Genomic DNA, 44863 nt, shown 5'->3' on the forward strand with positions numbered 1-44863 from the left:
CGACGAGACAACCGCCTTCCAGCAACCATCCCAATCCGCCGCCACAGTTCCATCTGAAACTCTAGAGCGAAGGACATCGTCGCCAGCAGCGCCGCCGCCCTCGTCAGTGATCGGGCTTATAGACCCTACCCCTTTTCTAAGTCAACAGCCGAATTTCGAAAATCTCGTAAAATCGACAAGGCGCTGAATTTGCATACGAATTTCTCAGGGTGACTAAAATATGACAAATTCGGCCCGCAAATTCCCGCGCGGTTGCACGTTTTGGCCGCTGGATCGCACGCCCATGCGTCCTTGGCCGGGACGAATAGGTGGAATGCTCACGTGCACGCATATAGCGCGCACGTGAGCATAGGGAAGTGGGCTCGTCGGAGGTTCGGGCGCAACGCCGCCCACAGCGACGCAGGATTCACACAGGCAAGCGGAAATAGGGTTACAACTGGCAAGGTTTGACTCGCGCGTGATAAATATGCACTTGTTTCGCCGCGAAACAGCGGCTGGCAGGAAAAGGAACCGGACCCGATTGGCATGATGACGGACAAGATGATGCTCCGGTCGCTCGGCAACGAGCCGCCAATCCTGGCCGATGGCAGACGCGCACCCGACCGGCGCGAAGTTTCGCTGCGCTGGCTTTCGGGCACGTTCCTCACGGGCATCACCTCCAGCGTTCTGATGGGGGTCGCTCTCTTCGCGGCCCTTGACGGCCGCCAGCAGCTCGCCATTCCCGCCGAGGCCTATGCCGCCGCCGACGCGCACACCGACGATAACGGCCTGCAGGTAACGCGCGGCGGACGGCTGGTGGCGCCGGCGATTGCCGCCAAGCCCGCCGACCGCAGCATTCTTGAAGTCTCCACGGTTTCACATGATGGAGAAAAGGAGGTCGTGCGCCGGCAGCCCTTTGCACATGTGAAGATGGCGCTCGCGTCAAGCCACGTCACCACGGACGATTACCCCTCGTTCGATCCGTTGGCGATCTTTGCCGCCGACGACAATATTCCCGCCGTTGCCAACCGCACCGGCGCGATCTACGGCTCCGACGTCGAGTCGGAGGTCAGTCTGAAGACCCTCCCCTTCCCTTCCAAGGACGCGCAGTTTGCCCTGGCCGGCTCGATGACGCTCGACGAGGTCGAGGAAAACGTCCGCTCGAACGGCTCGGTCCTTACCGACGGCAATACGCAGCTGTCGGCGCTCTACTACATAGACCCGCGCCGCTTCGCAGCGGACGATGCCGATGTCGATTTGACGGCAGGGCTTGCCGCCCGCGTGGTCGAGGAAAACATGACGGTTTCGGCGCCCGACCAGGTGGTACCGCAAGCGCCTGAGTATGCCGACGATATCATTCCGATCCGGCAGGACACGAAAATCGCGACCGCACTGGTGAACGCCGGATATCCGAAGGCGGACGCCCAGGGCATCGCCGACCAAATCGAACCGCTGTTCGGGACGGCGGAAGTGGACGCGGGCGATGTTCTACGCATCGGCATCCTGCAGAAGGGCGAGCAGGCGAAGATCATCCGCGCCAGCATCTACCGCAAGGACCGCCACATGCTGACGGTTGCCCAGACCGACAGCGGCGCCTTCATTGCCGGCAGCGAACCACCGACACTCGACGCCGTCGCATCGGCATTCGACAACGACGCCCCTCCCGTAGCGGCAGGCCGCGACCTGCCACGCGTCTACGACGGCATCTACCGGGCGGGGCTTGCCTACGGCATGACGCAGCAGATGGTCGGCCAGATCATCAAGCTGCTCGCCAGCAACGTCGATTTCCAGGCGCAGCTGCGGCCGGCGGATTCGCTCGAGGCCTTCTTCTCGGTTGCCGACCAGAGCGGCCGGGCGACAGCAGATTCCGAACTCCTCTACGTCAACGCAAGGTTCGGCGACACGGTCACCCGTTTCTATCGGTTCGAAGATCCCGAGGATCATTCGATCGACTACTTCGACGAGAACGGTAAGAGCATCCGCCAGTTCCTGCTGCGCAACCCGGTGCCGAATGGCCTCTTCAAGTCAGGCTTCGGCATGCGCAGGCATCCGATCCTCGGATTTGCGCGCATGCATACCGGCGTCGACTGGGCAGCCCCCCGTGGTACGCCGATCATTGCCGCCGGCAACGGCGTCGTCGAGAAGGCCGGGTGGGATGCAGGCGGTTTCGGCAATCAGACGCTGATCCGTCACGCCAACGGTTATGTTTCGTCCTATAATCACCAGAGCGCGATCGCCAAGAGCGTGGTACCCGGTGCAAAGGTGGTGCAGGGCCAGGTGATCGGCTTCATCGGCTCGACCGGTCTCGCGACCGGCCCGCACCTGCACTACGAGCTGATCGTCAACGGCACCAAGGTCGATCCGCTGCGCATCCGCCTGCCGGGCGGCAAGGGCCTCAACGGCGATGCGCTCGTCAAGTTCGAGGAAGAACGGCACCGCATCGATTCGCTGCTCAGCGACGAGAAGGCGAAGCAGGTGGCGAGCCGCGAGTAAATCGCCGGCGCGAACGTCAAAACGTAAATGGCGGCCCTGCGGCCGCCATTCTTGTCTCTGCGCGACGAGCCTACGCCGCTTCGCTGACCGCCGCACGCGGGCGGAAGAGCAGACGGTCGGTGCCGCTCGTCACCTTCACGAGCGATCCATCCGGAATCTGGCCAGACAGGATCTGCTCGGCGAGCGGATCCTGCACGTATTTCTGGATCGCCCGTTTCAGCGGGCGGGCGCCATAGACCGGATCGTAGCCCTTTTCTGCCAGCCAGTGCCGGGCGTCGTCGTCGAGTTCGAGCGTGATCTTGCGCTCGGCCAAAAGATTGACCAGGCGCTTCAACTGGATATCGACGATCGCGCCCATCTCCTCGCGCTTGAGGCGATGGAAGAGGATGATCTCGTCGACGCGGTTCAAGAATTCCGGACGGAAATGGCTGCGCACTTCGCCCATCACCAGTTCGCGCACGGCGTCACTATCCTGACCCTCGCCGAGCTTGGTCAGATATTCGGCACCAAGGTTCGAGGTCATGATGATCATGGTGTTGCGGAAATCGACCGTGCGGCCCTGGCCGTCCGTCAAACGTCCGTCGTCCAGAACCTGGAGCAGGACGTTGAAGACATCGGGGTGTGCTTTTTCGATCTCGTCGAAGAGCACGACCTGGTAGGGCCGGCGCCGGACGGCTTCCGTCAAGGCACCGCCTTCCTCATAGCCGACATAGCCGGGAGGCGCACCGATCAGCCGGGCCACGGAATGCTTCTCCATGTATTCCGACATGTCCATGCGGACCATCGCCGTCTCGTCGTCGAAGAGGAAGCGGGCGAGCGCCTTGGTCAGTTCCGTCTTGCCGACGCCGGTGGGGCCAAGGAAGATGAACGAGCCGATAGGCCGGTTCGGATCCTGAAGGCCGGCGCGTGCACGGCGCACGGCACGCGACACGGCCTGCACGGCATCGCCCTGGCCGACGACCGAGACCCCCAACTCGTCTTCCATGCGCAGCAGCTTTTCCTTCTGGCCTTCGAGCATCTTTTCAACCGGGATGCCGGTCCAGCGCGAGACGACATGGGCGATATTATCGGCGGTGACCACCTCCTGGACCATGGAATCGCGATGTCCGTCCTTTTCCTCCGCGGTCGCAAGCTCCTTTTCGAGCTTCGGAATGACGCCGTAGGCAAGTTCTCCGGCGCGCTGGAATTCGCCCTTGCGCTGGACGATCGCCAGTTCGTTGCGCGCCTCGTCGAGCCGCTTCTTGAGGTCGGCGGCAAGGCCGAGCTTCTGTTTCTCCGCCTGCCAGCGGGCAGTCAACGCGTCCGCTTCCTCCTCGATCGAGGCGAGATCGCTCTCGAGACGGATCAGCCGGTCGGCGGAGGCCTGGTCGGTTTCCTTCTTCAGCGCTTCGCGTTCGATCTTCAGCTGGATGATGCGGCGGTCGAGTTCGTCGAGCTCTTCGGGCTTGGAATCCACCTGCATGCGCAGCCGCGCCGCCGCCTCGTCCATCAGGTCGATGGCCTTGTCCGGCAGGAAGCGGTCGGTGATATAGCGGTTGGATAGGGTCGCCGCCGCCACCAGCGCCGCATCGGCGATGCGGACCTTGTGGTGCTGCTCGTACTTTTCCTTCAGGCCACGCAGAATGGAGATCGTGTCTTCGACCGTCGGTTCCTCGACCATGACCGGCTGAAAGCGCCGGGCGAGCGCAGCGTCTTTTTCGACGTGCTTGCGATACTCATCGAGAGTGGTGGCGCCGACGCAATGCAGCTCCCCGCGGGCAAGCGCGGGCTTCAAGAGGTTCGACGCGTCCATCGCGCCGTCCGCCTTGCCGGCACCGACCAGAGTGTGCATCTCATCGATGAAGAGAATGATCTCTCCGTTTTCCGCCTGTACCTCATTGAGGACGGCCTTCAGCCGCTCTTCGAATTCGCCGCGATATTTCGCGCCGGCAATCAAGGCACCCATGTCGAGCGCCATCAGCCGCTTGTCCTTGAGCGATTCCGGCACGTCGCCGTTGACGATCCGGAGCGCCAGGCCTTCGACGATCGCCGTCTTGCCGACGCCGGGCTCGCCGATCAGTACCGGGTTGTTCTTCGTCCGGCGCGACAGAACCTGGATGGTGCGGCGGATCTCGTCGTCGCGGCCGATGACCGGATCGAGCTTGCCCTCGCGCGCTTCGCTCGTCAGGTCGCGCGCATATTTCTTCAGCGAGTCAAAGCCCTGCTCGGCATTGGCACTATCGGCGGTACGGCCCTTGCGGATGTCGTTGATGACCTGGTTGAGTGCCGTCGGCGTCAAACCAGCGTTCTTCAGCGTTGTCGACGTCGACGCAGTCGGCTCGATCCCCAGTGCCAGCAGCAGGCGCTCGACGGTGACAAAACTGTCGCCCGCCTTCTTGGCAGCCTCTTCGGCAGCGGTGAAGACTTTGGCAAGCGGCTGGGAGAGATAGACCTGGCCGCCGCCGCCCGACACCTTCGGCATCTTGGCAAGAGCGGCGTCATTGGCCAGGCGGGCGGCCTTGGCATCGCCGCCGGCGCGCTCGATCAAGGATGCGGCCATGCCCTGGTCGTCGTCGAGAAGAACCTTCAGCACATGCTCTGGCGTGAATTGCTGGTGCCCCTCGGACAGGGCATTCGTCTGGGCGGATTGCAGGAAACCGCGGACGCGTTCGGAATATTTTTCGATATTCATATGTTACCTCCATGGATCGCCATGCCCTGATGCGGCGCAAGACGATGATTGAGATGGAGCCCCCTCAAATAGGCTGGCTCCGCCCGCCGCGATTGGGATTTGCGGCGAGGCTGCTTCGTTGCGAATATGGGACGGGAATTGAAGAGTTTAAAGGGGCGGCAAAACGAAAACCCCAGCCTTGGCCGGGGTTCCCAAAATGCTGACCAAGCCGCGTCCGCGGCATGTCACTGGCTTATTCGGAAGCTTCCGCGAGCACTGGGGCTTCTGGGGCCTCCTGGTCCTCGCCGCCTTCGCTGCTGCGCCGCGGCTGGCGACGCGGGCGATTGCCGGCACTGCGGCGGCGGGGCTGGCGAGGCTGTCCGCTTTCGGCGGGCTGCTCTTCCTCGATAGCGACCTCGGCGGGTGTACCTTCGATTACCGGCTGAGGGCCGGTACCGTCGATAATCTCGGGAGCGGGTGCCGGCGCGGGAGCGTGGCTGCGCATCGGTGCACGCGCCATTTGCGGCTGTTCGTCCATATCCGAATCCGACGAATCCACATCGTCCATGTCCCGGTCGGAGCCGTCACGGTCGTTGAAGTCCTGGCGATCTTCTCGCTGAAAGCGTTCCTGCATCTGCGCCTGGGCGGCGAGAATGATGCGATTATAGTGCTCGGCGTGCTGGAGGTAGTTTTCCGCCATGACGCGGTCGCCTGCGCTGTGACTATCGCGGGCCAACGTCCCGTACTTCTCGGCGATGTGTTGCGCTGTTCCTCGAATTTTGACATCCGGGCCGGAGCTATCGTAGGTCCGGGTCAGCGGGTTGGCCCCCTTGCGGTTGAAATTGTTGTTATTGTTACCACCGCCGCCGCCACCATTGTTGCTGCCACGCCCGCGACCGCGCTTATTCTGCTGTCCTGGCCTCATCGATTCTTCACCTGACTGCTCATCTTGTTTGCTGATCTTCATACGCGGCGCCCGCTGCCCAAAGCTGAAACATTGCCAGGGCTCTCGCGCCGCAGGCAGAGTGCGCCACTGCGCCCGTCTGCCGCTCGACTACGTTAAAAAAACTGAATACGCATTGGGCTCTCTTCAACCTTTGGTCCTCTTTTCAGAGGGCCGGTCCCTAAGGCTGGTCCGGATCTGAACGATACTTCGTTCATTCCCTTTCGCCCGACGCGTAAGGGCAACCTATCTTGCTTCCTCGACAAAACCAAGCCTTTTCTTCTCAAGGAAAGCAGCGACCGCCAGCCTGCTACGTTTTGTCACTTCACCCATTTTGCTTCAATAGAAGGACCCGGTCATTTCGACCGTAATCCTTCACAGATTCAATAAGGAAGAAACCTGCTTCCTCGAATATCGCCGTCACAGCCACACGCTGATCGTATCCGATTTCGAGGCCCAGAATACCCTCTCTATGCAGAAATCTGCCGGCATCCGCAGCGATCGCCCTATAGGCGTCCAATCCGTCCGCGCCGCCGTCGAGGGCTGCCGGAGGATCGAAGAACTTCACTTCTGGAGCGAGAGTGGTGACAACGCTAGAAGCAATATAGGGCGGATTTGAGACGATGACGTGAAATCTGCCTTCAATGGCTTCGAACCAGCTTCCCTCTATCGCCTGGAAACGCTCCTCGAGCCCGTTGCGCGCCGCATTCTGCGACGCGGTTTTCAACGCCTCGGCGGATATGTCGCTGCCGACACCGTCCGCTTGCGGGCATTCGTGCAATAGAGCCAGGCAGATCGCGCCCGTTCCGGTGCCGAGGTCCAAAATGTGGATGCGGCCGACCCTTTTTGCAAGCTCGGCGACATGGGGAAGAACCGCATCGACGAGAATTTCCGTGTCGGGGCGCGGTTCGAGCGTCGCCGGCGAGAGCCTGAGCGACAGGCCATAGAACTCCCGTTCGCCGAGGATGCGGTGAACCGGCTCATGCGCCAACCGGCGCTCGATGGCAGCCCTTATGCTCGCCGCGGGCTCCGCCGCCACGGGCATATCCGAGCGCGAAACCAGTTCGGTGAAGGTCAGTCCCAAAAGCCCGGCAACAAGGATCCGTGCCTCGGTGGCGGGATCATCGAGCCCCCCCTCGGCGAAGCGAGACCGAACCTCGCCGAAAAGCTCCCCAAGCGTGAGGCTCTCGCTGCTCACGACTGCTCGCCGAGCTGCGCGAGCTGGCTTGCATGATAGTCCGCAAGCAACGCATTCACCACCTCGTCGATCTCGCCCTCCATCATGCGGTCGAGCTTGTAGAGGGTCAGATTGATGCGATGGTCGGTCACGCGACCCTGCGGGAAATTGTAGGTGCGGATGCGCTCGGAGCGGTCGCCGGAGCCGACCTGGCTCTTACGGTCGGCGGAGCGCTCGCTGTCGGCGCGCTGGCGCTCCATGTCGTAGAGCCGCGAACGCAACACCTGCATCGCCTTCGCCCGGTTTTGATGCTGCGACTTTTCCGAGCTCGTCACGACGATACCGCTCGGAAGGTGGGTAATGCGCACGGCGGAATCGGTGGTGTTGACGTGCTGACCGCCCGCGCCGGACGAACGCATGGTGTCGATGCGGATGTCTTCGGGGCGGATTTCCACGTCGATATCCTCGGCCTCGGGCAGCACGGCCACCGTCGCCGCCGACGTGTGGATACGCCCGCTCGCCTCGGTTTCCGGCACGCGCTGGACGCGGTGGACGCCGGATTCGAACTTGAGCTTGGCGAAAACGCCCTTGCCGGTGATGGTCGCGATGATTTCCTTGTAGCCGCCGGCTTCGCCATCGCTTGCCGAGAGGATTTCCACTTTCCAGCCGTTGGTTGCGGCAAACCGCTCGTACATGCGGAAGAGGTCGCCGGCAAAGAGCGCGGCTTCCGAACCGCCGGTGCCGGCGCGGATTTCGAGGATGGCGCTCTTTTCGTCGGCGGCATCCTTCGGCAGAAGCAGGATCTGGATATCCTGCTCCAGCGCCTCGATGCGTTCCTTGACCTCGGGCAATTCGACCTCGGCCAAGTCGCGCATTTCGCGGTCCACGGACTTGTCGGCGAGCAGCGTCTCGAGATCGACGAGCTCGCGCGTGGCCTTCTGATAGTCGCGGATCTTCAATACCACCGGCTGCAGCTCGGAATACTCCGACGCGAGCTTGACGTAAACCTCCGCCGAAGGCCCGGCCGACATGCGCGCTTCGATTTCACCGAAACGGCGCTCCAGCTCGTGCATCTTTTCAAGGGGAAGCTTCGCCACCCTGGCTCCGATCCTGATAAATTTCGTTCAAAGGGGAATATTGTGGCTTTCGGCAAAGCCGGCAAGGATGTCGCGCATCGAGGTCGTCGGGTGCGTATCGTTCAACGCCTCCTCCATGATCGCCGCCAGCGCCTTGACATCAAGCCCCAGAAGCATGGCCTTGACCGGACCGATCGAGGCCGGCGACATCGAAATCGAGCGGAAGCCGATGCCCAGCAACGCCATTGCCGAAAGCGTCTTGCCGGCGATCTCGCCGCAGAGCGTCACCGGCGTCTGATTGCGTTCCGCTGCCCGCACGATATCACGCAAGATGCGCAGGAAGGGCCGTCCGAGCACGTCGAAGCGATCGGCAACGCGGGCGTTGCCGCGATCCACCGCCATCGAAAACTGGAAGAGATCGTTCGAGCCGACGGAGATGAAATCCACCGCATCCATCAATTCGTCGAGCTGCCATAGCAGTGCCGGCACTTCCAGCATGGCGCCGAACTGCAGCTTGCGCGGCAGCGCGTAACCGAAGCGCGACAGGTGCTGCACTTCCTTCTGCAGCAACTCGCGCACTTCCGTGAGCTCGGACACTTCGGTGACCATCGGCACCATCATCTTCAACTCGCCATCGGCCGCGGCCCTAAGCATGGCGCGAAGTTGCGTGCGCAACAGGCCCGGCCGGTCGAGCGATAGCCGGATCGCGCGCCAACCGAGCGCCGGGTTTTCTTCCTCGTGCCCGCGAAAATAGGAGACGACCTTATCGCCGCCGATATCGAGGGTGCGGAAAGTGACCGGCTGCGTACCCGCCTGCTTGATGACGTTGCGGTAGAAGCTTTCCTGCTCTTCCGCCTTTGGCATCGTCGAGGCGATCATGAACTGCAGTTCGGTCCGGAAGAGGCCGATGCCTTCGGCGCCGGATTCGGCAAGCTGCGGCAGGTCGACGAGAAGGCCGGCATTCATCAGGAGCGATATGCGCTCGCCGTCCTTGGTGACCGGTTCGACGGCGCGCAGCGCCCGGAACTGAGCCTGCCGGCGAGCCCGAAACCGAACCTTCTCCTCGTAGGAGCGCTGGTGCTCGGGCATCGGACGCAGATGCACATGGCCGCCATCGCCATCGATGATCACGGGGTCGCCGTTTTCGGCGAGTGCCACCACCCCGGCCGCCTGGCCGACGACCGGAATACCCATGGCGCGCGCGACGATGACGACATGGCTGGTGACGGCACCTTCCTCGAGGACAAGGCCGCGGATGTTGGTGCGCGGATAGTCCAGCAACTCGGCAGCGCCCATGGCGCGTGCGATGATGACGGCGTCGTTCGGGAATCCGTCACCGGCAGTGCGACCCGTATAGCCGGTCAACTGCCGCAGGAGGCGGTTGGCGAGATCCTCGAAATCGTGCATCCGCTCCCTGAGGTACGGATCGGTCAGGCGCATCATGCGCGCCTTGGTGTCGCTCTGGACCTTTTCGACCGCCGCTTCCGCCGTCAGGCCGTTGCGGATCGCCTCTTCCAGCTTGCGCACCCAGCCTTGGTCGTGCGCGAACATGCGGTAGGTCTCCAGCACCTCGCGGTGCTCGCCCTCCATGGAAACGTCGCGGCGTGACAGCATGTCGTCGATCGAGATGCGCAGGCTGCCGAGCGAATCCGCGAGCCGGCCGATTTCCTTCTCGGTATCGTCGTTGAGCAGATTGGTGACGACGATGCGGGGCTCGTGCAGCACGACATAGCCGAGCCCGATGCCCTCGTTATAGGTATCCCCGTCGATAGTCACGGAACGGGTGAGATCGAGTTCGAGACCCGGTTTGGTGATCTTCTTGAGTTCGCCCGTGGCGATCATTTCGGCGAGAACCATCGCCGTGGTTTCGAGCGCTTCCAGCTCCTCGTCGCGATAGGTGCGACTCGCCTTGTTCTGAACGACAAGCACGCCGAGCGAGCGGCCGGTGCGCAGGATAGGTACGCCCAGGAAGGAGTGATAGATCTCTTCCCCGGTTTCCGGCAGGTAGCGGAAGGCCGGATGCGACTGGGCGTCGGAAAGGTTCAGCGGCTGGGCGGAAGCGGCGATCGTGCCGACGAGGCCCTGCCCCATCTTCAGCTGGGCAAGGTGGACGGCGTCCTTGTTCAAACCTTCGGTGGCGAAAAGTTCCAGCACGCCGTCGGCGCGCAGCACATAGACCGAGCACACCTCGGCCACCATGTTGCCTGCGATCTGGCGAACGATCCGGTCAAGGCGCTCCTGCGGCTCAAGCGGCTCCGCCATCAACTCGCGCAGCCGCTTGAGCAGAACGCGCGGACCGCCGGAAAGGTCTCTCATTGCGCTACTCGCTCCCGAAAATCGACAGAACCGCAGACTGATCCGCCCACCACCTCCCGGCGTTGTGGACGGCCACTTGCAGCTTCAGATCAACTCTTATCGAGACCGTAGCAGGAATGCAAAGTCCTGACCGCAAGTTCTGCGTAAGGGCCGTCGATAAGGATGGAAATCTTGATTTCCGAGGTGGTGATCGCCTTGATGTTGATGCCTTTTTCGGCAAGTGCCTTGAAAGCGGACGCAGCAACGCCCGCGTGGGAGCGCATGCCGATGCCGATGACCGAAACCTTGACGAGGCCCGATTCGCTCTGAATGACGTCGAAGCCGACCTTGTCCTTGTGGCCGGCAAGGACGCGCATCGCCTTTTCCGCATCGCCCGACGGCACGGTGAAGGTCATGTCGGTCTTCGAGCCATCCTCGGAGATGTTCTGGACGATCATGTCGACGTTGATGTGCGCCTCGGCCAGCGGCCCGAAGATCGCCGCCGAAACGCCCGGCCGGTCGGCCACGCGGCGCAGCGAGATCTGGGCTTCATCCTTGGCATAGGCAATGCCGGTGACTACTTCCTGTTCCACGATTTCTTCCTCGTCACAAATCAGCGTTCCGGGCGGGTTCAACAGATCGCCCATGCCCGGCGCATCGGGATCTTCGAAAGAGGAGCGCACGAAGGTACGAACCTTGTGCACCATGGCGAGCTCGACGGAGCGCACCTGCAATACCTTGGCGCCCAGCGACGCCATTTCGAGCATTTCCTCGAAGGCGATCTTCTTGAGGCGCCGCGCCTTCGGCTCGATGCGAGGGTCGGTCGTATAGACCCCGTCGACATCGGTATAGATGTCGCAGCGATCCGCCTTTACCGCTGCGGCGATGGCAACCGCGGAGGTGTCCGAACCGCCACGGCCAAGGGTCGCGATGCGATTGTCGGGACCGATACCCTGGAAGCCGGCGACCACGGCCACCTGGCCCTCGCCCATGCGCTTGACGATGTCGGCGCCGTCGATTTCCTGAATGCGAGCCGCGCCATGGGCGTTGTCGGTGCGGATCGGAATCTGCCATCCCTGCCAGGAGCGGGCGTTGATGCCCATGGCCTGCAGCGCGATCGCGAGCAGGCCCGACGTTACCTGCTCACCCGAGGCGACGACGGCGTCATACTCGCGCGCATCATAGAACGAATGCTCACCGCCGGCGACCTTCGGTTGGTTCTGCACCCAGGCAACCAGCTCGTTGGTCTTGCCGGACATCGCCGAGACCACCACCGCGACTTCGTGGCCGGCGTCGACTTCACGTTTCACATGGCGGGCGACGTTGCGGATACGGTCCAAGTCAGCGACGGAAGTCCCGCCGAATTTCATCACGATGCGTGCCATGAGCCTCTACCAATCAAGCGCCGGACCGGCCGAAGGCTGTGACCCGGCATCACGAAACCGCCCGCTGATCCACGCGGGGCCTTTAGGAAAGCGGGCTTTCGGGAAAGGCATGCAGCGCGAGAAGAACGGAACGTCCAGTTGCGGCGTCTCTTAGCGAGTTTGGACAAGGAGGGCAATGGGGTGAAGTAACGCAGTGTCGGGCTCGCTATGTTCACCCCATCTTAATAAGACTGTTCTTATGTTTGGCCGGTTCGAGCAGACGCAGGAAGCGTCAATTCAGCCGCATGATCGCGGATCGGACGCAAGATATGCTTGCCGCAATCTTCACCCGAAGCCCCGTGAAAGGCGCTGCATGATGGCGACCGTCGTTCCTTCCCATAAAGAGCTAGCGCAGCTAAGCCGCAGGGAACTCTACTACAACGTTTTCAGCACGCTGATGCGGCTGCAGATCGAAGCCTCTCCGGTCCACTACGAGCTGATGTGCGAGATCATCAGCGGCAACAATCCGGAGCTCCGCGAGAAATTCGCGCGGCTCGGCAAGAACATCAGCGACGCGGACATGGAGGAATTGGCGCGCAGCTATGTGCCGCACCATTTCGAAAAATCCGCCCTGGACAGGTCCGCCACGCTCATCCGCGGCGAATTGACGACGCTGAAGCAATCGCTCGAGACCGGGCACACATCGCTTTCCAACTATACCAGCCTGCTCGGGCAGGCGACCGGTCGGATATCCTCGGCCGATCCAAGCGATACCGAGGCCCTCCAGAGCGAGCTTCAGGCGATACGCCAGGCGACGGAGGTTCAGCGCACGCAGAGCTCGCAGCTTCTGACGAGCGTCACCACACAGATTTCCAAGGTCGGCACGATCCGTGACGAGCTGGACGAGTTCGAGCGAACGAAATTCCTTCACGTCGCCACGCAGCTCGCCAACCGCCGTGGCTTCAACAAGCGACTGACCGAAATATACATGCAAGAGCATTTCCCGGAGGAAGTGTCCCTGCTCTTCTGCAATCTCGTGGCACTGCAGCCCTTCGAGAAGAAGGAGCTGATCAAGGCCAAGGAGGCTATTCTCCAACGCCTCGGCGCGATCGTGTCCCAAAGTGTGCGGCGCGCCGACTATGCCGCCTGGCTGGACCGGCCGCAGATCGGTATCGTCGTTGCGACGACCTCGGAGGCGGATATCCAGCGCCTGACGGAGCAGTTGAAGCTCGGCTGCCTCGGTGCGTTCGGCGCCAGGCAGGGCGCACCGATCGTCACCGCTCGTTTCGGATGCGCCAATACGCTTGATGCCAAGGCCCTAACCGACCTGGTCTCGAATGCCGAAAAAGCTCTCGAGACCGCGATCGCGGCGGACGATGACAAGGTCGTCTTCTTCGGGGGTGGCAAAACGGCGGCCGTCCGCAAGGACTGGTCGCTCTATAAAGGCTAGGCCCGGCTCGAGGCGCGCCGTTCAGCGCGCAATCGGACCGTCTGCTTTCTTCCAGGCGTCGATGCCGCCTTCTATGTGGCAGGCGGTCACGAGACCGGCCGCCTGGGCGGCCTCCACGGCCATCGCCGAGCGCTCGCCGAAGGCACAATAGAACAGGATACGTTTGCCGGTCGCCGTCGCCAGCTCGTGCAGCATGCCGCCATCGCTGATGTTTTCCTGAAGATCGGGATAGGGCGCGTGTAGTGAGCCCGGGATGACCCCGTACTTTTCGCGCTCGCCCTTTTCACGCAGATCGATGATCGCGATATCGGGACGGCCCCGCAACGCCATTGCCTCGACGGCCGACAGCGCCCAACCACGGCGCGCGATCTCGTCCTGATGCAGACCGACGTGCACATTGGCGGGAACCGCGACGTCCATCATCTTCGGGTTGGGCAGGTTCAAATTGTTCATCAGGTCGACGTATTCGTCGATCGAGCGGACCTGCAGGCGCGGATTGAAGCGCTTTTCCTCGCCGATGGTCGAGACGGTGTCGCCCTTGTAGTCGTGTGCCGGGAAAAGCAACGTTTCCTCCGGCAATTTCAACAGCTTGTTGAAGATCGAATGATACTGCTGACGCGGGTCGCCGTTCTGGAAATCGGTGCGTCCGGTGCCACGGATCAACAACGTGTCTCCGGTAAACACCCGCCCGTCCATCAGGTAGGAATAGGAATCGTCGGTATGACCAGGCGTATAGAGAACGTCGAGGCTCAAACCCTCGATATTGACGCGGTCACCCTCGGTCACGCGCATGGAGACGACGTCGGCTTTCGTCTGCTCCCCCATGACAGTGATGCAGTGGGTGCGGTCGCGCAGGGCGCCAAGGCCGGTGATGTGGTCGGCATGCAGATGCGTATCGACGGCTTTGACCAGCTTTAGATCGAGCTCCCGTACGAGCTGCAGGTAGCGGTCCACCTTCTCGAGCACGGGATCGATGATCAGCGCCTCGCCGCCTCGCCGGCTGGCGATGAGATAGGTATAGGTGCCGGAAACGCTGTCGAAGAGTTGGCGGAAAATCATCGGTATCTCCAAAGCGCCGAGCACAAGCACTGTCGCGCCCGGCGCTTTCGATATCGGCTCGTCGCGACCCTCAGGCGCGAAAACGGGTCGACTATGCCAAACAAAAACCGCGCCGGAGCGCGGTCGTCGATGTTATTTCGGCTGCGGCACGATGCGGATATAGGGCTTCGGCGCGCGCCAGCCGTCCGGGTACTTCACCTTGGCCTCTTCGTCGGTGACGGAACCGGCAATAATCACGTCATCGCCATTCTTCCAGTTCACCGGCGTCGCCACCTTGTGGCTGGCGGTGAGCTGCAGGGAGTCGATGACACGCAGCACCTCGTCGAAATTGCGACCGGTCGTCATCGGATAGATTAGGATCAGCTTCACCTTCTTATCCGGACCGACGACGAAAACGTTGCGCACAGTCTGGTTGTCGGCGGGGGTACGCTTGGTGGGATCGCCGGATACAGCCGCCGGCAGCATGCCGTAGAGCTTCGAGACGTTGAAGTCGACGTCGGCGATCATCGGGAAATTCGGCGCGTGGCCCTGCGTCTCTTCGATGTCGGCAACCCAGCCGGCATGGCGGTCGAGCGGATCGACCGAAAGGCCGATGATCTTGACGCCGCGCTTGTCGAATTCAGGCTTGATCTTGGCCATGTAGCCAAGCTCCGTCGTGCAGACCGGCGTGAAGTCCTTCGGATGCGAAAAAAGCACGGCCCAGGAATCGCCGACCCAGTCATGGAACCGGATCTTGCCGTCTGTCGTCTCGGCCTCGAAGTCCGGTGCGATGTCATTGATTGCTAGTGTCATATTAGGTTTACCCCATGTGTTTGCCGCGGCGCAGTCTGCACCTTTTATGCCGTTGCGCAACTCCTCTCTTTGGGCAAGGCGAATGCGCACCACCCGGAAACGCTAGCCCAGAATCTGCATGCTGCCGAGCCCGAGAATGTCGTTGAAAAGCGCAATGCCCATGCCGATGGCGACGATGAGAAGTCCGATCAGAAACAACCGGCGCGAACGGTCATATTTCGCCGCCAGGAGGGAATCGCGCGCCAGGAGATCGGCAAACACCTTGACCTGGATCGCGATCCCTACCACGAGAAGCAACGCCGGGAGGATATCTATTCGGCTCCAGTCGTTCGGATTGGAGACCCAGCGGCCAATGAAATTCAACGAGAAACCGAGAATGATACCGGCCGCCGTCAGCGACCCGTTGCGGAACGTCGCGTCGATCTTTTCCGGATCGGTTTCAGGCATGGATACCTCTTGGAGCGCCACGGCCTAAGAAGGTCAGAATTTTTGGGGGGTGACAAGCGCCAGCCTCGATAGGGCAGAATCAATTCGGGGCGCCGGCACGACTTACGCTCAAAAATACTCTTGATATTTTAGAGCAAGCGTTCTATTTAATTTTGGAGCAATTGATCTATAACGGCTAAAGTGATCCGGAGACAGATATGGGCCGTCCCCGTCAATTTGACGAGAAAGTGGTCTTGGACGCAGCAACCGACGTCTTCTGGACGAAGGGCTACGAGGCGACGTCGACCCGCGATCTCAGCGATTGCATGGGATTGACCCACGCAAGCCTCTACAATGCTTTCGGCGACAAGCGGGCGCTCTTCATACGCGCGCTCGACAACTACCTGGATCGGTCGCTGCGAGAACGCATTACACGGGTGGAAGCCACCTTTCCTCCCGACCGCGCGATTGTCGCTTTCCTCCACGAAGTCGTTGAACGGTCTCTTGGCGACGCCGAGCAGCGCGGCTGCATGCTGGTGAACTCCGCGCTGGAGGCGCGCTCGGATGATCCGGAACTTAGAAGCATCGTGGCGGCCGAGACGACGGTGATCGAGGATTTCTTCCGTCGCTCCATTCTGGCGGCGCAAAAGACCGGCGAAATTTCGCTCGAAGTGTCTGCCGATGATTCGGCGCGGCTGTTGCTTTCGGCACAGCTCGGATTGCGCGTGCTTGCGCGTGTGCGGAGCGACCGCCCCCTCATCGAGGGCATCGCCCGCTCGGCGGTCGCCACCCTTGGCCTCACCTGGCCTTCGCAGGGAAGCGAACCGGGCGGATAAAAGCCGCCCATCGCATTCGTTGAAAAATCACATCGTTTGATCGGCCCGTGGCGGAAAGCCGGGCCGGATGGAAAGGCTGTTGCCCCGTGTCTCTTCACTCGACTTCGATGGCCGGCGCACCCTCGCTCGACCGCGCCGCATGGTTCGCCACGCTCTCCGGCCTTTGCGGCAGTTTCGTCGCGATCGGTCTTGCCCGCTTTGCTTACACGCCGCTCATTCCAGCGCTGATCGAGGCGCACTGGTTTTCCGCTGCAGACGCCGTAACGCTCGGCGCCGCCAACTTCGCCGGCTACCTCGCCGGCGCCCTGCTCGGCAGGCCGCTCGCCGCCGTCCTATCCAACCGGCACGCGTTGCGCTTGCTGATGGCGGTGGCGACGGCCGCATTCTTCGCTTGCGCCTATCCGCTATCGATCACCTGGTTCTTCTTCTGGCGCTTCCTCTCCGGGCTCGCGGGCGGATCGATCATGGTGCTTGTGGCGACCAGCATCCTGCCGCATATCCCGTCCGCACGACGCGGCTTTGTCAGCGGCGCGATATTCCTGGGGCTGGGGCTCGGCATCGCCGCATCGGGAACCCTCGTGCCGGCCTTGATGGGGTTCGGCCTGAAGGACACTTGGATTGGCCTCGGCCTCCTGTCGCTGGCGTTGACGGCGTTGAGCTGGTTCGGATGGCCGGGCGGCATTGTTGCGCCGGCGACCGCGCCGGCTGCGGAGCATTCGCTTCCCGCGACAAGCAAGCGGTCCCTGCGTGTCCTCTACGGCCAGTATGCGGCAAACGCGCTGGGTCTTGTCCCGGTCATGGTTCTGCTTGTCGACTACGTTGCGCGGGGGCTCGGAAAAGGCGCCGACATTGGTGCCGCCTATTGGGTGCTCTATGGTTTGGCGGCGATCGCCGGTCCGCTGCTGTGCGGCACCGCAGCCGACCGCGTGGGCTTCGCCGCCGCCTACCGCGCCGCCCTCCTGCTGCAGGCGATCGCCGTTGGAACGCTTGCAATCACCGGCAACCCGGTATTGATCGGCATGGCGACCGTCGTGCTTGGGATCTTCACGCCGGGAATTGTTCCGCTCACGCTCGGCCGTATCCATGAGATCCTGCCGCACGACCCGATGGAACAACGCGCCGCCTGGAGCCGGGCGACGACGGCCTTTGCGCTTTTCCAGGCGCTCGGCGGTTACGGCTACTCGTTCCTGTTCAGCCACAGCGGCCAGAACCATGCGCTCATCTTCCTTTGCGGCGCGGCCGCGCTGGCGCTGGCGCTCGCTGCGGATTTCCTCTTCGCAGCGAGGCGGTCGGTGGCACAGGCCTCTTGACTTCCGCCCGGGTTCGTCCGACTCCACTGATCGCCATATCAGGGAGCCAAGACATGACCGAAGCGGCCAAGAGCACCGTCGATCAGAGCGAGGTGGACCGCTTTTCCGCCATGGCGGCGGAATGGTGGAGCCCGACCGGCAAGTTCAAGCCGCTGCATAAATTCAATCCGGTGCGGCTCACCTATATCCGCGACCACGCCGCCGAGAATTTCAGCCGCGACCCGAAGGCGCCGCGTCCGCTGGAGGGCCTGCGGGTCCTCGATATCGGCTGTGGCGGCGGTTTGCTCTCCGAGCCGGTCGCGCGGATGGGGGCTTCCGTCGTCGGCGCCGATCCCTCGGAAAAGAACATCGGCATCGCATCGACCCACGCACGGGCGTCGGGCGTGACGGTCGACTACCGAGCCGTCACCGCCGAGCAGCTCGCCGAGGCCGGCGAAACCTTCGACATCGTGCTCAACATGGAAGTGGTCGAACACGTCGCCGACGTCGAATTCTTCCTGTCGACCTGCGCAAGGATGGTTCGCCCCGGTGGATTGATGTTCGTCGCCACCATCAACCGCACCCTCAAGGCCGCGGCGCTCGCGATCTTCGCGGCGGAAAACGTTCTCAGGTGGTTGCCGCGCGGCACGCACCAATACGAAAAGCTCGTCCGCCCGGACGAAATCGGAAACCCGCTGGCCGAGGCTGGCATGAACGTCATCGCCCGCACGGGCGTTTTCTTCTCGCCTATGCAGAACCAGTGGAACCTGTCCAAGGATATGGATGTGAACTACATGCTGGTGGCGAAGCGCCCGGCGGAGACGCGATAGGCCTCAGCGGCCGGCGAGCGTCAGGATTTTCTCGCGCAGCCTTTTCGCCACGCTCTTGGTGCTTCGATACATGTGAAGCTGGGCTGTCACCTGGCGGACATCGCGGTCGCCGTTCTGCGTCAGGCCGACCACCAGCGTCCCCATCGCTTCACGCTCCCGCCAGAAGCGGCTCATGATGGGATGACCTTGGACGGCGCAGGAATCCGAGCGCTCTATGTTCGGATCGTCGAGCTGCCATTCGGTTACGCGGCCCATCAGAAGTTTGCCGGGTGAGAAGCGCGCGAACGCCTCGTCATAGGCCGTTTTCCAGGTGGAGGCTTCGCCTCCCATCATCAGCACGATCATCGAAGCGATCGCCCGCCCGTCGAGATCGATCGTGTGGATACGGACGGCATCGACCGCAGCCAGGTTCGACACCGCCTCGCGGGCAAACGCGGCATGGTGCCGGTCGAGCACCAACGCGCTTCGTTTCTTGCCCTTCCAGCCGTCCGCCTCCAGCGCCAGGAATTCTTCCATGCGCGCATGCACTTCCATCGGTTGACGTGCGACGGCATAGGAAACCTTGCCCTCATCCTCCAGCAACCGCCATTGCCGTCGCATCTCGCGCAGATGTGACGCGGTGATCGCGCGTTTCAGATAGTCGATGCCGTCGTCGGCGCTCTCGAGCATCGGACGTTGATAGGGATTGGCGATGCTGACCGGCAGATTGCGGCCGATTGCGACCACCTTCGCCAGCTGCGCAAAGCGGCCGTTGAGCCGGATATCGGGAACAACGAGGGTGGAAGGCAGCCCGGTGTCCGGCCTTGCCAACGCCTCGAAGAGATTATCCAGCGTTTCGGCAGCGTCTTCCGCATCGACGAGCGGCGTGCCCAGAGGCGCAAAAGCATTTGCCCAGACGCGAATAATGGACGGCCCGATGGCGATACCGGGCTTGTCGACGCTGAAGGGCATCAGCAGGCGTATCCGACTTGCGGTGCCGTTCTGGTCGCGCATCAGCGCCAGCCGCACCTGGCGATCCTCCAAGCGCGGCATGGCGGGCGCGAGAAAGCGGCCGGTGAAGAAGACGTTGGGCTCCATTGCCCTGTTCGAGAGGTAGTCGAGTTCCTCCTGCAGCTCGTAGCCCAGCCTGCCGGGATAGAAGCAAAGCTGGCGGCCGGGTCTGCCGACCTCCAGACTGGTGTCGGCGCGAGGCGCATCGAAATGAAGCGATGCAATTCGGTGCGTGACGCCCCCGTTGGCATGGGTGCGGTCGATCAGCGGACGCGGCGCGGTCATGCGGCGAGCCCCGCGTTTGGCGTTATCGTCGCGGACCTTGCGAAGGCGAAGGATACGATCCCCAGCGCGCGGCGGACCGCCAGATAGAGCAGCAATGCCTCAAGCGACATCGCAGCGGCTGATGCCGCGGCGGCGCCTTGAATACCGAAGACGGGAATCAGCACTACGTTGAGCACGACAGCAACGGCAAGCACGCCTGCATAAAGATAGCCGCAGAGCGTCTGCCGCCCGGCCATGATGAGGAGCAGTTCGCAGGGACCGACCAGAGCCTTGGCGAGAATGCCGGCAAAGAGGATCGTCATCAGCGGTCGTCCGGCCGTGAACGCCGCGCCGAACAGCGAGAGCAGGAAATCTCCGGCGGCAAGGACGACAAGCCCAATGGCGAGCGCCGGCCAAAAGCTCCAACGCGCCGCCTCAGCGGTGAAGGCTGAAAGCTTTGCCGGGTCATTCTCGGCGATGATGGCCGAAAAGCGCGGGCCTGCGGCCGCCTTGACGGAGAACTGCACGAAATGCACCAGCGCCATGGTCTTGGCAGCGGCGAAATAGACGGCGACCTGTTCGGGACTAAGGAAGAGCCCGACTGCCGCGACATCGGCATTGGTCAACAGGTAGCCGATGCCCTCGATTACGAAGATCGGCAAGGCGGCCTTCGTCCAGATGCCGAGTTCGATCGCCTTCGGGCCTGCCGGATAGCGGCGGCCAAGTCTTCGCGTAACGACCGCAAACTGGAGGACGACGGTTGCAAGTGCTGCCGCCAACCCAGCCGCGGCCGCCGTAACCGCGCTTCCTGGAACACCGAAAAATAGCGCCGCGAAGAAGAATGCGAGGATAAGCGCTGGACGGACGAGGAAGGTCGGGCTGAGCGCCATGATGGGCCAATGGTTGGCGCGCGCCGTGCCGTCAAGCACATCGCCGAGCGCGATCATTGGCAGCGTCATCAGCCCAAGCGCAAGCGGCGCGACATAGAAATCCTTGATCGTCCCGCTGACGACCCAAAGGATGCAAAGACCGATCGCGGTCAGCATCCCGGCGGAGGTCAACACGAAACGGCGGGCGGTCGCGATCAGGCCGCGAGCTTCGGCAAGGGCGCCGACGGCGCGGTACTGCGGCAGGAAGCGGATGATCGCCGTCGGAAGGCCCAAACAGGAAAGATTGCCGAGAAGAACGGCCAGCACCCAGACGAAGACGAAGATGCCGTACTCAAACTCACCCATCATCCGGGCGAGCGCGATCTGGGAAACGAAAGCAAGCGCTGCGCCAAGGATACGGATTGTGAAGGCTGCGAGAGCCATGCGGCGGTCCGCCGCCTGTTCGTCGGAGCCAGCAGCAACCAACCGGACAACCGCGATCAGCGCCGCCCATCGCCCGGACAACCCAGACGGCAGCACTTTTCCAGCTGTTTCCATGAATGCCATTCTCAACACGCGATACTTCTTGAACGCAGGCATAACGTGACGGCAGTCTTGCCAGATCAGCGTTAACAAATGGTTTTTCGGGAGGCGGGAGCCTGTGGAAAACAGCCGCTCACAGAGGGCTAATGAAATCCCTCGTTTCTCCGGCAACCCTATGAAAACATGAGACTAAATGTATGGGAGTAGCGCTCGCCAAAAACGCGAAATGCCGCCCTGAGAGAGGCGGCATTTCAACTTTATAATATTTTTTCCTGCTCAAGCCGTTTCGGATTCGAAGGCACCGTGGCAGTGCTTGTACTTCTTGCCCGAACCGCAGGGGCAGGCTTCGTTGCGACCGATGCGGCCCCAGGTGGCCGGATTGCGCGGATCACGCTCATCTGGCGCAACAACGCGATCGCTCACCGCTACCGCGCCTGCAAACTGATCTTCCCCGGTCGTGGCATCCACGTGGTGGGCCTGCATGAACGGCAGCGGCTCGGGCTCCGGTGCCGGCTGCTGGACGAGTTCCACGCGCGACAGCTGCGCGGTGACGGCCTGACGCAGATTGTTGAGTAGCGACTGGAAGAGTTCGAATGCTTCGGCCTTGTATTCCTGCAGCGGATCGCGCTGGGCGTAGCCGCGGAAGCCGATCACCGAACGCAAGTGGTCAAGGTTGACGATATGCTCGCGCCAGAGGCCGTCGAGCGTCTGCAGCAGGACAGAACGCTGGACATATGTCATGATTTCCGGACCGAAGCGCTCGGCCTTGGATGCGGCGGCCTTGTCGGCAACCTCGGTGATGCGGGCGCGGATATCGTCTTCGCCAATACCCTCTTCCTTGGCCCAAGCCTCGACCGGCAGGTCGAGATCGAAGTGCTGGTTGACGGCGGCCCGCAGACCCGCTGCATCCCACTGTTCGGCATAGGCGCGTGCCGGAATGTAGATCGCCACCAGATCTTCGATGACCTCATGGCGCATGTCGGCCACGGTCTCGTCGATGTTCTGCGTTTCCATGAGATCGACGCGCTGGTCGAAGATGACCTTGCGCTGGTCGTTCAGCACGTCGTCATACTTCAGCACGTTCTTGCGGATGTCGAAGTTGCGGGCTTCCACCTTCTTCTGGGCGCGTTCCAACGCCTTGTTGATCCAGGGATGGACGATCGCTTCGCCTTCCTTGAGACCGAGCTTCTGCAGCATCCCGTCCATGCGGTCGGAGCCGAAGATGCGCATCAGGTCGTCCTGAAGCGAGAGGTAGAATTTCGAGCGGCCCGGGTCGCCCTGACGGCCGGAACGGCCACGCAGCTGGTTGTCGATACGGCGGCTTTCGTGGCGTTCGGTCGCAATGACGTAGAGACCGCCGGCGGCAAGCGCCTGTTCCTTCAGCACCTGGATCTCTTCAGCGATGGCAACGATCTTCGCGTCGCGCTCGGGGCCAGGCTCGACGTCTCCGAGTTCCCGTTCGACTCGCATTTCGAGGTTGCCGCCGAGCTGGATGTCGGTACCGCGACCGGCCATGTTGGTGGCGATCGTGACGCCACCGGGAACGCCGGCCTGGGCGACGATATAGGCTTCCTGTTCGTGGTAGCGGGCGTTCAGGACCTGGAACTTCGAGAAGCCCTCCTTACGCATGCGGTCCGCGAGGTATTCCGACTTCTCGATGGACGTCGTTCCGACCAGCACGGGCTGACCGCGCTTATGCGCGTCGAGGATCTCGGCGATGATCGCCTTGTACTTCTCTTCCGTGGTCCGGTAGACCTCGTCATCTTCGTCGATACGCTTGATCGGCAGGTTGGTCGGAACCTCGATGACTTCTAGCCGGTAGATGTTGCCGAATTCTTCCGCTTCGGTCGCTGCCGTGCCCGTCATGCCGGCGAGCTTTTCATACATGCGGAAATAGTTCTGGAAGGTGATCTGCGCCAGCGTCTGGTTTTCCGGCTGGATCTGCACCCGTTCCTTGGCTTCCAACGCTTGGTGCTGGCCCTCGGAATAACGGCGTCCCGGCATCATGCGGCCGGTGAACTCGTCGATGATGACCACTTCGTCGTTGCGGACGATATAGTCCTTGTCGCGCTGGAAGAGCTTGTGGGCCTTCAGGGCGTTGTTGACGTGGTGGACAATCGCAACGTTCTCGATGTCATAGAGGGAAGCGCCCTTGAGGAGGCCTGCGTCGCGCAACAGGTTTTCGAGCTTCTCAGTGCCCTCCTCGGAGAAGTTGGCAGAGCGCTGCTTCTCATCGATCTCGTAATCGCCTTCCTTCAGCATGGGAATGAAGGCGTCGATCGCGGTGTAGAGATCCGAGCGGTCGTCGAGCGGGCCGGAGATGATGAGCGGCGTGCGCGCTTCGTCGACCAGGATCGAGTCGACTTCGTCGACGATCGCGAAATTGTGACCGCGCTGAACCATCTGGGCCCGGTCGTATTTCATGTTGTCGCGCAGATAGTCGAAGCCGAGCTCGTTGTTCGTCGCGTAGGTGATGTCGCAGGCATAAGCCGCGTGACGCTCCTCGTCGGACAGGCCGTGGACGATGACGCCCGTCGTCATTCCGAGGAAGCCGTAGAGGCGACCCATACCGCTGCTATCGCGCTGAGCCAGATAGTCGTTGACGGTGACGACGTGTACGCCCTTGCCGGCAAGTGCATTGAGATACACCGGCAGCGTTGCCACCAGCGTCTTGCCTTCACCCGTCTTCATTTCGGAGATGGCCCGCGAATGCAGGATCATGCCGCCGACCAGCTGTACGTCAAAAGGTCGCAGGCCGAGCACGCGGCGGGCGCCTTCGCGCACGACCGCAAAGGCCGGAACGAGCAGATCGTCGAGCGTCTTGCCGTTCGCCAGCTGCTCGCGAAACTCGACTGTTTTTGCCGCCAGCTGCTCGTCTGAGAGCGCGCGCATCTGATCTTCGAGCGCGTTGATGGCATTGACTTGGGGTTGGAAGGACTTCACCACGCGATCGTTGGCCGAGCCAAACAACTTTCGGGCAATTCCACCTAGGCTGACCATATGACTGGTCCTTTCTGAAATTTCATTTCGGCCGGTTCCTTGAATGTCCGCCCAGCGAAAACAGGGCGCACGATTAGGAAACGCCCGGAAACGTTCTGGACGCGAGGTTGCGTGACAGATAAGAGGGGGGTCGGTTGATGTCAACGGGATTGGCTTATACACAAAGGCCACATTCTGATGCAGAAGGCTTTTTCCGGCCGGATTCTCAGGTGCTGAGCCGGTGCGAACTTCGAAGGGTTATCTTAATGCTGAGCTACAACAAATTTGCAGCCGTTGCTTTCGCGACGTTCGTTGCATTCCAGGCCCCCGCCTTCGCCGCCGACGCAGATGCCGTCGTCGCCAAGATCGGTGACGTAGAAATCCATCAGTCGGAACTCGATCTTGCGGTCGCCAACCTCGATCCGCAGCTCGCACAGCTGCCGGCCGACCAGAAGAAAGTCGCAGCGCTCTCGGCCGCGATCGACGTCAAGCTCTTGGCGACGGCTGCCGCCGCTGAAAAGCTTGAACAGTCGGCCGACTTCCAGAAGCGCATGTCCTACCTGAAGGATCGCGAGCTGCACAACGCTTACTTCAAGGCGCATGTTGTCGACACGGTGACGCCGGAAGAAGTCAAGGCTCGCTACGAAAAGGAAATCGCCGCTCTGCCGAAGCAGGAAGAGGTCCACGCCCGTCACATTCTCGTGAAGACCGAGGATGAGGCCAAGGATGTCATCAAGCAGCTCGACGCCGGCAAGGATTTCGCCGAGCTCGCCAAGGAAAAGTCGACCGACCCGAATAAGTCTGAAGGCGGCGACCTCGGCTATTTCGCCCACGGCCGCATGGTCAAGGAATTCGAGGATGCGGCCTTCGCAACCCCGGTCGGCACCTATAGCAAGACGCCGGTCAAGACCGATTTCGGCTATCATGTCATCAAGGTCGAAGACAAGCGCGTTGCCCCGCCGCCGCCCTTCGAGCAAGTTCAGGACCAGGTTCGCCAGCTCGTCATGCGCGACAAGTATCTTGACCTCCTGAACAAGGCCAAGGCCGCGACCAAGGTCGACATCGTGGACGAATCCCTGCGCAAGGGCTACGACGACGCCAACAAGCAGCAGCTGCAGGGCGGCGACGGCCAACCGCCGGCCGAGCAGCCGCAGCAGTAACAACAACCATCGGGCCCGGATCTTCCGGGCCTTCCTCTATCAGGGTCAGCTAATGTCCGGTTCCGTCTCTCCGCTCGCTCCGAAAACCTTCGCTTCCATGCCGGCGCTCCGGGGCGTGCGCATGGCGACCGCCGCCGCCGGCATCAAATACAAGAACCGCACCGACGTGCTGCTGATGGTGTTCGACGAGCCGGCCTCGGTGGCGGGCGTTTTCACTCGCTCCAGGTGCCCCTCGGCGCCCGTCGATTTCTGCCGGCAGAACTTGGCCCACGGCGTTGCCCGCGCCGTCGTCGTCAATTCCGGCAATGCCAACGCATTTACGGGCGTGAAGGGCCGTCAGGCGACCGAGCTGACCGCACAATCGGCGGCCGCCGCCGTCGGCTGCAGCGAGCGCGAAGTGTATCTCGCCTCCACCGGCGTCATCGGCGAACCGCTGGACGCGACGAAATTCGCCGGAGTGCTCGGTACGATGCATGACGGCGCCACCGACGATTTCTGGTTTGAAGCCGCCAAGGCCATCATGACCACCGACACCTATCCGAAGGTCGCCACAGGCAGCGCCGAGATCGATGGCGTCAGAGTGACGATCAACGGCATCGCCAAGGGCGCCGGCATGATCGCGCCTGACATGGCGACAATGCTGTCCTTCGTCGTCACCGACGCCGACATCGCGCCTTCCGTGCTGCAGTCTCTTTTGTCGGCGGGCGTCGAGCCGAGCTTCAATTCGATGACGGTCGATAGCGATACCTCCACCTCCGACACGCTCATGCTGTTTGCGACCGGTGCCGCAAAGACCGACGGACAGGCGCGCATCGACCGCGGCGACGATCCACGGCTTTCCGCTTTCCGTGATGCCCTCAACGATCTGCTCAAGAACCTCGCGATCCAGGTGGCGCGCGACGGCGAAGGCGCGACGAAGATGCTGGAGATCACCGTCACCGGTGCCGAAAGCGACGCTGCGGCGAAGACGATCGCGTTGTCGATCGCCAACTCGCCGCTGGTCAAGACCGCGGCCGCCGGCGAGGATGCCAACTGGGGCCGCGTCGTCATGGCCGTCGGCAAGGCCGGCGAGATGGCCGACCGCGACCGCCTGGCGATCTGGTTCGGTGATGTCCGTGTCGCCGTCAACGGCGAGCGCGATGCCGGCTATTCGGAGGAGGCCGCCTCTAACGTGATGAAGCGGCAGGACATTCCGGTAAAGGTCGATCTCGGCATCGGCAGCGGCCGCGCCACGGTCTGGACCTGTGACCTGACGAAGGAATATGTTGCCATCAACGGCGACTATCGGAGCTGACGGCCTCATCATGCACGCAACTTCCTTGAAGGGCAGCCTGCCGCTGGTGCGCAGGCTCGAAGCCGTAGGCTTTCGGGCGTGGCCAGCCTCGTCCGTGCATTATGACGGAAGCTGGCAGGTGCGGCTGACGGCCGGACACCCCTCGAAACGGCTGAATTCCGTCGTCCCGCTCGATCCCTCCGACCACCGCGACGTGGACATCCGGCTGGAAAAGGCGCGGCGCAAATTCGAGGCCTATGGCCGCCTCATGGTGGTGCGGGAAACCCCGCTCGCGCCGCCCGTATTGATGGATTTCCTGCGGCAGCAAGGGTGGCAGTGCTTCGACGAGACGATCGTGATGACCGCCGATCTTGCCGCCATCGATTTGCCCGACACGATGGATCACCTTCCAAGCCACGACGTCGGCCGCTATGTCGATGCAAACCTCGCCGTTGAGGGTACCGACCCGATACGCAAACCGGCGCTTGCCGAAGTGGTCAGCGGCATCAAACCGCCGTCAGGACTTTTCATCATCGAGGATGGCGAGACGGGGCCGGTCGCCACGACGCTCTGCGTGCAGGATAACGACCTTGCCGGCATCATGTCGCTGTCGGTATCGCCGGCGTATCGCCGCCAAGGCCTTGCGACGGAAATCCTCGCTTCGGCCCTGCGCTGGGCGCGGACCCGCAGCGCCAAGACCGCCTGGCTGCAGGTGACCGCCGGCAACGTACCGGCGATCGCGCTCTATCACCGCTTCAACTTCCATGAGGTCTGCCGCTATCGCTACTGGCAGCCGGGGACCGAGGCATGAGCCAGGGCGGGCGCAAGATCCTGCTGGTTGCGGCCTGCGCGCTCCTCGACAGTGATGGCAGGATCCTGCTTGCGCAGCGGCCCGAAGGCAAATCGCTTGCCGGCCTCTGGGAGTTTCCCGGCGGTAAAGTGGAACCCGGCGAAACGCCGGAGGAAACGCTGGTGCGCGAACTCGAGGAAGAGCTCGGCATCGTCACACGCATTCCATGTCTGGCGCCTCTCACCTTCGCCAGCCACACCTACGAGACGTTCCACCTGCTGATGCCGCTCTATGTCTGCCGCCGCTATGAGGGAATAGCCGTCGGTCGCGAGGGGCAGGCGATCAAATGGGTGCGGCCGCAGGCGCTGCGCGACTACCCGATGCCGCCGGCCGACGAGCCGCTGATCCCCTTCCTGCAGGATCTGCTCTGAGCCGCCCCGGATTTTTCGGAAAAGACCGGATACGCGCCCGCTCTCAGGCGGATATTAATGAATCCTTTAATCCCTTCTGGCAAAGATTGCTTTCAATCAAGCGATTGGCGTGTGTGAAGAGGCTTGACATGATGGATGACGATTTCTGGAAGGCGGTTCGCGAGAAGGAACAAGCGTCTTCCAAGTCGCGCCGGACCGGCGCGCTGAATATCGCCCTTCTCTTTGGAACGGCGGCGGTTGCGCTTTCGCTGATCCTGACGCCGATGCTATCCGACAAGTCGAAATCGAGCGTGCTGGCGAGCGCGCCGGAGTTCGACGCGATAACGACCGGCTCTATCCCGAAAACGGAGAACGGCAAGCGATACACCATCCGCCGCAGCGTTCTGCAGCAGGAACCCGGCGCGGTCTGCGTCATTCAAGGCTACGGCGACGGCGGCTGCTAGAGCCGTTCCAGCAAAAGTGTGAAACGGTTTTCCGTCCGGAACTGCGTGAAAACAAAAAGATAGAGCAGCTGATCTGCTCTAGATTTTCGACAGTCGATTCCAAGAAAGACGCAGGCGAATTCAAAGCCTTCCAGTGCTCCTTGCGCGCCAAAAAGAGCGCGCGGCACTATCGGAAGGCGGGCGCGGGCGACGGCATATCGGCTGATTTCGGAAGGTGCTGGGGGGTGCCATGTCTGCGATACGGAATTTCTGGAACTGCGAAGCCGGAGCGACAGCGGTCGAATACGGCCTGATCGCCGCGCTGATGTCGGTGGCGCTGATCGCCGGTTACGGCAGCGTGGCGAACAGCATCTCGAAGACCTTCACGTACCTCGCCGAACAGTTGAACACCGAGACCCCGGCTTTCTGAAATTCCTCAGGCAAGTCTCTACTACGACTTCAGCGGATGTTCCTTGACCTTCAAGGCGTCCGACAGCCGGACCTTTGCCGAGCCCGGCTTCAACGGCTTCTGCTGGCTCTCGTGCGGCGTCCATCCGCTGGCGTAGATGATCGAAAACGTCGCGCGGATGCGGCCATCCGGGTCGGAATAGCGCTCCGCATAGAGTTCCGCGGCGCGCAGGAAGAATGATCGCGTCAGCGGCTTGCGGCTGCGCGCAGACAGCGGATTGGCCATGCCCATGGCGCGCAGGTCGCGCATCAGCGGAAAAAGCGAATCGTATCGCACCGTGTAGGTCTCGGCATCGACGACCGGCAGCGCAAAGCCCGCACGCTGCAACAGGTTGCCGACGTCGCGGACATCGGGGAAAGGAATGACCCGCGGGCTCGCGCCACCCGTCATCTCGATCTCCGTCGACAGCAGCACGTCCCGCAGCTCCCGCAGCGTACCCGAGCCCGGAATGGCGGCGAGGAACAGCCCGTCCGGCTTGAGCGCCCGTCGGATCTGCACGAAAACCCCCGGCGTGTCATTTGTCACGTGCAGCGAAAGCGGTGAGAGCACTAGGCTGACCGAAGCCTCCGCAAGTGGCAGCGTTTCGAGCGGCGCTTCGACGACCGCGTCACCCGGCGCGGCGAATAGCGCATCGGTTTCCACCCGCGTCAGATGGCCGATGCGGCCCGTCTGAAACGCCAGCCGCGCGGCGACGCCGGTGCCCCCGTGCAACTCCACCCCCTCGTCGAAATGGCGCTCGACCACCGTCAGCCGCTCCGCCAGCTCCTCGGCGGCAATATCGAGCAGAAACGCAGCCTTCGGGTCGCCACCGATCGCGGCACGGCGGCGGTTTGCGGCGAGCAACGGCTGGTCGAAGACGATATCCATGGCAAATCCTGTACTCGAAGTCTCTTGCGTCGCGACGCGGGGAGAACGCCAGTTGTTCCCTTGCAATTGCGGGCGGAAACCGCTTCGCACTTTTCCTGCAATTGTTCTAGTGTCAACAATATGGGGATCATGGGGCGCGAAATCATGGCTTTTGCGGGAACCGGCCGCGTTCTTCGCTTGGCTGCGGGGCTCGTCGATCTCGTTTTCCCGCCGACCTGCGCCGCCTGCCGCGTATCCACCGGATCTCATCGCAGCCTTTGCCCAAAATGCTGGTCTGCCGTCCGCTTCATCGAGCGGCCCTATTGCGAGGTGCTCGGCAGTCCCTTCTCGCACGACCTCGGAAGCGGGATCCTCAGCGCCGAGGCCATTGCCGATCCACCGGTCTTCGACCGGCTACGCTCGACCGCCATTCATGATGGCGTCGTGCGCGATCTCGTGCATGGGCTGAAATATCGCGACCGCACGGATCTTGTTCCCATGATGGCCGGCTGGATGTTGCGGGCGAGCGACGGCCGTATTGCGGCGTGCGACGCAATCATCCCCGTGCCGCTGCATCGCACGCGGCTTTTCCTGCGCAAGTTCAACCAGGCGGCGGAGCTCGCGCGCCACCTCGCCCGCCTCTCCGGCAAGCCTTTCCTGCCGGCGACGCTCGTCCGCGTCAAGCGCACGGCGCAGCAGGTGGGCCTCAGCGCCCGGGCGCGTGAGGATAATGTTCGCGGCGCTTTCGCCATCGCATCAGGGCGCGAAAACGACGTCTTCGGCCGTCGTGTCGTTCTTGTCGACGACGTCTATACGACCGGAGCGACGGTGACGGCGGCGACCCGTGTGCTGAAAAAAGCCGGGGCGGCGGAGGTCACCGTTTTAACCTTTGCAAGGGCGCTCGGCGGGCCTATATGACGGAAAAACGTCTTTTCTCTTCGGAGCGGCCCATGGCATCTGTCGAAATCTATACGCGTGAATTCTGCGGCTATTGCAGCCGCGCGAAATCCCTGCTCGAATCCAAGGGCGTCGACTATGTCGAGCATAACGCCACCTATTCACCGGAGCTTCGGCAGGAAATGATCGGCAAAGCGAACGGCCGCGCCACCTTCCCGCAGATCTTCATCAACAACCAACATGTCGGCGGCTGCGACGAGCTGCATGCGCTTGAGCGCGCCGGCAAGCTCGACCCGATGCTTTCGAACTGAGGAACGACCATGACCTTCAAAGCTGCCGCCATCCAGATGTGCTCCGGCGTCAATCCGGAAAAGAACGCTGCCGACATGGCCCGCCTCGTGCGCGAAGCTGCCGCCAAGGGTGCGGTCTATGTGCAGACGCCGGAAATGACGGGCGCGGTGCAGAAGGATCGCGCCGGACTGCAGGCCGTCCTTAAGGACGAGGCGAACGACATCGTTGTGCGCACCGCCGCCGAACTTGCCAAGGAACTCGGAATTTACCTGCATGTCGGATCGACGGCGATCGGTCTTGCCGACGGAAAGATCGCCAACCGCGGCTTCCTGTTCGGCCCGGACGGACAACTCGTCACCCGCTACGACAAGATCCATATGTTCGACGTCGACCTCGCCAACGGCGAGAGCTGGCGCGAAAGCGCTGTTTACAATCCTGGCGCCGAGGCGCGCATGGCATCCCTGCCCTTTGCGGAACTCGGCTTTTCGATCTGCTATGACGTGCGTTTCCCGCAGCTCTTCCGTGCCCAGGCGGTTGCCGGCGCCGAAGTGATGACGGTTCCGGCCGCCTTCACCAAGCAGACAGGCGAGGCGCATTGGGAAATCCTGCTGAGGGCCCGCGCCATCGAGAACGGCATGTTCGTGATCGCCGCCGCGCAGGCAGGCCGCCATGAAGACGGACGCGAAACCTTCGGACACTCGATGATCATCGATCCCTGGGGCAAGGTGCTTGCCGCCGCCGGCGGCACGGGCGAGGCCGTCGTGATCGCCGATATCGACGTTGCGGCCGTCAAGGCGGCGCACGACCGCATTCCCAATCTGAAGAACGCGCGCGACTTCTCGCTTGAGAAGGTTGCAGGCATCAAGGCGGGAGGCGTTGCTGCGTGATCCGTTACGCGCTCAGCTGTGACAACGGCCATGAGTTCGAAGGCTGGTTCGCCGCGAGCGCCGACTTCGACCAACAGCTTGCGTCCGGTTTTCTGTCCTGTCCGACCTGCGGCTCGGCCACCGTCTCCAAGCTCCTGATGGCGCCGTCGGTTTCGACCGCGCGCAAAAAAGAAGAAATGCGCACGCTTGTCATGGACACCGCTCGCGCGGAGGCCCTGGCCAAGATCAAGGAAGCCGTCGCCGCCATCAAGGCGAATGCCGAGGATGTCGGAACCAAGTTTCCCGAGGAAGCCCGCAAGATCCACTACGGCGAAGCCGACGCACGCGGCATCATCGGCCAGGCGAGCTTGCACGAGGCCGAGGCTCTGATGGAAGAGGGCATCGAGATCGCCGCCCTTCCCATAATCCCCGACGATGTGAACTGAGCGATCTTTGTCTTTGAGGCAGTTCCGGACGGAAATCCGTTTCACGCTTTTCCTGGAACTGCGCTAGCCGGCACGCGCCTTGGCGGGAGGTATTATTTCCGCCGCCGCTTTCTCGCGGAGTTCACGCCGAATAACCTTGCCGGTGGTGGTGAGCGGGAGGGCGTCGACGAATTCGATTTCGCGCGGGTATTCGTGCATCGAAAGGCGCGTCTTCACCCAATCGCGAATATCAGCCTCGAGCGCCTCGCCGGGCTTGAACCCCGGAACCAGCACCACATAAGCCTTGACGATCTCCGTGCGGATAGGATCCGGCTTGCCGACGGCGGCTGCGAGCTGCACCGCCGGATGTCCCGCGAGACAGTCCTCGATTTCGCTCGGTCCGATACGATAGCCCGACGAGGTGATGACATCGTCGTCGCGACCCACGAAGCTTATGAAGCCGTCGGCGTCGCGCTTGCCGAGATCGCCGGTCAGAAGCCAGTCCCCGACGAATTTGCCGGCTGTCGCCGCCTCATCCTGCCAGTAGCCGAGGAACATCACCGGATCGGGCCGGCGGATGGCGATCTGCCCCGGTACGCCGGCGGCAAGCTCTCTTCCCTCCGCATCCACCACCGCGACATGGTGTCCTGGCGTCGGGCGGCCGATGGCGCCGGCGCGCGTCACGCCAAAGGCGGCGCTCGACGACAGCACAAAGTTGCACTCTGTCTGACCGTAGAATTCGTTCACCGTGATCCCGAGCACCGATCGCGCCCATTCGTAGGTCTCCCGACCGAGCGATTCGCCCGCCGAGCCGACCGTCCTCAGCTTGAGATCATAGAGCGCCCGCGGACGCTCGACGGACTTCAGGAGTCTGAGCGCCGTCGGCGGGATGAAGGCGTTGCGCACGCCCATCTCGGCCATGATGCGGAAGGCCGTATGCGCATCGAACTTCTGCCCAGGGGAGGAGACCACGGGCACGCCGAGCATCAGGCTCGGAAGCAGCGCGTTGAGAAGTCCACCGGCCCAGGCCCAGTCGGACGGCGTCCACATCTTGTCGCCGGCTTTCGGAAAGCCTTCATGGGCGAACTGGATGCCGGGAATATGGCCGGCGAGCACCCGATGACCGTGGAGCGCCCCCTTCGGAGGACCTGTCGTTCCCGAGGTGAAAATCATCAGCGCCGGATCGTCCGGCCCCGTATCGGCAACGGAGAAAAGCGGCGGATGGGCGGAAAGGAGATCGCTGAAGCCGATGACGCCTTGCCCCGCCCCATCGATGCTCACGACATGCCGAAGTTCGGGAAGATGGTCGCGGATCGGCGCCAGCCGGTCGAGGCCGAAGCTGTTGGTTACCAGCGCGACCGCGCCCGCCGTCTGCAGGCGATATTCGAGCGCCTCCGCCCCGAAAAGCAGCGCGAGCGGCAAAGCAATCCCGCCCATCTTGTAGATCGCCACATGGGCAATCACCGTCTCGAAACTCTGCGGCAGAAGCAGCGCCACGCGGTCGCCGCGCTTGATGCCGAGGGCCGCAAGCCCGTTCGCCAGAGAGGCCGAACGATCGCGAAGCGCGCCATAGGTCAGCGACAGGTGGTTTCCGTCTGGACTGAAATGTTCGAGACAGACACGATCCGGCTCGCGCTCGGCCCAGGTATCCGCCACGGCGACGCCCATATTGAACGTCGCTGGGATATCCCACGCGAAATCGCGGTAGAGAGCCTCATAGGTATCGCCGGCAGGCAGGAGCATCGTCAGACCATTTATTGCTGCAATGCAGCTAACATTGCTCGCATCTGCAACGCAAAGGGAATCATCGCCGCCTGAAGCGGTTCCGGCCCAAATTTTCGGCGTTGCGCCCCTGCGTCACGAAGTTTTGAACATCGAGGCGAATGGCTCAAGGCTTTTCGCGCGAGGCACTCGGGGCTGATCACCCCTCCTCGGAAGGCGGTACCGAAAGCTCGTCCCGGACGGCGGCGAGAAATTCGTCGGCAAGCGAGGCATCGTCCATGGCTTTCGCCAGAATGACCGCGCCCATCATCGCCGACAGGCTGGCCAGCGCCCGGCGCCGGCGATCCTGCTGGCTTTCCCCCGGCACGATTTCCTCGAGAATCCCCGCAAGCGACTGCAGACCATCCGTAAAGGCCGACTGCATCTTTGCGCCATGGCGGCTCACATCCTGCGTCAGCGCCGCGAAAATGCAGGATTTGCCGGGAGCGTCGAGATTGCGACGGGAAAGATAGTAATCGAGCAGCGCGTCCAGCGGATCCGCGTCCGCGTTTTCCACCACGGCCGTCCAGCGCTCGGCCGTTCTTTCGACCACCGCTTTGCTCGCCTCGAAAGCCAGCTCGTCCTTTGAGTTGAAATGGCCGTAGAAGCCGCCATGGGTCAAGCCCGCGGCCTTCATGATGTCGGCAACGCCAATGCCCTCGAAACCTTTCTCACGGAACAGCTGTCCGGCGACTTCGAGAATTTTGGCCCGGTTCTCCGCGAATTTCTCACGGCTCACTCTCATTCCATTCTTCCTTTTGCAACCACTTGACAATTTATATGATGGCCGTCATCAATAATCAACAAACATGATGAGCATCATCTAACGCGGCCCGCTTCGCGAGAAACGGGTGCACTGACATTGCGCGGAAAAAAGGGGGCGGCAGCCGCCCGGTCGCCCGCCGTAACACCAACGGAACAGACATTATGGTCTCCTCTATTCTTGCCCCATCGCTCGCCCGGCGCAACATCCATTACGGCTGGGTCGTCGTCGCGACTACGTTTCTCACCATGCTGGTCACGGCAGCGGCGATGGGCGCGCCGGGCGTGCTGATCAAGCCGCTGCAGATGGAGTTCGGCTGGGAGACGTCGCAAATCTCCAGCGCGCTTGCGATCCGCCTCCTGCTTTTCGGACTGATGGGGCCTTTTGCGGCTGCATTCATGAACCGCTTCGGCCTTCGCCCGGTCATCACCTTCGCGCTGGCATTGATCGTCGCGGGCTTCGTCGGTTCGCTCTTCATGACCCAGCTTTGGCAGCTGATGCTGCTCTGGGGCATCGTGGTCGGTTTTGGCACGGGGCTCACCGCCATGGTGCTCGCCGCCACGGTCTCCGCGCGCTGGTTTTCCGCACGCCGCGGCCTCGTCGTCGGCATGCTCTCGGCAAGCTCGGCAACCGGTCAGCTCGTCTTCCTGCCGCTGATGGCGGAGTTGACGGAGCGTTATGGCTGGCGTTCGACGATCGTCTTCGTCTGCGGGCTTCTGACCCTTGCGGCCTTCTTCGTACTTGCGCTGATGCGCGACCGCCCCTCCGACCTCAACCTGCCCGCCTATGGCGACAACACAGTGGCGCCACCGCCACAAGCCGCGGCCGGCCTGCTGACACTTTTGACCTCGCCGCTCCTGACGCTCAAGGAGGTGTCGCGCAGCTCCACCTTCTGGATCCTCTTTGCCACGTTCTTCATCTGCGGCCTCAGCACCAACGGGCTGATCCAGCAGCATTTTGTGACGCTTTGCGGTGATTTCGGCATCGTGCCGGTCGCAGCCGCCAGCATGCTTGCGGTCATGGGCATCTTCGATCTCTTCGGCACCATCGGCTCCGGCTGGCTGTCCGACCGCTTCGACAGCCGCAAGCTGCTCTTCTGGTATTACGGCCTGCGCGGACTGTCGCTGCTCTACCTGCCATTCAGCAACTTCACCTTCTATGGCTTGTCGATCTTCGCCGTCTTCTACGGCCTCGACTGGATCGCGACGGTACCGCCGACGGTGAAGATAGCGACCGACCGGTTCGGGCGGGAAAAGGCGGGCCTCGTCTTCGGCTGGGTGTTCGCCGGCCATCAGCTGGGAGCGGCCACCGCCGCCTTCGGCGCCGGTCTGTCGCGCACAGCACTCGACAGCTACCTCCCCGCCTTCTTCGTCGCCGGCGCCTTCTGCCTGCTTGCGGCAATCCTCGCCGTCACCCTCAGAAAGCCGGAACACGCGCTTGCCGACGCCGTCCCGGCAGAATGACCAGCGCGTAAGCGGCGCGCCACAACGGCCGCCGCCCAACCGCCCGGAAATACGAAGCAATTGTTTCGCCCGCCCGTCTTGCGCGCGCGGGCGATCGCATGTTAGACACCCGCCTCGTCGGTATCCGTTGCCCCATTGGCGGAATTGGTAGACGCGCTCGACTCAAAATCGAGTTTCGAAAGAAGTGCTGGTTCGACTCCGGCATGGGGCACCACGGCGGCGATGCAGGAAGCCTTTGAAGGATCCGCGAAACCGCCAAGACCCGGCGCATAATCACGTATAGGCATCAACTTTCTTCGGTTGTGACTACTCAGCGCCTCAATCTGCACCCGAGTTCCGCATCTTCTTGCTCATCTGCTACCTCAGAACATCGCTGAAACATTAAACGGTTGACGTTAAGTTCATACATTGCGGATACAACCAACAGTGGGAAAACGTATGACCACAAGGTTAGGGTATGGCTGAATATTTATCTCAGTCTGAAGCAAACGCGCTGTTGGAAATGGAGAAACACGCGGAGGCTGGGGCTTCATATCGGTTCCCTGCAAAAGGCGAGCGGTTGTCGATACCGCTTCTCAGCGCAGATGAAAAAGAAAACTTCCACGTTGACGTCAACCGTAGAAGCATCGCGCTCTACAAGTGCACTTTCAATGGACGCACTCGAGGAAATGTAATCCTTGCGCGCCTCGACTTGAACGGCTCACCTCATAGAAATCCCGATGGTGAAGAAATCGATTGTCCTCACCTGCATCTCTATCGGGAGGGCCACGGTGACAAATGGGCCTATTCGTTGCCTGATGGAGTTTTTTCAGACCTCGCCAACCTAAAGGCTGTGTGCCAAGATTTCTTGACTTACTTTAGGGTCGTATCGCAACCTCAGATCACATCAGATTTGCTCACATGACCAAGTCCATACCGGAATTAGTCGCAAGCTACCGCAACTGGCTCTCTGATAAGACCCAAGTTCGTGAACTCACCCAAGGGTGGCACGAAATCACCACCCCTTTTGTTGACCACCACAACGATATGATCCAGCTCTATGCTCGCCGAAAGGGCGATCAGATCGTGCTCACCGATGACGGCTACACAATCAACGATCTCACAGACTCTGGTTGTGACATCGATAGCAGCCCGAAGCGTAAGGCCCTTCTTTCAACCACGTTGAACGGCTTCGGTGTTCATCGCGCCGGTCGCTCCTTGGAAGTGACAACGACCGAGGCTGATTTCGCCTTCAAGAAGCACTCGCTGTTGCAGGCAGTCTTGGCTGTCAGCGATATGTTTATGCTGGCTCAGTCACAGGTTCATAATCTCTTTGTCGAGGACGTTTACGGGTGGTTGGATCAGAATGACATTCGCTACACCCCGAGAGCTAAGTTTTCTGGCCAAACAGGCTTTGACCATGTCTTTGAAGCGGTCATTCCAAAGTCCAGAAGCGCGCCAGAGAGACTGCTGAAAACTATCGCAAACCCAACTCGCGAAAGAGTCGAGGCCGCAATTTTTGCATGGTCTGATACTCGGAAGGCCCGGCCCGAAGGCGCAAAACTGTATACGTTCGTGAATGATCAGCGACCACTCTCAAGCGGCACTCTCGATGCCTTGGGGGCTTACGAGATTGCGCCTGTTCGCTGGTCCGAGCGCGATAGCTTCCGGGAGGCCCTGGCCGCCTGACTTAATTCCGGCCTTTGGACTTCGGCCTGTATAATTTACTGAATATCGCAGCATTGAAACTGCTACAGTAAACTGCTACAGCAACTACCCCAGGCGAAGCTATAAGTAGTTGAAATTGCATAACATAGAACGGTGCCTTGAGCCTGGGATAGGCCACCACCATCAAGCGCGCGAAGCCCGAATTCGCTGGCGCCTCCCACCCTCAATCACGCATTTTTTTGCTCGCCCGCACGGTCCCGTCCTGTCGCGACCATTTACAGCCACATTCCTCCCCCCTAAAGCTCTTGCACTGCAACAGGAAAGAGACCGGATGCTTCGCAAACTCTATGACTGGACGATGTCGCTTGCCGGCCAGAAGTCGGCCGAAGTCTGGCTCGCCGTCATCGCCTTCATCGAAAGTTCGATCTTTCTGATCCCCGCCGACGTGCTTTTCCTGCCGATGTCGCTCGCAAAGCCTGAGCGCGCATGGCGCTATGCCTTGACGGCGACGGTCGCATCCGTGCTCGGGGGTATCGCGGGTTGGGCGCTCGGCTACTATGCCTTCGAGGCGGTCGCCAAGCCGATCCTTGAATTCTACGGCAAGCTGGACGCATTCGACCAACTGCGAAACGGCATGACTTACGCCACCGTCGTGTTGCTCTTGATCACCTCCGGGCTTGCCCATCTGCCGCCGATCAAGGTCGTGACCATCCTTTCCGGGGTCGCCAACATCAATCTTGGCCTGTTCATCGTTTCGGCGATCCTTGCGCGCGGCGCCCGTTTCTTCTTCCTCGCCTTTCTGTTGCGCCGCTACGGCGAGCCGATCCGCGGCTTTATCGAAACCCGGCTGAGCCAGATTGCGATGGTCGTCGCCGCTGTAGTCATTCTCGCCTATTTTGCCTTCCATTTCCTGGCGCACTGACCGGAGCCTCCCATGGACCAGACCTCGAGCCTTTCCCGCCGCAGCCTCGTTTATTCGATCGTCGTCGCGCTCGGCATGGCGGTTGTTGTCGGCTCGGCGCTCGGCTTCCAATACATCGGCGGCTATATTCCTTGCGAACTCTGCCTGTTGCAGCGGCAGCCCTATTATTACGGCATCCCGGTTGCGCTGATCGGCGCGATCCTGGCGCTGACCAGCCTGCCGCCATGGATTTCGCGCGCCTTCCTGCTCGCGGCCGGCATCCTGATGCTCGTCGGCGGCGGCATCGGCGTCTATCACGCCGGCGTCGAATGGCATTTCTGGGAAGGTCCTACGGCCTGCTCCACCACCGCCTCCAGCATGACCAGCAATGCCGGCGACCTCCTGGCGCAACTCGACACCATCAAGGGCCCATCCTGTACGGAGGCGGCGCTGCGCGTCCTCGGCCTATCGATGGCGGGATGGAACGTGATCGCCAGTATCATCCTCGCCGCGATCGCCTTCATCGGCGTGCGCAAGTCGGCGTAGAGTGGGAGCAGTTCGGGAACGGCCCGCATCGCGTCTGGAGCGTCGGCGCTGGAGCAGTTCCAGGAAAAGTGTGAAACGGTTTTCCGTCCGGAATTGCATGAAAAGGGATGGAACTGCGATGCGAAGCAAAGCAGATCTGCGCTAGGGCTGCAGTTCGGTATCCCAGTAGAGATAGTCGAGCCAGCTGTCGTGGAGATAGTTGGGCGGGAAAAGCCGGCCGTTGTTGTGCAGGTCCTGCACGGTCGGCTGGAACGGTCTTTGCGACGGGAACATTCCCGCCTGCTTCGGCAGCTTGCTGCCCTTCTTCAAATTGCAGGGCGAACAGGCGGCGACGACGTTATCCCAAGTGGTCTCGCCGCCGTGGGCACGAGGGACGACGTGATCGAAGGTGAGATCGTCGTGGGCGCCGCAATATTGGCACTCGAAACGGTCGCGCAGGAAAACGTTGAAGCGGGTGAAGGCGGGATTGCGCGAGGGTTGGACGTAGGTCTTGAGGCAAACGACGCTCGGCAGACGCATCGAGAAACTCGGAGAAGAAACGCACTGCTCATATTCCGCGATGATGTTGACGCGGTCGAGAAATACCGCCTTGATCGCGTCCTGCCAGGACCAAAGCGACAAGGGATAATAACTCAGTGGCCGGAAGTCGGCGTTCAAGACGAGCGCCGGCAGGGCCTGTGGGGAGACTGCAATCGTCAAGGAGCCCTCCTTATCGATTCGGCATCTGCATCTGTATATTAGGCCGCTTGTTACAGGATTGTGAAGTCCCATAAACTTCTGAACACAGCGGCATATCCGCACCGTTCCGACACTCAGCCGAACGGCAACGCGTCACGCCGTAAGCGAGCGGCATAGAGGGCCCAGAACAGCCGCGCCGCGACCGACCGCCATGGAGACCAGAGCAAGGCTTCCGCGGCAAGAGCCTTGGCCTGCGGACGCTCCGGTCGGTCGAAAGCCATGGCGACCGCCGCCTGCAACGCGACGTCGCCGGAAGGAAAGACATCGGCGTGGCCGCAGCAAAACATCAGATAGACTTCAGCGGTCCATGGCCCGATGCCCTTGATCGCGGTTAGGCTCGAAAGCGCCTCATCCGGCTTTCTCTCTCCCAACCCCGCAAGGTCGAAATGTCCGGCGGCGACGGCGAGCGCCAGCCGCGACAACGTATCCGCCTTCGCCGTCGAAAGACCGAAGTCGCGCCAGGCCTCTGGCTCAAGCGCGGCATAAGCCTCAGCGGTCGGCGGACCGCTCCGCGCGCAGATGCGCCGCCAGATCGCCTCGGCGCTGGCGCGCGAAACCGACTGCGACACGACGATATGGGCAAGCCCGGCAAAGCCGGGCTCGATCAGCCGAAGCGGCAAGGGACCCGCCTCCTCGGCAACGGGTGCGAGGCGCGGATCGAGAGCAAGCAACGCCTGCAGCCCTTCGCGCACATCTGCGTCGTTGCTGATGATCCGCATAGCTTCTCCCCGTGGTCGCCGTCTGGAATTCGTGGCAGAAGAAAGCATGTCGTCGATTCCCCGTCAAAAGCCGATTTATCGCTTTGCGCCAAGTCCGAACGGGCCGTTGCATCTAGGCCATGCGCTTTCCGCCTTCCTCAATCGCGACATGGCGGCCGCAGCGGGCGGGCGGTTTTTGCTCAGGATCGAAGATATCGACCTAGCCCGCTGTACGCCCACTTTCGAAGAGGGTGTCTACCAAACACTCGACTGGCTCGGTCTTGCATGGGAAACGCCCGTGCGCCGGCAGTCAGACCATCTCGACGATTATGCAACGGCGTTGCGAACGCTTTACGACCGGGGCCTCGTCTATCCCGCCTTTCTGACGCGCGGCGAGGTCAGGGTGCGTGTCGACGAGGCTGAGGCCAGGGGCAACCTGTGGCCGCGCGATCCCGACGGTTCGCCGCACTATCCGCCTGATGATCGCGACCGCGATCCGAAAACGCGGGAGAAGCTTCTGGCCTCCGGCATGCGCCATGCCTGGCGCCTCGACACCACGCGCGCCATTGCGGAGGCCGGTAAAGACCTAGGCTGGTCCGAGGACGGCGACGGCGAGACCGGCACCATCCTTGCCGACCCGGCTGCCTGGGGCGATGTCGTGCTGTCGCGTTCCGATGCGCCGTCGAGCTACCATCTGTCTGTCGTCGTCGACGATGCGCTGCAGGGCGTGACCCATGTCGTGCGTGGTCTCGACCTTTTTCACGCAACATCCATCCATCGCCTGCTGCAGCGGCTGCTTAATCTTCCCGAGCCGCACTATCATCATCATCGGCTGATCCTAGATAGCGACGGGCGCAAGCTCTCGAAGAGCATGGGCGACACCGGGCTTCTCGAATTGAAGGCCGCCGGCCTGTCAGCGGCGGATATCCGCCGCCTCGTCGGGCTTTGAGCCCCGCTCGTGCTCGGAAAGCGCGTAGATGCGCGTCAGCATCCGGCGCACGCGGAACTTCATCAACGCGGCGTTGATCTCGCCGCCGATGATGAAGATGACGCTGACCATATAGAGAAAGACGAGCACGATCATCGCCGAAGCAAGACCGGCATAGGTCGCGGTATAGTTGGCGAAGGTTTGCAGATAATAGGCAAAGATCAGCGCTCCGCCGAGCCACAGAAGAAGGGTCAGAAGCACGCCGGGAATGACGTCGACTATGGACCTGTATCCCGCCGGCAGCCAGAGATGCACGATCAGCAGCCCCGCCGTCAGCACAAACAGCGTGCCGTAGATGCGCCAGCTATCGATGATGTCGATCGTGCCGGAAAGCCATGGCAGCCATTGTTCGGCATGATTGACCGCGAGCGGCACGGCGACCAGGAAGATGCTGATGGCGGCAAAGATCAGGACGGCGATAAGCACATAGCCGAGACTGGCGAGACGCGTGAAATACCACCGCCGCGTCTCGGGCACCCGATAGGCACGGTTGAGCGAGATCCGCAGAGCCTCGACGCCATTGGAGGCGAAGTATGCCGCGGCGAGTACCGAGATCGTCAACAGACCGCCGCGCGGGATCGTCAGTACCTCGATGACCTGGTCTGCAAGCGGCTTGGCGATCGCCTCCGGCCATGTATCGAAGATCAGATGGATGGCCGTTCCCGAAAACTGGCTGGCGCCGAGAAAGCTTGCGAGCGCCGTGCCGAAAATCAGAAAAGGAAAGACGGCGAGCAGCGTCGACAGCGCGACATGGCTCGCCATGGCAAACCCGTCGTCCTCGATGAAGTGAAAGATCGCGTCGTAGATGACCTTGTAAAAGGTGCGAGCGATGAAAAGCATCCGGTCTCCACGCGCCCGGCCAGTGGAAGGCCGGCTTCTTGCGACCGGTGCGCCGCCGGCCGGTTTGCTGATTGTGTCACTGACACGAATATGGGAAACAACCTGGTTTTGTACAGGAATCATTCGATGGCGGATCAGCGCAATATCGTTGTGACCGGCTGCTCTTCCGGCATCGGCGCGCATTGCGCGCGGGCGCTGAAGGCCGACGGATGGCGCGTTTTCGCGACGGTGCGCGCCGAGGAGGATCTGGCACCGCTCGCCGCCGACGGCATCGACGCTCTCCTGATGGACTACACCAAGCCGGAAACGATCACGGCTCTGGTCGAGACGGTAAGCAGCCGCACCGGCGGCGCCATCGATGCGCTGTTCAACAACGGCGCTTACGGCCAGCCGGGAGCCGTGGAAGACATCACCACCGACGTTCTTCGCCTGCAGTTCGAGACCAATTTCTTCGGCTGGCACGAGTTGACGCGGCAGGTGATCCCGCTGATGCGTCGAAGAGGACGTGGCCGCATCGTGCAGTGCTCGTCCATTCTCGGCCTCCTGCCCTACCGTTTTCGCGGCGCCTATACGGCCTCGAAATATGCGCTCGAGGGCCTGAGCGCCACGCTGCGAATGGAGCTTTACGGCAGCGGCATCCATGTGAGCCTGATCGAACCCGGGCCGATCGCCACTCGCTTCACCGCCAATGCTCTTGCCAAGATCCGGGAGCACGTCGATGTTGAACATTCACCGCATGCCGTGGAATACAGGCGGCAGTTGGCGCGGCTCGAGGGCACAGGCCCCGTCAACCGCCATAAACTCGGCCCCGAGGCGGTTTATGCTGTGTTAAAGCATGCGTTGGACGCCAAAAATCCGCGTCCGCATTACCTCGTGACCACACCCGCCAGGCAGGGCGCATGGTTGAAGCGTCTGCTCCCGGCAGATCTCTTCTACCGCCTGATGTGCCGGCTCGATTGAAAGACGAAGTCCATGTCCACTGTCACCTATGTTCTCGCTATAATCTTCATGGGCCTCGTCGCCGTCGTGCTGGTGCGCGGCCTCGTCAACATGAGCAAGGGCAACAATCCAAGCCTTTCCAACCGCCTGATGCAGATGCGTGTCCTGCTGCAGGCGATCGCCATCGTCCTCATCATGCTGACGCTGTGGCTGACCGGCGGCGGGCGTCCCTCCTAACCGTCTGCAAAGGGAGGCAACCTTGGTCAAACTCAACAAGATCTACACCCGCACGGGAGACAACGGCACCACCGGCCTCGTCTCCGGACCGCGCCGGTTGAAGCACGACCTTCGCGTCGATGCCTATGGCACGATCGACGAGACCAATTCGGCGATCGGCGTCGCCCGTCTTCATGTGCGCCCGGAGACCATTCTCGACGGCATGCTGACCGCCATCCAGAACGACCTCTTCGATCTTGGCGCCGATCTTTCGACGCCGGAAACGGACGAACCGCCGGCCTTCGAGCCGCTGAGGATCATCGATGCGCAAGTGGACCGGCTTGAAAAAGACATCGACCGGCTGAATGCGGGGCTTTCGCCGCTGAATTCCTTCGTGCTGCCCGCCGGGACCGCCGCTGCCGCGCATCTGCATCTTGCGCGCACGATCGCGCGGCGGGCCGAGCGACTGATGGTGGCGCTTGCCCATACCGACGGCGAAAAGGTGAGCGCCGCGGCGCTCAAATTTATCAACAGGCTGTCCGATTTCCTGTTTGTCGCGGCGCGCCATGCCAATGACGATGGCCTGAGCGACGTCCTTTGGGTGCCGGGCAAAAACCGTTGACCCGCCGAAACGGCTGAGGGACCGCTGCAAACGTCAATTGACAACGACTTATGATTGACGTGAACGTAAACGTTATTTATCTACCTAAAGTAATTTTCGTCTTTGGCGGTCGCGAGCGTTGTATTTGGAGAAAAAACGCGTATCCATGTCGCCCACCGACATACGAAAAGGCCGGGAACAGCGCATTTTCCTGCCCAGACCACGTTGAAGGAAGGATCTCATGAAAATCTTGGTGCCAGTGAAGCGTGTCGTCGACTACAACGTCAAGATCCGGGTGAAGCCGGATGGGACGGGTGTCGATCTCGCCAACGTGAAGATGTCGATGAATCCGTTCGACGAGATCTCGGTGGAAGAAGCGCTGCGGCTGAAGGAAGCCGGCAAGGCGTCGGAAGTGGTGGTGGTGTCGATCGGGCCGGCGAAGGCCGAGGAGACGCTGAGGACCGCGCTTGCCATGGGCGCCGACCGGGCGATCCTGGTCGAGACCGATGATGCGGTCGAGCCGCTGGCGGTCGCCAAGATCCTGAAGGGCGTCGTTGCCGAGGAGCAGCCGGGCCTGATCATCGTCGG

43 protein-coding genes and 1 tRNA gene are annotated in these 44863 nt (G+C 61.9%); 26 read left to right on the forward strand and 18 right to left on the reverse strand.

Annotation, left to right across the window (positions count from 1 at the left end):
• Window positions 1–525 precede the first annotated feature (525 nt).
• Window positions 526–2472, forward strand: coding sequence for a M23 family metallopeptidase (locus AB4048_RS24120; protein ID WP_442204526.1), 1947 nt, complete (start codon window positions 526–528; stop codon window positions 2470–2472).
• 70 nt (window positions 2473–2542) lie between these two features.
• Here AB4048_RS24120 and clpB read toward each other — a convergent pair whose 3' ends face one another.
• From clpB to AB4048_RS24150, 6 genes are all read right to left on the reverse strand, one after another.
• Window positions 2543–5143, reverse strand: a complete 2601-nt coding sequence (clpB, locus tag AB4048_RS24125) for an ATP-dependent chaperone ClpB (protein WP_442204527.1) — start codon at window positions 5141–5143, stop codon at window positions 2543–2545.
• Between the two features lie 232 nt (window positions 5144–5375).
• Window positions 5376–6047, reverse strand: coding sequence for a DUF4167 domain-containing protein (locus AB4048_RS24130; protein WP_442204567.1), 672 nt, complete (start codon window positions 6045–6047; stop codon window positions 5376–5378).
• A gap of 343 nt (window positions 6048–6390) precedes the next feature.
• Window positions 6391–7263 (reverse strand): peptide chain release factor N(5)-glutamine methyltransferase, encoded by an 873-nt coding sequence (prmC, locus tag AB4048_RS24135; RefSeq protein ID WP_442204528.1) that lies wholly within the window; start codon window positions 7261–7263, stop codon window positions 6391–6393.
• Complete coding sequence (gene prfA, locus AB4048_RS24140; protein ID WP_442204529.1) at window positions 7260–8339, reverse strand: peptide chain release factor 1; 1080 nt, start codon at window positions 8337–8339, stop codon at window positions 7260–7262. The genes prmC and prfA overlap by 4 nt, the downstream gene beginning before the upstream one ends.
• Window positions 8340–8366: 27 nt before the next feature.
• Window positions 8367–10634: a phosphoenolpyruvate--protein phosphotransferase gene (gene ptsP / locus AB4048_RS24145; RefSeq protein WP_442204530.1), complete on the reverse strand. Its 2268-nt coding sequence runs from the start codon at window positions 10632–10634 to the stop codon at window positions 8367–8369.
• 89 nt (window positions 10635–10723) lie between these two features.
• Window positions 10724–11998: an aspartate kinase gene (locus tag AB4048_RS24150; protein ID WP_442204531.1), complete on the reverse strand. Its 1275-nt coding sequence runs from the start codon at window positions 11996–11998 to the stop codon at window positions 10724–10726.
• Between the two features lie 352 nt (window positions 11999–12350).
• On the opposite strand from AB4048_RS24150, the gene AB4048_RS24155 reads away from it, so the two are divergent.
• Window positions 12351–13427 carry a diguanylate cyclase domain-containing protein gene (locus tag AB4048_RS24155; protein WP_442204532.1) on the forward strand — a complete coding sequence of 359 codons (1077 nt, stop codon included), beginning with the start codon at window positions 12351–12353 and terminating at the stop codon, window positions 13425–13427.
• Window positions 13428–13448: 21 nt separating this feature from the next.
• On the opposite strand, the gene AB4048_RS24160 is transcribed toward AB4048_RS24155, so the two are convergent.
• The 3 genes from AB4048_RS24160 to AB4048_RS24170 form a co-directional block, all read right to left on the reverse strand.
• On the reverse strand, window positions 13449–14486 hold the full coding sequence (locus AB4048_RS24160) for an MBL fold metallo-hydrolase (protein WP_442204533.1): 1038 nt from the start codon (window positions 14484–14486) through the stop codon (window positions 13449–13451).
• 132 nt (window positions 14487–14618) lie between these two features.
• Window positions 14619–15278, reverse strand: a complete 660-nt coding sequence (locus AB4048_RS24165; RefSeq protein ID WP_442204534.1) for a peroxiredoxin — start codon at window positions 15276–15278, stop codon at window positions 14619–14621.
• A gap of 102 nt (window positions 15279–15380) precedes the next feature.
• Entirely contained in the window at window positions 15381–15725 is a 345-nt protein-coding gene (locus tag AB4048_RS24170) for a hypothetical protein (RefSeq protein WP_442204535.1), read from the reverse strand.
• 197 nt (window positions 15726–15922) lie between these two features.
• Here AB4048_RS24170 and AB4048_RS24175 point away from each other — a divergent pair, with 197 nt between their 5' ends.
• The 3 genes from AB4048_RS24175 (at window position 15923) to ubiG (ending at window position 18659) form a co-directional block, all read left to right on the forward strand.
• On the forward strand, window positions 15923–16540 hold the full coding sequence (locus AB4048_RS24175; RefSeq protein ID WP_442204536.1) for a TetR/AcrR family transcriptional regulator: 618 nt from the start codon (window positions 15923–15925) through the stop codon (window positions 16538–16540).
• A gap of 86 nt (window positions 16541–16626) precedes the next feature.
• Window positions 16627–17850 carry a YbfB/YjiJ family MFS transporter gene (locus tag AB4048_RS24180; protein WP_442204537.1) on the forward strand — a complete coding sequence of 408 codons (1224 nt, stop codon included), beginning with the start codon at window positions 16627–16629 and terminating at the stop codon, window positions 17848–17850.
• 53 nt (window positions 17851–17903) lie between these two features.
• Complete coding sequence (ubiG, locus tag AB4048_RS24185) at window positions 17904–18659, forward strand: bifunctional 2-polyprenyl-6-hydroxyphenol methylase/3-demethylubiquinol 3-O-methyltransferase UbiG (RefSeq protein WP_442204538.1); 756 nt, start codon at window positions 17904–17906, stop codon at window positions 18657–18659.
• A 3-nt stretch (window positions 18660–18662) separates the two neighbouring features.
• On the opposite strand, the gene AB4048_RS24190 is transcribed toward ubiG, so the two are convergent.
• The 3 genes from AB4048_RS24190 to secA all read right to left on the reverse strand — a co-directional run bounded on the left by AB4048_RS24190 (window position 18663) and on the right by secA (window position 24325).
• Window positions 18663–19934 carry a GNAT family N-acetyltransferase gene (locus AB4048_RS24190; protein ID WP_442204539.1) on the reverse strand — a complete coding sequence of 424 codons (1272 nt, stop codon included), beginning with the start codon at window positions 19932–19934 and terminating at the stop codon, window positions 18663–18665.
• Window positions 19931–21349 (reverse strand): lipopolysaccharide biosynthesis protein, encoded by a 1419-nt coding sequence (locus tag AB4048_RS24195; RefSeq protein ID WP_442204540.1) that lies wholly within the window; start codon window positions 21347–21349, stop codon window positions 19931–19933. Before AB4048_RS24195 ends, AB4048_RS24190 begins: the two co-directional genes overlap by 4 nt.
• Before the next feature lie 252 nt (window positions 21350–21601).
• Entirely contained in the window at window positions 21602–24325 is a 2724-nt protein-coding gene (gene secA / locus AB4048_RS24200) for a preprotein translocase subunit SecA (protein ID WP_442204541.1), read from the reverse strand.
• A gap of 245 nt (window positions 24326–24570) precedes the next feature.
• Here secA and AB4048_RS24205 point away from each other — a divergent pair, with 245 nt between their 5' ends.
• The 6 genes from AB4048_RS24205 (at window position 24571) to AB4048_RS24230 (ending at window position 28810) form a co-directional block, all read left to right on the forward strand.
• A complete protein-coding gene (locus AB4048_RS24205; RefSeq protein ID WP_442204542.1) occupies window positions 24571–25464 on the forward strand; it encodes a peptidylprolyl isomerase in 894 nt (297 codons plus the stop codon).
• A gap of 52 nt (window positions 25465–25516) precedes the next feature.
• Window positions 25517–26758: a bifunctional glutamate N-acetyltransferase/amino-acid acetyltransferase ArgJ gene (gene argJ / locus AB4048_RS24210; protein WP_442204543.1), complete on the forward strand. Its 1242-nt coding sequence runs from the start codon at window positions 25517–25519 to the stop codon at window positions 26756–26758.
• Window positions 26727–27548, forward strand: coding sequence for a GNAT family N-acetyltransferase (locus AB4048_RS24215; RefSeq protein ID WP_442204544.1), 822 nt, complete (start codon window positions 26727–26729; stop codon window positions 27546–27548). Before argJ ends, AB4048_RS24215 begins: the two co-directional genes overlap by 32 nt.
• Entirely contained in the window at window positions 27545–27958 is a 414-nt protein-coding gene (gene mutT, locus AB4048_RS24220; protein ID WP_442204545.1) for an 8-oxo-dGTP diphosphatase MutT, read from the forward strand. Before AB4048_RS24215 ends, mutT begins: the two co-directional genes overlap by 4 nt.
• 131 nt (window positions 27959–28089) lie before the next feature.
• Window positions 28090–28401, forward strand: a complete 312-nt coding sequence (locus AB4048_RS24225) for a hypothetical protein (RefSeq protein WP_442204568.1) — start codon at window positions 28090–28092, stop codon at window positions 28399–28401.
• A 229-nt stretch (window positions 28402–28630) separates the two neighbouring features.
• Window positions 28631–28810: a Flp family type IVb pilin gene (locus tag AB4048_RS24230; protein WP_442204546.1), complete on the forward strand. Its 180-nt coding sequence runs from the start codon at window positions 28631–28633 to the stop codon at window positions 28808–28810.
• A gap of 21 nt (window positions 28811–28831) precedes the next feature.
• On the opposite strand, the gene AB4048_RS24235 is transcribed toward AB4048_RS24230, so the two are convergent.
• Complete coding sequence (locus tag AB4048_RS24235; protein ID WP_442204547.1) at window positions 28832–29716, reverse strand: methyltransferase domain-containing protein; 885 nt, start codon at window positions 29714–29716, stop codon at window positions 28832–28834.
• A gap of 144 nt (window positions 29717–29860) precedes the next feature.
• Between AB4048_RS24235 and AB4048_RS24240 the strand changes: the two genes are divergently transcribed.
• The 4 genes from AB4048_RS24240 to AB4048_RS24255 are packed head-to-tail and all read left to right on the forward strand — an operon-like array spanning window position 29861 to window position 32195.
• Window positions 29861–30613, forward strand: a complete 753-nt coding sequence (locus tag AB4048_RS24240; RefSeq protein WP_442204548.1) for a ComF family protein — start codon at window positions 29861–29863, stop codon at window positions 30611–30613.
• A gap of 32 nt (window positions 30614–30645) precedes the next feature.
• Window positions 30646–30903, forward strand: coding sequence for a glutaredoxin 3 (gene grxC, locus AB4048_RS24245; protein WP_442204549.1), 258 nt, complete (start codon window positions 30646–30648; stop codon window positions 30901–30903).
• 9 nt (window positions 30904–30912) lie between these two features.
• On the forward strand, window positions 30913–31770 hold the full coding sequence (locus AB4048_RS24250; RefSeq protein ID WP_442204550.1) for a carbon-nitrogen hydrolase family protein: 858 nt from the start codon (window positions 30913–30915) through the stop codon (window positions 31768–31770).
• Window positions 31767–32195: a DUF1178 family protein gene (locus tag AB4048_RS24255; protein ID WP_442204551.1), complete on the forward strand. Its 429-nt coding sequence runs from the start codon at window positions 31767–31769 to the stop codon at window positions 32193–32195. Before AB4048_RS24250 ends, AB4048_RS24255 begins: the two co-directional genes overlap by 4 nt.
• Before the next feature lie 63 nt (window positions 32196–32258).
• Here the strand turns inward: AB4048_RS24255 and AB4048_RS24260 are convergent, their stop codons facing one another.
• The gene (locus AB4048_RS24260) at window positions 32259–33917 is read right to left on the reverse strand and encodes an AMP-binding protein (protein ID WP_442204552.1); all 1659 of its coding nucleotides are present in this window, start codon (window positions 33915–33917) and stop codon (window positions 32259–32261) included.
• Window positions 33918–34095: 178 nt separating this feature from the next.
• A complete protein-coding gene (locus tag AB4048_RS24265) occupies window positions 34096–34680 on the reverse strand; it encodes a TetR/AcrR family transcriptional regulator (RefSeq protein WP_442204553.1) in 585 nt (194 codons plus the stop codon).
• 182 nt (window positions 34681–34862) lie between these two features.
• Here AB4048_RS24265 and AB4048_RS24270 point away from each other — a divergent pair, with 182 nt between their 5' ends.
• The 6 genes from AB4048_RS24270 to AB4048_RS24295 all read left to right on the forward strand — a co-directional run bounded on the left by AB4048_RS24270 (window position 34863) and on the right by AB4048_RS24295 (window position 39255).
• A complete protein-coding gene (locus AB4048_RS24270; RefSeq protein ID WP_442204554.1) occupies window positions 34863–36161 on the forward strand; it encodes an MFS transporter in 1299 nt (432 codons plus the stop codon).
• Window positions 36162–36290: 129 nt separating this feature from the next.
• Window positions 36291–36375, forward strand: a tRNA-Leu gene (locus tag AB4048_RS24275).
• A gap of 243 nt (window positions 36376–36618) precedes the next feature.
• The gene (locus AB4048_RS24280; protein WP_442204555.1) at window positions 36619–37065 is read left to right on the forward strand and encodes a DUF6978 family protein; all 447 of its coding nucleotides are present in this window, start codon (window positions 36619–36621) and stop codon (window positions 37063–37065) included.
• Window positions 37062–37829 carry a DUF1828 domain-containing protein gene (locus AB4048_RS24285; protein ID WP_442204556.1) on the forward strand — a complete coding sequence of 256 codons (768 nt, stop codon included), beginning with the start codon at window positions 37062–37064 and terminating at the stop codon, window positions 37827–37829. The genes AB4048_RS24280 and AB4048_RS24285 overlap by 4 nt, the downstream gene beginning before the upstream one ends.
• A 310-nt stretch (window positions 37830–38139) precedes the next feature.
• Window positions 38140–38730, forward strand: coding sequence for a YqaA family protein (locus tag AB4048_RS24290; RefSeq protein WP_442204557.1), 591 nt, complete (start codon window positions 38140–38142; stop codon window positions 38728–38730).
• 12 nt (window positions 38731–38742) lie between these two features.
• Window positions 38743–39255 carry a disulfide bond formation protein B gene (locus AB4048_RS24295; RefSeq protein ID WP_442204558.1) on the forward strand — a complete coding sequence of 171 codons (513 nt, stop codon included), beginning with the start codon at window positions 38743–38745 and terminating at the stop codon, window positions 39253–39255.
• A gap of 141 nt (window positions 39256–39396) precedes the next feature.
• On the opposite strand, the gene AB4048_RS24300 is transcribed toward AB4048_RS24295, so the two are convergent.
• A complete protein-coding gene (locus tag AB4048_RS24300; protein WP_442204559.1) occupies window positions 39397–39954 on the reverse strand; it encodes an HNH endonuclease in 558 nt (185 codons plus the stop codon).
• Window positions 39955–40067: 113 nt separating this feature from the next.
• Entirely contained in the window at window positions 40068–40760 is a 693-nt protein-coding gene (locus AB4048_RS24305; RefSeq protein ID WP_442204560.1) for a DNA-3-methyladenine glycosylase family protein, read from the reverse strand.
• Between AB4048_RS24305 and gluQRS the strand changes: the two genes are divergently transcribed.
• Entirely contained in the window at window positions 40759–41640 is an 882-nt protein-coding gene (gene gluQRS / locus AB4048_RS24310) for a tRNA glutamyl-Q(34) synthetase GluQRS (RefSeq protein WP_442204561.1), read from the forward strand. The genes AB4048_RS24305 and gluQRS overlap by 2 nt on opposite strands.
• On the opposite strand, the gene AB4048_RS24315 is transcribed toward gluQRS, so the two are convergent.
• Window positions 41605–42519: a YihY/virulence factor BrkB family protein gene (locus AB4048_RS24315; RefSeq protein ID WP_442204562.1), complete on the reverse strand. Its 915-nt coding sequence runs from the start codon at window positions 42517–42519 to the stop codon at window positions 41605–41607. The two genes, gluQRS and AB4048_RS24315, sit on opposite strands and share 36 nt — an antisense overlap.
• A 126-nt stretch (window positions 42520–42645) precedes the next feature.
• Between AB4048_RS24315 and AB4048_RS24320 the strand changes: the two genes are divergently transcribed.
• From AB4048_RS24320 to AB4048_RS24335, 4 genes are all read left to right on the forward strand, one after another.
• Window positions 42646–43479, forward strand: coding sequence for an SDR family oxidoreductase (locus AB4048_RS24320; protein ID WP_442204563.1), 834 nt, complete (start codon window positions 42646–42648; stop codon window positions 43477–43479).
• Window positions 43480–43491: 12 nt separating this feature from the next.
• Entirely contained in the window at window positions 43492–43695 is a 204-nt protein-coding gene (locus AB4048_RS24325; protein WP_442204564.1) for a twin transmembrane helix small protein, read from the forward strand.
• A 22-nt stretch (window positions 43696–43717) separates the two neighbouring features.
• Window positions 43718–44296: a cob(I)yrinic acid a,c-diamide adenosyltransferase gene (locus AB4048_RS24330; RefSeq protein ID WP_442204565.1), complete on the forward strand. Its 579-nt coding sequence runs from the start codon at window positions 43718–43720 to the stop codon at window positions 44294–44296.
• 220 nt (window positions 44297–44516) lie between these two features.
• Window positions 44517–44863, forward strand: a 347-nt coding sequence (locus AB4048_RS24335; RefSeq protein WP_442204566.1) for an electron transfer flavoprotein subunit beta/FixA family protein, incomplete at its 3' end; no start/stop codon positions are given.

Origin of the sequence: Rhizobium sp. RAF56 (assembly GCF_052113965.1) — a bacterium.
Classification (GTDB): Bacteria; Pseudomonadota; Alphaproteobacteria; order Rhizobiales; family Rhizobiaceae; genus Rhizobium.

Bases quoted from the DNA above. Each gene is read 5' to 3' on its own strand.
- AB4048_RS24265 (WP_442204553.1), bottom strand. From the start codon at position 34,680: ATGAGAGTGAGCCGTGAGAAATTCGCGGAGAACCGGGCCAAAATTCTC.
- AB4048_RS24280 (WP_442204555.1), top strand. From the start codon at position 36,619: ATGGCTGAATATTTATCTCAGTCTGAAGCAAACGCGCTGTTGGAAATG.
- AB4048_RS24120 (WP_442204526.1), top strand. From the start codon at position 526: ATGATGACGGACAAGATGATGCTCCGGTCGCTCGGCAACGAGCCGCCA.
- AB4048_RS24285 (WP_442204556.1), top strand. From the start codon at position 37,062: ATGACCAAGTCCATACCGGAATTAGTCGCAAGCTACCGCAACTGGCTC.
- AB4048_RS24205 (WP_442204542.1), top strand. From the start codon at position 24,571: ATGCTGAGCTACAACAAATTTGCAGCCGTTGCTTTCGCGACGTTCGTT.
- grxC (WP_442204549.1), top strand. From the start codon at position 30,646: ATGGCATCTGTCGAAATCTATACGCGTGAATTCTGCGGCTATTGCAGC.
- AB4048_RS24150 (WP_442204531.1), bottom strand. From the start codon at position 11,998: ATGGCACGCATCGTGATGAAATTCGGCGGGACTTCCGTCGCTGACTTG.
- AB4048_RS24165 (WP_442204534.1), bottom strand. From the start codon at position 15,278: ATGACACTAGCAATCAATGACATCGCACCGGACTTCGAGGCCGAGACG.
- AB4048_RS24195 (WP_442204540.1), bottom strand. From the start codon at position 21,349: ATGGCATTCATGGAAACAGCTGGAAAAGTGCTGCCGTCTGGGTTGTCC.
- AB4048_RS24175 (WP_442204536.1), top strand. From the start codon at position 15,923: ATGGGCCGTCCCCGTCAATTTGACGAGAAAGTGGTCTTGGACGCAGCA.
- AB4048_RS24250 (WP_442204550.1), top strand. From the start codon at position 30,913: ATGACCTTCAAAGCTGCCGCCATCCAGATGTGCTCCGGCGTCAATCCG.
- AB4048_RS24315 (WP_442204562.1), bottom strand. From the start codon at position 42,519: ATGCTTTTCATCGCTCGCACCTTTTACAAGGTCATCTACGACGCGATC.
- AB4048_RS24160 (WP_442204533.1), bottom strand. From the start codon at position 14,486: ATGATTTTCCGCCAACTCTTCGACAGCGTTTCCGGCACCTATACCTAT.
- AB4048_RS24320 (WP_442204563.1), top strand. From the start codon at position 42,646: ATGGCGGATCAGCGCAATATCGTTGTGACCGGCTGCTCTTCCGGCATC.
- AB4048_RS24325 (WP_442204564.1), top strand. From the start codon at position 43,492: ATGTCCACTGTCACCTATGTTCTCGCTATAATCTTCATGGGCCTCGTC.
- AB4048_RS24260 (WP_442204552.1), bottom strand. From the start codon at position 33,917: ATGCTCCTGCCTGCCGGCGATACCTATGAGGCTCTCTACCGCGATTTC.
- gluQRS (WP_442204561.1), top strand. From the start codon at position 40,759: ATGTCGTCGATTCCCCGTCAAAAGCCGATTTATCGCTTTGCGCCAAGT.
- AB4048_RS24235 (WP_442204547.1), bottom strand. From the start codon at position 29,716: ATGGATATCGTCTTCGACCAGCCGTTGCTCGCCGCAAACCGCCGCCGT.
- AB4048_RS24295 (WP_442204558.1), top strand. From the start codon at position 38,743: ATGGACCAGACCTCGAGCCTTTCCCGCCGCAGCCTCGTTTATTCGATC.
- AB4048_RS24155 (WP_442204532.1), top strand. From the start codon at position 12,351: ATGATGGCGACCGTCGTTCCTTCCCATAAAGAGCTAGCGCAGCTAAGC.
- AB4048_RS24305 (WP_442204560.1), bottom strand. From the start codon at position 40,760: ATGCTTTCTTCTGCCACGAATTCCAGACGGCGACCACGGGGAGAAGCT.
- AB4048_RS24230 (WP_442204546.1), top strand. From the start codon at position 28,631: ATGTCTGCGATACGGAATTTCTGGAACTGCGAAGCCGGAGCGACAGCG.
- mutT (WP_442204545.1), top strand. From the start codon at position 27,545: ATGAGCCAGGGCGGGCGCAAGATCCTGCTGGTTGCGGCCTGCGCGCTC.
- AB4048_RS24215 (WP_442204544.1), top strand. From the start codon at position 26,727: ATGTTGCCATCAACGGCGACTATCGGAGCTGACGGCCTCATCATGCAC.
- AB4048_RS24290 (WP_442204557.1), top strand. From the start codon at position 38,140: ATGCTTCGCAAACTCTATGACTGGACGATGTCGCTTGCCGGCCAGAAG.
- secA (WP_442204541.1), bottom strand. From the start codon at position 24,325: ATGGTCAGCCTAGGTGGAATTGCCCGAAAGTTGTTTGGCTCGGCCAAC.
- AB4048_RS24240 (WP_442204548.1), top strand. From the start codon at position 29,861: ATGGCTTTTGCGGGAACCGGCCGCGTTCTTCGCTTGGCTGCGGGGCTC.
- ptsP (WP_442204530.1), bottom strand. From the start codon at position 10,634: ATGAGAGACCTTTCCGGCGGTCCGCGCGTTCTGCTCAAGCGGCTGCGC.
- AB4048_RS24225 (WP_442204568.1), top strand. From the start codon at position 28,090: ATGGATGACGATTTCTGGAAGGCGGTTCGCGAGAAGGAACAAGCGTCT.
- clpB (WP_442204527.1), bottom strand. From the start codon at position 5,143: ATGAATATCGAAAAATATTCCGAACGCGTCCGCGGTTTCCTGCAATCC.
- AB4048_RS24270 (WP_442204554.1), top strand. From the start codon at position 34,863: ATGGTCTCCTCTATTCTTGCCCCATCGCTCGCCCGGCGCAACATCCAT.
- AB4048_RS24190 (WP_442204539.1), bottom strand. From the start codon at position 19,934: ATGACCGCGCCGCGTCCGCTGATCGACCGCACCCATGCCAACGGGGGC.
- argJ (WP_442204543.1), top strand. From the start codon at position 25,517: ATGTCCGGTTCCGTCTCTCCGCTCGCTCCGAAAACCTTCGCTTCCATG.
- ubiG (WP_442204538.1), top strand. From the start codon at position 17,904: ATGACCGAAGCGGCCAAGAGCACCGTCGATCAGAGCGAGGTGGACCGC.
- AB4048_RS24170 (WP_442204535.1), bottom strand. From the start codon at position 15,725: ATGCCTGAAACCGATCCGGAAAAGATCGACGCGACGTTCCGCAACGGG.
- AB4048_RS24130 (WP_442204567.1), bottom strand. From the start codon at position 6,047: ATGAGGCCAGGACAGCAGAATAAGCGCGGTCGCGGGCGTGGCAGCAAC.